Below are 57,671 nucleotides of genomic sequence, written 5' to 3' on the forward strand. Positions count from 1 at the left end.
CCAAAAATTGATTGTTGAAAACGCCTAGCAATAAAGTTTGCGATAATGGCATTAGCAAAAATAACCAATACCGCCATGCCCAAGAAAAAACCAAGGAAATGAGACACTTTGGTATCAATACTCGTAAGCAAATACCCAACAGAAACGACCCCAATAATATTACCGTCTAAATCAAATATTGGCGTTTTTCCTCGAACAGACTTTCCCAGTGAACCTTTTGCGTATGACACATAAGATTGCCCAAATTGCAAAGCTTGCTGGTTATCACCTCCTTGCATTGGTTTGCCTATTCTCTCTTTTATAGGATGAGCAATCCGGATCCCATCAATGTTACCAACCACTATAAATGCAGCGCCAATTGATGATCGCAAACGTTCTATTTTATTTTCAATTAATCTCGGAGCATTTTGCTCAACAGCTTTAATAACTAATGGAGACTGAGAAATAAATCGAGCAATACCAAGTGCTTTTTCACCACTGTCTTGTGATTCCCAATGCTTGATATATAAAAAAGCACAAAAAGATAAAATCAATAACTTCCCTATACCTGAAATCGTCATAACGGATAATAAACGACGCCGGAAACTTAAGTTACGCCAAGACATGAATCGCTATTCCTTGCTTATAAAACTGACAATAAATCGTATCACAAACCATTAACCTAATCTTAAAGCTTGCTCATACTCTTGATCACACCTTATAAATAATTCAGTCAATTCTGAGTTATTTTTATGGAATAGATTCTGTATCACCTCAATTATGTGGTATAAAAAGCACGCTTTCTTTTCTGATGTTTTAACTACTTCCTATAGGTTCCCGTTATTATGAAAAGCGATATTGAAATCTGCCAAACTGCGACACTTACACGAATGAAAACGATTGCGTCAAACTTAGGGCTGCATGATGATGACATTACTCCGCAAGGTCCATTTAAGGCAAAAGTAAATATCGACGCCTTAAAACGATTAAAAACAGAACCAAATGGTAAGTTAATTTTAGTAAGTGCTATCACTCCGACACCACTTGGTGAAGGTAAGACAGTGACCACAATCGGACTTGCGCAAGGGCTGGCGAAATTAGGGGAATCTGTCAGTGCTTGTATTCGACAACCATCAATGGGACCTGTTTTTGGTGTGAAAGGAGGAGCTGCTGGTGGTGGTTACAGTCAAGTTGCTCCAATGGAAGAGTTAAACTTACATTTAACTGGTGACATTCATGCTATCACTGCTGCTCATAATCTAGCTTCTGCTGCCATTGATGCTCGTATCTATCATGAACAGCGTTTAGGTTATGACGTTTTCTCAGAAAAAAATGAGTTACCCGCTTTACGTATTGACCCTGAACGCGTGGTCTGGAAGCGTGTAATGGACCACAATGATCGTGCTCTTCGCATGGTAACCATTGGCAAAAATGAAGATGGCAAAACCATTAATGGCTATGAGCGTGAAGATGGATTTGATATTACTGCAGCTTCAGAATTAATGGCTATCTTAGCACTTGCAACCGATTTACAAGATTTACGCCAACGAATTGGTCGTATTGTTGTTGCTTATAATTTAGATGGTGAACCAGTAACAACTGAAGATTTACAAGTCGCTGGTGCAATGACGGTAACCATGAAGTTTGCAATTAATCCAACATTGATGCAGACATTGGAAGGTGTACCTACCTTTGTTCACTCTGGACCATTTGCAAATATTGCCCACGGTAACTCATCAATCATTGCTGATAACATCGCTTTAAAATTAACGGATTATACCGTTACCGAAGGTGGCTTTGGCTCAGATATGGGATTCGAAAAAGCCTGTAATATCAAAGCACCGTTATCAGAAAAATCACCAGATTGTGCGGTTTTAGTCGCAACATTACGTGGTATTAAAGCCAATTCAGGTCTATTCCCTCTATCACCAGGCCAATCGCTACCTAAAGAATTATTTGCTCCAAATAAAGAAGCATTAGATGCGGGTCTTGATAACTTATTATGGCACATCAATAACTGTGCTAAATACGGTTTGCCTGTCGTTGTCGCTATTAACCGATTCCCGGAAGACACTCAAGAAGAGCTAGATTCATTATTAAATTGGGTTTCTAATTTAGACATGAATGTCGATGTAGCAATTAGCGAAGCGTTTGTTAAAGGCGGTAACGGTACATTAGAGTTAGCTGAAAAAGTAATTAAAGCGTGTCAACAAGAGACACAATTTACTCCTTTATATACTTCTGAGATGAACCTATTCGATAAACTTAATGCTGTGGCAATAAAAGGTTATGGTGCTGAACGAGTCGAATTATCAGAAAAAGCCCAGCAACAATTAGCGACATTTGAAAAATTAGGTTACCAATCATTATCTGTCTGTATGGCAAAAACACCTGCTTCTATTTCTACAGATGGAAATATCAAAGGTGCGCCAACGGATTTTGTTGTGCCTATCAGAGAATTAAAACTCTGTGCAGGTGCTGGCTTTATCTATGCATTATGCGGAAATGTAATGACAATGCCGGGGTTACCAGAAAAGCCAGCATTCATGAATTTGGATATTGATGGCGATGGTAACATCGTTGGATTAAGCTAAGATCACATAACTTAATGTAGATCATGTTCTATGTGTTACATTTACTGTTAATCTAGCTTCAACTTTTTATACAATTTTAATTATAATTTTTGAGGTTATCCTAATGGATATGACAAATGCTCAACGCTTAATCCTTTCAAACCAGTACTACTTAATGTCTCAAATGGACCCTGCAAATGCAGAAAAGTACAAACGCCAACAACTGATTGTTGAACGTGGTTATGAATTACAAATTCGCGAACTTGATAAAGACTTTGGCTGCATTACAGAAACAGAATGTCGTGAAATTATCGACTTCATGGAGATGTACCATGCAATGCAAGAGTCTTACAATATGCTTTCTGAAGAATGCCAAGCAAAAGTAGATGCTCGCCGTCTTCAATTCTTAGGTTTTGATATTGCAACTGAAGCACAACAAGTAAACTATGTTCGTTTCTTAACAAGCTCGGAAGGCTTATACCCTCAGTTTGATAAAGCAGACCACCACTTTAATAGCCAAATGCCAATGCTTGATAAGTACCGTCGTATGCTAACAACATGGCGTAACTGTCCTCGCCAATATCACCTATGTTCAACGGAATTAGCGCAAATTTTTAACGCATAATTCAGCTAACATGAAACCAATTTGAATCCTCGCCTTTGCGGGGATTTTTTATACCCGCTATACACTCACAAAACTAATAAACAAAAAAATCCTCACTGACGGATCAGTGAGGATTGAGCTTCTAACCTGATTGATAGTTAACTAAAAATCCACCCTTATAGATTAACAGTTGTATCAATATTATTGGTCAGATTAGAATTCATAGCGAAGACCTAAGTGGTAGTAATCTTCTTCAGCGTTATTCCACGTCATAACAGCTGGAGCTCCCAGTCCTGTTCCATTTTCACCGTTACGCATTACATAGCTTGTGTAAATAGAAGAACGAGCCGTTAAGTGATATTGAACTTCTAATGTTGTATCTTTGTACTCTGTTTCATCACCACCAGTATTCTCTAGTGCACGGTAGCCAGCACGAGCTGTCCAATCATCATTAATGTTATATACAGCAGTTAACTCGTAACTCTTATCTTTAGAAGTACCCGAGATACCTTGCCCTTCAATTTCATCTTGGTTATACATTGCACCAAGTGTTAATGCATTTAGTTTATATTGAAGACCTGCGCCCCAGAAAGTGTAATCACGGTTTGCATTGCTACCTGTATCACCAGTGCTGTTCGCTTGATATGCTGCAATTGGGATTAATTGACCAGCATCACCCATATCAAATGTGTAACGAGCTGCGGCATTGTAAGAGCCATCTTGATTAGACTCAGAGTTACCTAAAATGTAAGCAACAGACATATCAAAAGCACCAAAGCTGTTTTGATACTGAATTGTACCGTCTTGACGGAAAGTTTGAGCCGCTGAGTTATCAACAAGTTCTAACTGACGACCTAAAATTACATCAGATGCAGCAAATACATCACCTACATCAGAAAGCATGATAATCCCAGATGCAACGCGGCCGAAAGTTACTTTACCCGCTTCAGATGCATCAATACCAGCCCAAACATAACGAGGAGTGAAACTGTTATCTGTACCACGTTGCTCTGCTGCACCAACTGAATATTCTGCCCAACCAATTACAGAAACTTTATCATTAACTACTTGAGAGCCACCAAGACCAATACGTGCATCAAAATTACCAACAGCATCGCCATCTTCACCCATACCAGCACGGTCAGTAATATTGAAACCTAAACGGCTATATACATCGATTGTCGAACCATCTTCTGCTGTATATACAGTTGCAGCTGATGCTGAGCCAGCCATTAATAGTGCTGGTACCGCTAGTGCTAAAAGTGTCTTTTTCATGTTCTATACCCTATATATTTAAATTTTATATTGATTTGATGGTTCTTTTAATGAACACCAAACTCAAGAATTCTTGCATTCCATACATGTTTTCTGAATCCGTTGACAACAATCATGCAATATTAATTCGCATCACAAAATTAATAGGGGAAATAATTTGAAGGGGCTCAAAAACACAGCACATAAAAAAACAAAAAATATTTTAAAACATATAGATATGAAGAATTGATAAATTTAACTTTTAGGAAAATTTGCCTCCAACTTGTTTTACGTCACAAAATAACACTTATAAAAGAAAGCTTATGGTGATCAAAATCACTCTATTTTTACAACAAAAAAGGTCTTATTAGCTTCTATTAGGAGGTGTATTTGAAGTGAATCACATTATTAATTTTGAGAGTAAAAATAAATAGACCAAAATTATTTTCACTGATAGTTCTTTTTATTCAATAAACGAACCAGTACACTGCTGCTTCTCTTTAATTCTAGGTATGGTTATGTCTTATCAATGTCCTTTGTGCCAGCATGAGTTGCACTTTTCTAACAATCAATATCGTTGTGAAAACAATCATCAATTTGATAACGCGAAAGAAGGTTATGTAAACCTAATGCCTGCTCATCACAAACGCTCTAAAAATCCAGGCGATAATAAAGAGATGATGCAAGCAAGACGCGCATTTTTAGAAGCTGGGCATTACCAACCAATGCAGCAAAAAGTTGCTGATTTATGTCAACAGTATGTCACCAGCGATTCAGCCTCTTTACTGGATATTGGTTGTGGTGAAGGTTATTACACCTCCAAAATAGCAGCTCAACTGGATGGTAAAGAAGCACAGGTATTTGGTTTAGATATTTCGAAAGTAGCTATTAAGTATGCAGCGAAAAGATATTTAAACTGTAAATTTAGTGTAGCTTCAAGCCATCGTTTACCTTTTGCAGATCAAAGCTTAGATGGCGTTGTTCGCATCTATGCTCCTTGCAAGGGCGAAGAATTGCATCGTGCAATTAAAGATGGAGGCTACCTATTTACAGTAACCCCTGCAGGCCATCATCTATATGAATTACGTGAAGGGGTTTATGGTGATGTTCGCTTACACGATGAAGAACCAGAAAATATAAATGGATTTGAACTTATTGAAGAGCAGAAATTAACTTACCATATGCAATTAAATGGTACAGAAGCGTTACAGCTGCTTGATATGACGCCATTCGCTTGGAAAGCAACTTCTGAGTTTAAAATGAACCTAAAAGCGTTAGAAAACTTCAATTGTAAAGCCGATTTCATGATTCGAGTTTACAAAAAATAGCCTTATCTCAAAAATAAGACACCACATAATCCTATGATAAATAAGGAATTATGTGGTGTTTTTTATTTCCCTGTCGAAAAACCCTCAAGCTTGTTCTCATTTTTAAAGCATTCCTGTCTACACTATAAAAACGCAGCGTGAAAACTTGATGTAGATCACAATACATCGATAAAACAAACTTTATCGAACTTCAAAGAGCATTATTTGGAGAGCTATTGTCTGGTCTGATACTTACATAATAATCAATATGGATGAATCTTATGAAGTACTTACTTTCTTGCGCATTGCTGCTTATCTCTTGTAACTGTTTTGCTAAATTTGATGGTCTTTATCTATCATCAGGCTTGGCTAAATCATCACTTACTCTTAACGGTGCTGAAATTGATTTAGATGACGGATTATTTATTAAAGCAGGCTACCCATTTATGCTTGCTCCAGAGTATTACCTTATTGTTGAACTTGAATACAATAAACTGGGTGATTATGAACATCATTATTCAAATGGCGCTAATTACGACAACACAGAGGTCGAAGCGAGCTCTATAGGAGCAAACTTAAAATACCAATCTTATTTGTTTGATACAGAGTTTTACCTAGCAAGTATTTTAGGTGTACATCAATATTCTTTAGACTTAATGGTTGATACGTATTCTCAAAATACGCTAAATGGAAAAACAATTACCACAACCATTACGGGTGAGAATTCAATTAGTGAAGTAGGTTTATCGTATGGAGTTGAACTAGGATACTCGCTGCCCTACTCTCTAAATATTGCAGCGAGTTATACAATGGGACGTATTATTGCTAATGGGATCGGAATAGACTTTATTACCAGTCAGGTTACATTAAGTTACGTCTTTTAAAGGATTTTGGTGATCTGCTCTTAACTCTTTATCTTTAACTAACGATTGTTTCAATAAGGCAGAATAAAGGGGTTGACCACCCAAAGCCTGAGCAATAAACGTTGCGCCTAATGTCGTTACCAATAAAGGTAAGATTAATTGGTAATTATTGGTCATTTCCACAACAAGAATCACACCAGTCACAGGGGCTCTAACCGTTGCAGCAAACAGTGCGCCCATACCAGCAATAGCGTAAACACCTGGTTCAGCTATCCAACCAGGGAACCAAGCTGACATCACTACACCATAAGATAAACCAAGCAATGTACCTAAAGCTAACATTGGCGCAAAGATACCACCGGGTGCACCCGATGAAAAACAAGCAACAGTTACAATAACTCGAAGAACAAAGAAACCTACCATAATTATCCAAGTCATTGGGCTGTAGAACATTTCAGTAATGATCTCCATACCACTGCCCGATAGCTTAGGGGCAACTAAATGCAATAATGAAAATGTTGCACCAAAAATCGCCCCCATAAATACAATTCGAGATAGCTTATTTTGATGATATTTTTTAACTTTAGCAGTCCCTTTTAAAATCCATTTATTAAAGTTAACCCCTATAATGCCAAAAATAATCCCTAGAATTGCAAACAAGATAAGCGATCTTAGTGGTGGAACTTCAAAACTTGGTATCGTTAAAAAGGCCTCTTGTCCATGTAATGAACGCATGACAATCGTTGCAACCGCCGTTGCCAATGTCACACATTTAATTGAGGTAATGTTATATCTAAATTGTGGACGCATCTCTTCAACGATGAAAAGAATACCTGCTAATGGCGCATTAAAAGCTGCAGCCAAGCCAGCAGCAGCACCAGCAGCAGTTAATATATGTGAAGAATGGCTGAATCGTTTACCTTTACAAGCAACCATTCGACCAACTGCACCACCAATTTGTATAGATGGACCTTCACGTCCTAACACCATACCTGAGCCAATGGTTAATGTACCGGCTATAAATTTAACAGGTAATACTCGATGCCAACGAATCTCATGAGTGCCATCCAATGCACCCTCAATGTGTGGAATACCACTACCTGCTACTTCTGGGGCAAATTTAAACGTTAACCAAAAACCTACCGCAGCCATTGCAGCGCCAGCAACTACAGCACCAACAGGGGCAATAAATTCAGAGTATGGAAGCGAATCAAGAAAATGTAAGCGTTGTTCGCCAATTAATCGAATAGACGCTTCGAACATTGCAACAACAGAACCAGCAATACCGCCAACTAGAGCAGATAAAAACAGCAGTGCATAGTAATCAGTTTGTGTGGTTAAAAATTTTGGGGTTGTGCGATGTTTAAGCATCCCACCTTGAAAGAAACGAAAATTGGGTGATTTTGGCATTTATCGAATCAACTTAGCACTTAAAGAGCATTGGCAACATTATTAGAATAAAGATCACAAATAATTATACGCTTCAGCAGCCGATAGACCCTAACCATTTACAAAAACTTAGATTGATTAAATGACCAAGATCGACCTTTGATATAAATCAAATAAATAACTCCTAGTTATTCTGTTACAAAACAAATAACAATAATTCCCATGAGATATAAAAAGCCCGCAGAATGGTGTAATTCTGCGGGTTTCAAATAAAAGTAAAAGCTTAATAACAAAAAATTAATACAAACGGCTACCGTCTGGACGAGAGCGTAGTAAGTTTAATACCCACATATATTGCTCAGGGCGCTCAGTAACTAATTGTTCAATTGCAATATTCATTGCTCTAGCATCTGTTTCTTCATCACCAGATGGGAAATCAGCGATAGCAGGCAAAGTAATAATTTCAAACTGACCTGTTTCAGAATTATAAGATGGCAACATTGGTACTACTTTCGCTTTTGATAAGCGAGCCAGTTTACCAAACCCTTTTAGTGTCGCTTTTTGAGTCGCAAAGAAAGGAACAAATACGCTATTTTGGGGACCATGATCTTCATCTGGTAGGTAATAAGCTAAGTAGCCCTCTTTGATCGCCTTAATTAACGGTTTAATACCCGCACTACGAGCATAGATCTTACCGCCATATTGCATTCGCTGAACGTGCATTAGCCAGTCTGTAATTGGGTTTTTCTGTGGTTTCATCATAGTGGTTACATGATAACCACGAGAAGCTAATAAGATAGCTGGAAAATCAATAGCCCACGCATGAGGTGCTAAAATAATGATGTTTTCTTTCTGTTCAAGTAAAGGAAATAAATTATCTCCTCCCACAAAAATACCACGTTTTTCATTATGCTTACGGCTACGAACAAGCAACTCAGAAAAACCAAGCATAACTTGAGCACCCGTAATATAAGTATCTTCAAGTAGTTTCTGTTGCTCTTGTTCTGATTTTTCAGGAAAACAGGTCGCAATATTTAACTTAGCACGCTTAATACCACCACTTGGTTTCTTAAGTACTAATTTAACGATTTTCGCTGCTAATTTGTCACGTAATCGAAATGGAATAAAAGCCAAAATAATAGCAAAACCAATCCCAAGCCACGTTGGCCAGTATCTAGGATGAAGGAATGCCCATTGAAAAGTTGGGTTATAAACGTTTTTATCGATTTTTTCAGTCATGAATTGCTTCACTGTCTCATTATTATAAGTGAGTTATGATATAACAAAGCATTGCTGATAGAAACCTAGGAGATAGGGATGGCTTTCCAATTACACCCACGTTTGCAACAAGACTGTATTGTTTTAGGAAATTTACCTTTATGTAAGGTACTTTTAATTAAAGAAGATATTGGCCCTTGGTTAATTTTGGTACCAAGAATTGAAGAGTTAAAAGAAATTCATCACATGACTGATGAGCAACAGATCCAATTTATTAAAGAATCAAGTGCGGTTGCTCAACTATTAGAAGATAATTTCTCGCCTGATAAAATCAATATCGGTGCATTAGGTAATTTAGTGCCTCAACTGCATATTCATCACATTGCCCGCTTTACTACTGATGTCGCTTGGCCGGGACCTGTATGGGGGAATACAACGGGTATTATCCGTGCGCAATCTTCTCAAACTCAACTAGTTGATCTACTAAGAGATAAGCTAAGTAATATTACAGGCTTTAAGGGCTAAATTTATATAAGAAACAAAAAAGGCAGTGATCTCTACACTGCCTCTATTTACTAACACTTATTCTTCATATTCATTAAGCGTGTTGTAATTCATCCCACAGCTCAGCAACAATAATACGGTCTGCTGGAGATAATTCTGATTTTGCTTTTTCAAGACTATCATTAATATGACTTTTTAAGATCTCGATATCGTTAATACCTTGCTCTTCGCAATTAGCTACTGATAACGAAATATGACCACGTAAGTAGCCACCTGCAAATAACTCATCATCAGATGCCGATTCAATTCGAGCATCAATTAATTCAAGCATTTTTTCTTCAAATTCAATGATCATCTTTTTCCTATTGGACAATAAATTGTTCTTTAGTTAATGGGGCTATTTGATAAAACTCGCGCAATGCATTAGACAGCATATCAACTCGTGGTGGTAATCCACTATCTAAAATTGCCATTACTTCATTATGTACTTTTGCCATGAATGCTAAACGATCTGGTTCAAAATCGCCATTCAAGTTATCGCAGCTAACGTTAAATTTTAATCCTGCGCTTAATGACAAAATCCATTCATACGCTTGTGGTCGAATTTCAACTTTTTCAAACTCAGCTTGCACTTGTTCTGTACGTCCATCAGGCTCATACCAGTAACCGAAATCTTCCAATAATCGACGTTCAGGTCCAGCAACACACCAATGTGCTATTTCATGCATACCTGATTGATAGAAACCACGAGCAAAAATAATACGATGATAAGTAAATTCATCATCAGCAGGTAAATAGATAGGTTCATCACCACCAAGCTCAAGCTTAGTGTTGAAAGAATCATAAAAGGTATTATTAAAAATAGAGATTAAATCTTGGTATTGGTGCAACATGCCACGAGCTTCAAATTATAAATTGAACGACATTCTACCGCATGAATATTAAAAGACATATGTAGATAAATTTTTTTTATCTTCTTTTTCAAAATTATTCATTATGTGTAAAAAGATCGAACTGATACTCTCCGCAAAAATTACCTATGTGAATTATTTTATCCCTTTTTATTTGGAGCTATCAAAGCTGTGAATGACATCACTTTAGATTTAACCCAATTACTCGATTTAGGTCCTTTTTCTTGGACTGCGATTTTTGCTTGTGCATTTAATGGCTTTCTTATTGGCACAGAGCGCCAAACACGTGGAAAACCTGTAGGAATAAGAACCTCAATTTTAATTATTTCGGGCACTTACTTCTTTCTTGCTATGGCGGTATCGCTATCACCAAATACATTAGATCAAGCAAGAGTATTAGGACAAATTATTACCGGTGTCGGTTTCCTAGGCGCAGGTGTAATGATGACTCTTGATGGAAAAATACATGGCGTAACGTCTGCGGCCATTATTTGGGTACTTGCAGCTTTAGGTATGATGATAGCACTAGGTTATATACAGCAATCCATCATTATTACTTTATTAGCTCTGTTCGTATTGTTAGGGATTGATAAGCTTGAAAATTCGTTCAAAAGTTTACGCCGTGGTGTACACCAAAAAATTCTAAATATCAGAACACACAAACCAAAAGCTCAAAAAATAGACATTAGACATAATAAAAACTAATCCGAATTAATTCAGAATAGTTTTTTTCATTCGTCATTAGTCGTTTAATTACATAAAATCTGTGGCTTCTTTTTTCGCCTACTTGGCACGTTACGGTATTAGAAAATGTTATTAACAATTCTTTATATTATTGGGATCACCGCTGAAGCTATGACAGGCGCATTAGCTGCCGGTAAGAAAAAAATGGATTGGTTTGGCGTAATGCTGGTTGCAAGTGTAACTGCGATTGGCGGTGGTACTGTACGAGATATCCTTCTTGGACACTACCCTATCGGATGGGTGAAAAACCCACAGTTTCTAGTAATTACGTGCATTGCGGGTGTATTAACTACTTGGATCGGCCCATGGGTGGCTAAGAACCATCGCTTCTTTGTTTTACTTGATGCGATTGGCCTTATCGTATTTAGTATCATCGGCTCTCAAGTTGCGTTAGATATGGGACTACACCCACTAATTTGTGTTGTTGCTGCTATCGTAACTGGTGTATTCGGCGGTTTACTTCGTGATCTTTTCTGTCGCCAACAACCTATGGTATTACATAAAGAGCTATACGCATCCGTCTCTTTATTATCTGCTGTTTTATACATTGGCTTACTTCATTTTGGCGTTGATGAGCTAATTACCACGATTGTCACTATCGTTATTGGTTTCTCTGCACGTATGGCTGCAGTTAAATTTGGTTGGTGTTTACCAGTATTCCACTTGGATATTGGAGAAGAGCAACCAGAAACGATTGAAAAAAGATAAACCCTAAAGAGACTCGATTTTAGGGACGAGTAAGATCAGAAAGAGCCAGATTGAATATAACGTCCAATCTGGCTCTTTTTATTTATGTCAGTAGTAGAGACTATTCTCTCCGCTTTTAACTCGCTCTTGCTCGTCCCTAAAAACTAGTCCCTATCTCCTACAACTAAATCTTAGGCGTTTCTGTTTGAACACCAAAGTTTTGTCCACGATGACGTACTAAGTGATCCATTACAACAATCGCTAGCATCGCTTCTGCAATTGGTACAGCACGAATACCAACACATGGATCATGACGACCTTTAGTTATCAATTCTGTTTTTTCTCCGCTGCGAGTAATGGTTTCACCCGGAACCGTAATGCTTGACGTTGGTTTTAAGGCAATATGAGCCACAATATCTTGGCCAGATGAAATACCACCTAGAATACCACCTGCATGATTTGAGCTAAAACCTTCAGGCGTTAAAGGATCACGATGTTCAGAACCACGCTGATTAACCACTTCAAAACCATCGCCAATCTCAACGCCTTTAACAGCGTTAATCCCCATAAGGGCATGAGCAACATCTGCATCTAAACGATCAAATACAGGCTCACCTAAACCAACAGGAACGCCTTGCGCTACAACCGTGATCTTTGCTCCAATAGAGTCGCCTTCTTTCTTTAATTTACGAATAAGCTCATCAAAAGCATCAACTTTACTCGCGTCAGGACAGAAAAAAGCATTATTTTCAATTTCATTCCAATCAACAGAATCGATCGATACATCGCCCATTTGTGATAAATAAGCTCGAATCTCAATACCAAACTCTTGCTTCAAATACTTTTTAGCTACTGCACCTGCTGCAACACGCATAGCCGTTTCACGTGCCGAAGAGCGACCACCACCACGGTAATCTCGTTGCCCATACTTCTGATGGTAAGTGTAATCAGCATGACCTGGACGGAATTTATCTTTTATCTCAGAGTAATCTTTAGAGCGTTGATCTGTATTTTCAATTAATAGACCAATAGAAGTACCCGTTGTTTTTCCTTCAAAAACACCAGATAGAATCTTCACTTCATCCGCTTCGCGGCGTTGTGTGGTGTATTTTGATGTCCCCGGTTTACGACGATCAAGATCAACTTGTAAATCAGCTTCGGTTAATTCCAAACCTGGAGGGCAGCCATCAACAATGCAGCCTAACGCTAACCCGTGGCTTTCACCAAACGTCGTTACTCGAAAATGTTGTCCTATAGAATTTCCAGCCATTACTTCCTCTGTAAATATAAGTGATTAGTCATCATTCACCTGACTAACAATCAGTTCTTAATAAAACCATATTGGCTTGAATCGTATTGAGAGTAAACCCCTATCCCAAGGTTTATCTTTCAGTTATTGGATTTTTTAATTTTCATTCTTTTTTGCCACCTTAACCTTACAACGGCAAAATGTGACCGCCATTCCAAAAATATGGTAATATAACTCTCAGATTGAAGAATAAATGAATTTAAAAAACTTAAAACTTGCTATTAAAAATAAAAATTGAACATTTTTGATACAAAAAAGCAAAAGTTTTCAATTTTACTGTCGATATAATTATCAGTAGCAAGTAATTGGCACTAATCCTGCTATATACAATATGTAGTTAATTTAATGGATATCAATTCAATGAAACTGATTCGTTTAGTTAAAAAAGCATTAAGTAAGAAGCATTCAAGTCAAAAACAACAAGAACTTCGCAGACGACTGGATTTTGCAATGTCACAAAGTAAACAAGCATAAAAAAAGCCCGATGTTTCCATCAGGCTTTCATTTAGATTAATTTGATTTAGTCGCGATAAAGAGCAAACTCATCAGCACAATCAAGAAGTTGCTGTTTAGTTAACATGAATACACCATGTCCACCTTCCGCAAACTCAATCCAAGTAAACGGAATGTCTGGGTATTGCTCCATCATATGAACCATAGAGTTACCCACTTCACAGATTAAGAAACCGTTATCCATTAAATAATCTGGTGCATTTGCTAAAATACGGCGAACTAACTTCAATCCATCAGTACCTGCAGCTAAGCCTAATTCAGGTTCATGCTCAAACTCTTCCGGTAAGCTGTTCATGTCTTCTTCATCCACATAAGGTGGGTTAGAGACAATAAAGTTATACTGATCTTTAGGAATATCACGTAATAGATCTGAACGAATTGGGAACACTTGTTGCTCCATACCATGATCTTGAACATTTTGTTCAGCAACCATTAGCGCATCCGTCGAAATATCAATCGCATCAACTTCCGCATTTGGGAACGCATGAGCACACGCAATCGCAATACAACCACTACCCGTACATAAATCCATAATACGTGTAGGCTCTTCGGTTAACCACGGTTCAAATTGTGTTTCAATCAATTCTGCAATTGGTGAACGAGGCACAAGTACACGTTCATCAACAAAGAACTCAAGACCACAGAACCACGCTTTATTCGTTAAATAAGCGGTAGGAATACGTTCATTAATACGACGAACAACACGCTCAACAATACGTAAACGCTCTGTTGACGTTAAACGTGATTCACGAACATGTGCTGGTACATCAATTGGCAAGTACAGTGTTGGAAGCACAAGTTGAACAGCTTCATCCCACGCATTATCTGTACCATGACCATAAAAAAGACCTGCGGCATTAAAACGACTTACCGTCCAACGCAACATATCTTGTAACGTATGAAGCTCAGCAACTGCCTCTTCTACAAAAATCTTATCCAAAATTGCCCCCAAAACAAGTTATAATACTGCTGTTAATTATTGGAATTTAAAAATGAGCAAAAACGACCACCTATCAGATGACGAACTTTCGCTGTTCCGTGAAGCAGTACAAGGCTCTAAAAAGTTGCAACAGGATACCATAATCCATCAACCGAGTAAGAACTTTAGCGACCTTCAACAGCAAAGAAAATCATTAAAAGAAGGGAAAAATGAAGAGTTTTTCTTTTCTGATGAATTTGTACCACTTCTGAGTGAAGATGGTCCGATCCGCTATGCCCGTGATGACGTATCAAAATACGAAGTAAAACGCTTACGACGTGGTGTATACGTACCTGATGTATTTTTAGATATGCATGGTATGAAACAAGATGAAGCCAAGCGTGAATTAGGCTCTATGATTGCTTATTGCCTTAAAGAAAATATCTCTTGTGCGAGTGTTATGCATGGTATTGGCAAACATATTCTTAAACAAAAAGTACCTCTATGGTTAGCCCAACATCCCGATGTAATGGCTTTTCACCAAGCCCCTCTAGAGTTTGGTGGTGCCGGTGCCATTCTAGTATTACTCTCAATACCTGATAGATAAAAAAAGATCCCACAGCCACTCAGCTCTGGGATCTTTTTTATTTCAGGTATTCTTTATCGCGACTTATGGTTGTTGTAACCAAAGCAGCTCACTTTTCCCGGTTGTATATGAATATTCAACACAAGACATTGCTGATGTTGGGAACATCGGAGGCATAATTCCCGGAACAAAATCAGCTGTAAGATAGCCAACTAATGGCAAGTGAGATACCAACAAAATATTCTCAATATCCTCAACGCTACCCAAGGCTTTTACATATTCAACCACATCATCTGAATCACCATAAGGAGTAATGTCTTCACATATTTCTACTTTGGCATCCGTCACATTCAAAATTGGCTTAATCGTATTCCACGTTTGTTGTGCTCGCACATAAGGACTAACTAATACATAATCAAATTGTACTTTATGTTCAGCCATCAACCATTGCGCTATTTTCGCAGATTGGCTTTCACCATGAGCGGTTAAATTGCGCTCTTCATCTGAAGGTGCATAAGCTTCTGCCTCACCGTGACGCATTATGAATACTTTCATTTATTCATTCTCAAATCATTACTAACTTCACAATAGTAGCAAGCAATAGTAAAAATAGGAAAGAGAGAGTTTGCTAGTCTGTGGTATCAGCGCCATAATTGATAAAATAATTATACAAATAATGTCAAAAGAGTTAGCCATTATATTCAATTGGTTATCTTATTATTGATAACCATAGTTAAACTCTGCATTCAATAATTGACTATAAAAATAAAGTCCTTACGCCTTAAAACAGGAGCACCCTGTGCATATCAGTCCGAATGATAAAAAACATTACCGCTTAATTGAGCTTGATAACAAATTGCCTGTCTTGCTCATTCAGGATGAAACAGCACCACGCTCAGCCGCCGCCCTTTCTGTTAATGTCGGTCACTTTGATGATCCTGATGATCGACAAGGCCTTGCTCACTTTTTAGAGCATATGCTGTTTCTTGGTACACAAAAATACCCAAAAGTTGGGGAATTCCACTCTTTCATTAATCAGCAAGGTGGCTCTAATAACGCATGGACAGGAACCGAAAATACCACCTTCTTTTTTGAAGTCTCGCATTCAGCGTTTGAAGAAGGACTGGATCGTTTTGGTCAATTTTTCTACGCCTCTTTATTCAATGAGGAAGCTGTAGATAAAGAACGTAATGCCGTTGATTCAGAGTATAAACTCAAACTAAAAGATGACGTTCGCCGTATTTATCAAGTTCATAAAGAAACCGTTAACCAAGCCCACCCTTTTTCTAAATTCTCCGTTGGTAGCATTGACACATTAGCAGATAAAAAAAACTCATCTATTCGTGATGAAATGCTCGCTTTTTATCAAGCACATTATTCTGCCGATTTAATGACTGCCGTTGTACTTGGCAATCGCCCTCTTTGTGAGTTAGAGCTATTAGCAACTCAATCTTTTGCATCCATCCCTAATCAAAACCTTGGACATAAAGAAATTAATGTTTCTTATGTCACACCAAAAGAACAAGGTTGCTGGATTAACATTGAACCACTAAAAGAAGTTAGAAAGCTAAGTCTTGCTTTTCATTTACCGAATCAAGATCGTTTTTATAAAACAAAACCGCTTAACTATCTTGGGCATCTACTTGGCTACGAAGGTGACGGTAGCTTAATGCTTTACCTGAAAAAATTAGGGTATATTCACTCATTGACTGCTGGTGGTGGGGTAAGCGGAAGTAACTTCAGAGAATTTACTCTTTCTTTTAACCTAACCGAAAAAGGCATGCTTCATCTTGATGAGATCATTCTCAATACTTATCAGTATATTGAATTGATTAAACAGCAAGGTCTTGATGAGTGGCGCTACAATGAAAAGAAAGCGGTATTAGAATCTGCATTTCAATTCCAAGAAAAAACTAAACCTCTTGATTTAGTCAGCCACTTAGTTATGAATTTACAGCGTTATCATAAAGAAGATGCCATGTACGCTGATTACATGATGGAAGGTTATCACGAACAACACGTTCTCGATCTGCTTGAGCAATTTACTCCTGAAAAAATGCGAGTCACGCTCGTCGCTCAAGATTTACAATATGATCGTAAAGATAAGTGGTATCACACCCCTTACTCTATTCAGCCATTAAGTGAAGCTCAAATAAAGAGTTGGAGCCATGCTGAACTGCATCCTGAACTTCATTTGCCAGAGAAAAACCCTTATATCTGCTATGAGTTAGAGCCTCAAGAATTAAATGAAACCACCGCTCTTCCAACATTACTTGAAGATCTACCTGGTTTTCGCCTATGGCATAAACAAGAAGAAGAGTTCCGAGTCCCAAAAGGCATGGTATACATTGCAATAGATAGCCCACATGCCATTTCTGATCCAAGAAAAATAGTAAAAACACGCTTATGTGTCGAAATGCTTATGGACGCACTCAGTGAGCAAACTTACCAAGCTGAAATTGCAGGAATGGGGTATAACCTATATTGCCATCAAGGAGGCGTAACATTAACGCTTTCTGGCTTTAGTCAAAAACAGCCCTTATTACTGGATGTGATATTAAAACGTTTTTCTACACGTGAATTCAGCGCTGAACGATTTGAGTTTATAAAAAATCAATTGATCCGTCATTGGGGAAATGCATCAAAAGAACGTCCAATTTCACAGCTTTTCAATGCATTATCTGGGATTTTACAACCAAATAACCCTCCATACCCTGTACTTCTTGAAGCATTAGAAAGTATTGAAGTGGATGATTTACCGAATTTTGTTCAAGCTATGTTCGCGGAATTGCACGTTGAGATGTTTGTCTATGGCGATTGGACTAAAGAACAAGCATTGGAATTAGGTCGTTCTTTAAAAGATACCCTACGAATGCAAAATCAAACTTATGGCGAATCATTCCGTCCATTGGTGATGCTTGGGGAATCAGGAACATTCCAAAGAGAATTAGTCTGTGATCATTCTGATTCTGCGCTTTTAGTTTATTATCAATCTCCGCAAGAAGATCCTCGCAGTTTTGCCCTTTATACTCTTGCAAACCATTTAATGTCGGCTTCCTTTTTCCATGAGATCCGTACAAAGCAGCAATTAGGTTATATGGTAGGAACAGGAAATTTACCTCTTAATAAGCATCCTGGATTAATTTTATACGTACAATCCCCAATGGCACCACCCGCTATTTTGCTTGATGCTATTGATGAATTTTTAAATGCTTTCTATATGGTTTTATTAGAGTTAAATGAGCACCAATGGCAATCCAGTAAACAAGGGTTAATCGATCAGATATCAGCTCCTGATACAAATCTACGAAGTCGAGCTCAACGTTTATGGACATGCATAGGAAATAAAGACACGAATTTTGATCATAAAGAGCGTGTCACTGAAGAGCTTAAGAGTTTAACGAGAATTGAAATGATCCGTTTTGTCGTTGGCATATTAAAACCAAGAACAGCGAATCGTTTAATCATGCATTCTCAAGGAACGGAACATCAGCAATATGACCGCTTAGATGTTGGCTTTGAAATTGATTCCATTGACCAATTTCAGCTCAGAAAAAAAGACATCAACCTCGGTTAATAATCTAAAATTCACGTCATAAAAATAAGGCCATCACAACGATGGCCTTTTAATTACATTGGTGTTATTACTCAATAAATCGATCACCGTATTTATCGGCATAGTTTCTCATTAAGGTCGCTAATTTCTCTTCCCCTAACGTATTCATATAAGTAAAAGGACCACCTAAAAATGGTGGGAAACCAATACCAAAAATAGCACCGATATCACCATCTCTTTCAGAAGCGATTATTCCTTCATCTAAACAACGTTTTGCCTCTGCCAACATAGGTAATACACAACGCATTGCGATTTCATTTTTGCTTAGTTGTGACTGCGGCTTGATATTTAATAAGGTATAAACCTCTTGATCAGGTTCTTTCTTTTTCCCTTTATAAACATAAAATCCACGTTTCGTTTTTTTGCCTAATCGCTTATCGTCTATTAATGTTTGAAATACATCAGGACTTCGGAATCTATCCCCTAATTCCGCCTCTAATATCGGCATAATTTTCGCACCAATATCTACTCCAACTTCATCTAATAATGAAATAGGTCCAACGGGGAATCCGAAATCCAATAAGGCTTCATCAAGCACCTCAATGGGTTCTCCTGCAAGTAACAGACGTGCCGCTTCATTCATATAAGGCGCAAGGATACGATTAACATAAAAGCCCGCAGAATCCTTTACAACAATAGGTGTTTTACCTTGTTGCTTAGCCAAAGCCACTACAGTTGAAATAGTTTCATCACTGGTTGCTGCATGGGGAATTACCTCAACCAATGGCATTTTTTCAACTGGACTAAAATAGTGTAAGCCAACAATGTTTTCAGGCTTTTGTGCTCCTTCGGCTATTTGGCCTATAGGAAGCGAAGACGTATTGGTTGCAAAAATAACGTCTTCTTTGCCTTGTTCTTGTACTGCTTTTACCATCTCTTGTTTTAGGTTTAAATCTTCAAATACGGCTTCAACAACCACATCTAACTTTTTAAAACCGTCAAACTCCGTCACTCCAGTTAGTTGCAACATTTGCTGTTGTAATTGCGCTTTTGAAATAATTCGGCGCTTTCTCAGCGTATCTAATCGTTGATAGTGATATTGGTAAGCATTAAGTAATCCATCATTATTGATGTCTTTTATTGTTACTTTCTTTTTCGCTTTAGCAATAGAAACATGGGCAATACCTCCTCCCATTAATCCACCACCTAGTACCCCAACATAATCGATGGATTTAGGTTCAGCGTCACTGCCTTTTTCCTTTTTCATCTCTGTCATGGTAAAAAATAAAGAGCGTAATGCCGCCGATTCTGGCGTCATGGCCAATCGAGCAAATTGTTCAGCCTCTCGTTGTAATCCTTTTTTCATCCCTTTATCTAAACCATGCTCGATACTATCTAAAATAGCGACAATGGCAGGATAATTACCACGAGCTTTTTTCTGTACTTGTTTTTCCGCTTGCGAAAAAATGACATTACGTCCTAATGGATTTCGAGATACCCCCCATTCTTTTGCACTCAATTTACGTTTCGCTTTTTTCTTCAAAGCAAAGTCCGCAGCTATACGAGACAAAATAGTATGAGGAACAGAAGCATCTACTACGCCTAATTTCAGTGCTTTTTTAGGTCTTAATTGCTTACCCGTTAAAATAATATCCAAACTTGGCAGTAACCCAATTAATCGTGGTAATCGCTGAGTTCCACCTGAACCTGGGAGTAACCCTAATTGAACCTCAGGTAAACCGAGTTTGGTTTTATTGTCATCACTACAAATACGATAATCACATGCTAAAGCTAGCTCTAATCCACCTCCTAGGCATGGACCATGTATTGCTGCAACCGTAGCAAATGGAAGATCTTCAATCCGCTGAAATAATTGCTGTCCTTTTTCAGCCAACGCTTGTGCTTCTGAGGCATTTTGGCAATTAGCTATCATATTAATATCAGCGCCTGCGATAAAATTATCGGGCTTACCTGATTTAATCACTAGTCCTTTAATGTGTGCTTGTTGCTCTTCAATCTCATCTAAAACTTGAGTCACTTGCTCAGCAAAAGCGGCTTGGAGTGTATTCATTTTTTCATTCGGAACATCGATGGTTAACCATGCAATTTGGTCATCATCTTTAGTCCATGCAAATGCACTGGTATTTTTAACGGCTTCAAGCGTATTATTTTTCGTTTCTAACGTCATTATTCAACCTCCAACACCATTGCTGCACCTAAACCACCAGCGGCACAAGCCGTATTTAATCCTAATCCACCACCACGACGTTTTAATTCTCGTAATGTTTGAATGATCATTCTGGCTCCTGTTGCTGCAAATGGATGCCCATAGGCTATTGACCCACCAAGGACATTAAATTTCTCCATATCAATTTCGCCAATGGCTTTATCTCTACCTAAACATTCTTTAGCAAATTTGTTTGAAGCAAACATTTTCACATTTGAAAGGGTTTGTGCTGCAAAAGCTTCATGCATATCAATTAAGGTAAGGTCTGATAATGAAATTCCCGCTTTATCCAAGGCCATTGGTGTCGCATAAGATGGTCCCATTAACATATCGTGATGTACATCTATCGCACTGAACGCAAACGAACGAATATAACCTAATGGTTCATAACCTAATTCTTTTGCTCGTTTTTCACTCATTAATAATAAAGCGGCGCCACCATCCGTTAATGGCGTACTATTAGCTGCAGTGACTGAACCATATTTACGATCAAACGCAGGGCGCAATTTGGCATAACTTGCTAGTTCTGAATCATGACGAATATTATTATCATGATCTAACCACGCGGTATAAGGTTCAGGGAAAGCGGTCATTACTTCATCTTGAATAAGCCCATCTTTCCATGCTTTGGCTGCAAGTGTATGTGAACGATGTGCTAATGCATCTTGTTCTTCACGTGTTATTCCATGACTTTTAGCCATTTGTTCTGCAGTTTGTCCCATAGAAATTCCCGTTGAATACTCAGCGACAGCAGGAGGAACAGGAGCAATGTCTTTTAATGATAAAGTGCGAAGAAGTGATAACTTTTGGTAAACGGTTTTTGTTTTACTAAGAGCGAGTAAAGTAGAAGCTAACTTTTTAGAGACACCAATAGGCAATACAGAGGAAGAATCTGCACCACCAGCAATACCAATATCAATCGTGCCGGCCATAATACTTTCCACTACATTAGCTGTAGTTTGAAAGCTCGTTGCACAAGCTCTAGTCACACTGTAAGCATCAGTACCTATATTCATCCCCGTACCCAAAACAATTTCGCGAGCAATATTCGGAGCTTCTGGCATTTGTACCACTTGGCCAAACACGACTTGATCAATTAATTTAGGGTCAATATCCGTTTTATCCATTAATGCCTTTACCGCTAACTTACCAAGATCTACAGCAGGTGTAGTGCTGAATGCTGTAGATTGTTTAGCAAACGGAGTTCGAATACCTGATACAACAGCAATACGATCACCTTGTCGTGTCGTTAACGGTTGATACTTACTTGAATTTAAGCTATTTGACATTGCTTCTCCTTGCATACATCAAAGGTGGTCAGACCTCAAATTGTAACCAAGTTGTTAATAAGATATAGTGATGATAATCACAGGCTCATCATAGAATAATGAATTTGGTCATGGGCTTAATTAAACGATAAATAGCAATACTTTTATTGGTATATAAATTTCGAGGTTATAGATAAGATATTAAGGAGGTTTTTGATCTAATTCTGTTTTTTTGGTAAAAAAAAACCACATCAGTCGATGTGGTCAGAATAAAAAACAATTAACGAGTAGCCAATTGTAAAAATCAGTTTCACCTGATAAGGAGAAAGTAAAGTCAGCCTTCAAAAGGAAATGTTATCTTGCTCAACGGGTTGATTACTCAACCAGATAACGAGATTAACTATAACGTTAATCTCAATTCATTTATTGAAATAGATCAATTTTATGTTCTTTTACTACTTTTTGGTCTTATGAATACAAAACCCACCTTCCGTTCATCAAACTGATATTTTTTCCTCATCATAAAATTAAAATACAAAAACGGGTTAAAAATCACGATTTTTCATTTAGTTAACCATTTTTTTGACGCCCAGTTAGAGCATAAGCTCTACTTTGACTTAAATAAACAATCTATAACTTTAAAATCAACAAGTTATAAATAAGAAAATAAAAATTAAAAAGCACAAAAAATAGAGTTAATGCTCTATTAACATCAATTAGAATGCCATTTACGAACAAATCACGCCCAGATCACGAATTTTAACGATTTTTTTCGCAGTGGTCGGATTTGTCGTCTATGCTCAGATCGTTATTATCTCGCCATCGAGATTTAAGTCTCAACTAAATAAATCTTTTCAGTCTTGAGAATTGAAAGGAAATAACAATACACGGAATATAATAATTATGAATAAGAAGCGTCTGTTTTCAAAAACACTTCTAGCAGCAACCATCACTCTTGCAACACAACAAGCTACTGCTGCCGGTTTCCAACTAAACGCACAATCAGCAACAGGCCTAGGCCGTGCATTTGCTGGTGATGCTGTAATCGCTGATAACGCCTCTGTAATGGCTCGTAACGCTGCTGCAATGGCTCTTTTTGATTCATCACAATTTTCTGGCGGTATCAACTACATCAAAACTGATATTGAAGTAAGTGATGTAAAATATGCAGGTCAATTAGCTGGTGGAGCTCCTATTGATGATGTAAACAATAGTAGCGGCACACCAGTTCCAAATATCTATTATGTACATCGTTTAAATGACAAATGGGCATTCGGTGCTGGTATTTACTCTAACTTCGGTACTGAAAATAATTTTGATGATAGTTTTGGTAAAGGATCAGGTAATGGTCTAGCAACAATTCCTGACGCTACTGTTTTTGGTGGCACCACTGAAATTAAAAGTGTGAACTTCGCTCTTGCTACTTCATACCGCATTAATGAGCAATGGAGTGTCGGTGGTGGTTTAGATATTATCTATGGCACAGGAACTCTTAAAAGAGAAGTCGTAATGACTAATCCTGCAACTGGTGATGAATTAGCTAGACAAAGTGCTGTAGATATTGATGCTTCTGGTACTGGTATTGGATTTAATCTTGGTACTGTTTATGAATTAGATGAACGTAACCGTTTCGGTTTCTCATACCATTACAGCCCTGAAATTGAAGCAGAAGATGGGAATCAAAAGGTAACACTACCTCTTCCTGACATGATTGAATTTTCTGGTTACCACGAAATCAAAGACACTAAATTTGCAGTGCATTACTCTGTTCAATACATTGGTTGGAGTGACTTTGATAAAATTGAATTCACCAATAACCCAAGCGGTCTAAGTGAGAGCGTATATGATTGGCAAAATGGCATGCACTACGCAATTGGTGGTACTTATTTCCTAAACGACGCATGGACATTACGAGCAGGCTACATGTATGACACAGCAGCTCAAGATGAACTAACATCGATTTCTGTACCTGATTCAGATCGTCAGTGGTTCTCAGCAGGCTTTAGCTACCACTTTGAGAAAAAACATACAGTTGACTTCGGCTTTACTTACCTAATGGGTGATGATGTTGATGTTAGCGAAGATGATGTTCTAACAGCAACAACACACGCAGATGCAATTCTTGCTGGTGTTCAGTACAGCTACAGCTTCTAAGATTCATTCTTAAAAGTATCAATTCAAAAGGTCAGCGTATGCTGGCCTTTTTTGATCTTGAAAAAACAGTATTTAGGACGCTTCGCTTCAAGGGGCTAGGGGCTAGGGGCTAGGAGCAAGTAAGAGCAGACAACCTCCTCTAACTCCCCCTTCTATTTACTTTATCGATCATCATGACTCATCAATCAAGGGGGAGAACCTTCTTTGATACTATACGTTCAGCGAGCTGAATCCTGCTCTTCCTAAACTCTAGTCCCTAAAAACTCGTTCCTGCCCATAAGAATTTCAGCGTACACATATACCCTCAAATGCATATTCAGACCTACACCTGTACGCCCAAATAACACATCCGACCAGATAAATACAGAAAATTTAGCTGATTTTGAAGTTTTTTGCAGAAAAAAGCCCTTAAAACACGAAAATATCGATTTTTTATTTGAAGTTTTTGCTCTAAAACGTATTATCCACCCCAACTAATCACCACCAAATTCAGCGAACACTTGAATTTGATTTTGGAATTTATAATGAACAACAATAAAAATCGTCTATCTATCGCAGTGGCACTTGGCCTATTAGGTTCAGTTGCAAGCTCAAACACTATGGCTGCAGGTTTCCAACTTGCAGAATATTCAGCTACAGGTCTAGGCCGTGCTTACGCAGGTGAAGCAGCGATCGCTGATGGTGCTGACACACAATGGCGTAACCCTGCAATGCTGACATATTTAGAAGGCACTCAAATTTCTGTTGGTGGTATTTATGTTAATCCAAACGTTGATGTAAATGGTTATGTTGATGGCTCTAAATCACTAACTCAAAAAAGTGGACATACCTCATCTAAAGATTTTGCTCACAGTGCAGTAATCCCTAACTTTTACCTATCGCACCGTGTTAATGAAAAACTAGCTCTTGGTGTCGCTCTTGGTACCAACTACGGTATGGAAACCGATCTTGATGATAACTTTGCAGCAAGCCATTTTGGTAACACAGCAAGCATCATCACTAAAGAGTTGAATCTAAACATCGCTTACCAAGTAATGCCACAAGTAAGCATTGGTGGTGGTGTACGTTATGTTATGGGTGAGGGTCATTTTGGTGCGAAAACACCAAGCAATATAAACCTTGGTCCTCTTGGAAATATCCCTAAAGGTACCACACTAAAATATATGGAAGGTACTGATGAAGCTTTTGGATGGCAATTGGGGACAGCTTGGCAAATCAACGAAGCTAACCGCATTGGTTTTACTTATAAATCAAAAGTCGATTTAAGCTTAGAAGGTCATGCGGAAGGGTTTGCATTTAACCCTAAAAATCCAACACAACATTACTCAGGCTCAATGGCTTTAGCTATGCCAGCAACAGCTGAATTAGCTAGTTTTCATCAGCTAACAGATACCATAGCAATTCACGCTAGTTTTAACTGGACAGATTGGAGCAGCTTTGAAAAATTAGAAGCGAATATCCCTTCTCTTAGTACACCAGTTCAAGATATCAAAGAAGAACATTGGGAAGATAACTACCGCCTAGCTATCGGTGGTACTTACCAATTAGATCAAAAACTAACTCTACGTTCTGGTATTGCTTACGATACTTCAGCGGTTAGTGATAAAAATCGTACAATTACCATTCCAGAAACCGATCGCTTATGGTTAAGCATTGGTGCTGGTTATGACTGGTCTAAAAACTTAAGCTTAGATGCAGGTTTTACTTACATCGTAGCTAAAGACGCACCGATCACTGAATCTCGTGGCTATGAGTCAGATGATGCTGCTCAAGCAATCGGTGGTCAATTCAACGGCGAAACAACTGGTAACGTATGGCTAGTTGGTGTTCAAGCGAACTACCGTTTCTAATCTGAAAACCATTTATATTGAGGCCTCTAATTTTAGAGGCCTTTTTTATTGAACTTTACAACAGAAACGCTCAATTCTAAATAAATCAACTTGATAGAAACGACTTTCCGGTTACACTTTTTATATTCATTCTTTAAGTGTGCAACTCGGAGTATTGATTTATGTCTATACCTCAATCCATAAAACAGCAACCTATACTACTGCCTCTCACATCTCTTTATTCTGTGATATTTCTTTTTTCTGCTTTTGAGCCTGTATCACGAGCGGTATGGTTTGCTGAAATTATTCCTGCATTATTAATTTTAGCTGGCATTTTTTACATGGCGACACGCTTTCAGTTCAGCAAAACAGCCTTGGTATTTATGTTTATTTGGCTATTTCTTCATACTATTGGCGCTAAATATACTTTTGCCGATGTTCCTTTTGATTGGTTTAATAACTTGATTGGATCTGAGCGAAATAACTTCGATCGAGTCGCGCACTTCTCAATTGGTTTTTACGCTTACCCTATCGCTGAATATCTCATCAAAACAAAGAAATGCTCTACTCCTCTTGCGATGGCTTTTGGTTTATTCACATTAATGAGTGTTGCTGCTGGATATGAGATTATTGAATGGTGGTACGCCGCTATTGCAGGCGGTGATGAAGGGATTGCTTTTTTAGGCTCTCAAGGGGATATTTGGGATGCGCAGAAAGATATGTTATGTGATACAACCGGATCTCTATTTGCTTTATTAATCTTATTTTTCCAGCGGAATAATCGCTAGGTTTCAGGTTTCAGGTTTCAGGTTTCAGGTTTCAGGTTTCAGGAGAATACTAACCATGAAACCTGAAAGACTATGACTGTTTTTACTCGTCTATTTCATCTAAATAGTCATCGATATCATCTTCAGCATCTAAATCAACTTCCGGTTCAATCTCAGCTTTAAAGTCTTGACGTTGTAAATAAACATCTCGTGTTAATACATAAGGATCTGGTGACGCTTCTAGCATAGGTTCTTGCGAAATCAGCTGCACACGAGACTCCATACCTTCTAGCCCCCACTTACCTAAACCTTGCCAGAAATTAAGATATGACAGTGGCATATATAAACCATCAACAAAATCCCCTGCTTCTCGCAGTGTCCAAGGCCCGTAGCCAGGTAGCATAAAGTAAGGGCCATTACCTACACCATAATGTCCTAAAGCATCACCAAACGATTTACTGTCTGGTTTTTGTATCTCTGCTGCACTAGCAATATCGATTAATCCAACCAAGCCCAGCGTTGTATTTAACCAAAATCGATTAAAATGAACCATCGCCATATTGCCATTTCCCATGAGTAAATTATTTATCATGCTTGATGGCTCATCTAAGTTTGCTAAAAAATTCGCTACCCCATATCGAATTGGGGTTGGTGTGTATTCAACATAACCAATAGAAACAGGACGAACTAAATATGGGTCTAAGTAATCATAATTTAGCCCCCACATAACACGGTTAAATCCTTCTAGAGGATCACCAATATGAGATTCATCGTATTCTGTATCTACTTGCGGTGTTGTATCTAACTCGTCTTCTGTCTGTTCTGGTGTTTGTGAGCAAGCACTCACAAAAAGTAGAATACAACAAGAAGTCCATATTCTTTTCACTACTAAAAACCTTTGCCAATAAGTAACGATACCAAAATAAATAATTAATCAACTACTTACTACGATTGATATAACTGTATGCATTTTATTATTATAGATTATAAAAAACGGGCAGAAGCGCTATGCCTCTGCCCGTTCTAGTATGACACTTGTGATGTATTATTGATATTGCTTATCAATACTTAGTGATACATTTTTACCTAATGTACTCACTTCACTTTCACCGTACCAGTCACCTGATTTTGTTGCTACATTGCCATCTTGGTCAATACGAGCTCGAACAATAAAGCTCTCCATATCTGACAATTTACGCTGTTCTATCATGTTGTTTTCATCTGACATCATGATCTTAAGCGGGAAGCTATTTAATGGTGCTCTTGCTGCAGCAATCGGCATTGGTGAACCATCCGCAGGGTGAATTGATACAATCACGAATCCCTGCTTTGGTAGTTGTACGTTATTGCCAAGATTAATAGTAACAGGAACCTGCTTCTCTAACGTTGCTTCAGGGTTTAGTTTAGATTGTGCGCGTTCAATACTACGAACTAGCATTTCATAACGAGAGTCATCAGGGCCAATCAACATCTGCATTGCTTTCCATGCAGAAATAGCGCCTTTATAGTCTTGATTCTCAAATGAGTAGAAAGCAAGTAATGATAAAGCACGTAAATTTGTTGAGTCTTCGCGTAGAGCTTCACGAAGTAATTGTTTCGCTTGCTCTGCTTTTGCTTCATTACCACTTAACATTAATGATTGAGCATAACCCAACTTAATCTCAGTATCTTTTGGTTTAAGTGCATAGGCTTTTTTCATTGCACCAACTGATGTATCAATGTCACGATTCATCATACCAATACGACCAAGTAGCAACCAACCCATTGCATCATCAGGTTCGTGATACAATTTAGTTCGCAGCGCTAACGTAATATCTCTGATTTCAGAGTCTGTTAAACCTGCACTTTCTGGATCGAGTAATTGTTGTGATAATTCAGGTAAGCGTGCACTTACTTCTTGCCACTTTTCTACTTTATCGATATTGCCAAATTTAAAATATAAACCGTAAGAAATAGCAACAAGTACAATTATCGACGGAAGAATAAATAATCTTGCGTTTAAACTGTCTTGCTGTGCTTTTTCTTTTACTGGAATATCATCAAGCAGTGATTGCTTAAGCTCTGTGATTAACTCTTCTTGGTTATTCACAAGACCTTCAGCGTCTTCTTCTTCCAATTCAGCTAAGCGATCTTTATAAAACGCTTTATTTAATTCATCTCGACGAGCTTCATCATCTTGCGCTCTTGCTTTCCATAGCGGAAGAATAATAAAAAACACGCCAACAAAAATCAGGGCTAAGGTTGAAATCCAAAACAAAGTCATTTGTTTACCTTCCCATTGTCATTATTGTCTTCATTTAATAAAGCGTTCAAACGTTCTTCATGTTCGTTATCCCACTCTTCAGATTTTGCTTCTTTTTCTGCTGCTGTTTTACGACTGCGAATCACAATAAAACCAAAACCAAACACTAAGACACTTAATGGGCCTAACCATAAAACAAGTGTTCCTGCCGTTAACGGTGGATCATAGGTTACGAAGTTTCCGTATCGATCAATCATGTACGAAATAATTTCATCATCAGATTTACCTTGTTTAGTCATTTCATACACTTTGTGGCGCATGTCTTGAGCTAACTCGGCACTTGAATCTGCAATGTTATTATTTTGACATTTTGGACAACGTAAAGTCTGACCTAACTCTTTAAATTGCTGCTCTTGTTCTGGCGAATCAAACTCATATAAGTCAATCGTTGCGTAACTTACTTGCACTGCAAATAAACTAAACGCAATCACAGCAAAACTGCGAAGACCTAATTTACGTAGGTTTAATTTCATTATTTCGCCTCCGCAACAAGTTTGTCGTACATTGGTTTTAGAGTTTCATTCCAATTACGCTCATTAACATCACCAACATGACGGTAGCGAACAATGCCATTACTATCAATTAAGAAAGTCTCTGGTGCACCATACACACCAAGATCCATACCTAACATACCATCGCCATCAAAAAGAGTAATGAGGTATGGGTTGCCTAGCTCTTTTAGCCATTGCACTGCACCTGCACGGTCATCTTTGTAGTTCATACCGATGATCTTGACGCCTTCTGTTGCTAGCGTATTTAAATACTGGTGTTCCGCATAACACGTTGGACACCATGTAGCCCATACATTTAGCAGTAAAGGTTCGCCTTTGAAGATGCTTTGATCATAAAGCTTTCCTTCTTGAGCAAGATCTTCTAGGCGGAATTCAGGTACTGGTTTACCTACCAGTACCGATTCAAGTTTAGTTGGATCATCACCATTTGAGTTGCGAGTTAATTGGGTAGCAAACACAGCAACTAAAATTAAAAACAGCGCTAATGGTGCAAATAAAAAGTTCTTATTCATAAATTAAGCTTCCTGTTTTTTAGCATTTTTACGGAAACGGTAGCGTTTATCAGACATAGCTAATGCACCACCAAATGCCATAAACAATGAACCAGCCCAGATCCAACGAACGAATGGTTTGTAGTAAATACGTACAGCCCATGAACGGTTGTCATCTAAACGCTCACCCATTGCAATGTATAAGTCACGAGTAAAACCACGATCAATTGCTGCTTCTGTCATCATTGAACCTGCAGTTTCATAAAAACGTTTTTCTGCGTGCAGTGTATTAATCGCTTTACCATCTAGTGTGATGTCAAAATCAGCGGTATACCCATCATAGTTAGGACCATCTGTATCTCTAACACCAGCAAAATAGAACTGGTAGCCATTCATTTCAATGTGCTCGCCCGGCGCTAAACGTACGTCTTTTTCGATACTGTAGTTCTGCACCATGGCAATACCGATAATCGTAACGGCAAGACCAATATGAGCAAAAATCATCGCCCAGTGACTGCGTCCTAGCTTAGTAATACCCACAGAGAATGAGTGACGGTGCGTCGCACGTTCATACAGCTCAAATCCATGTAAAATCACAATCCAAATCGCCATCATCCAGCCTAAATAAGGCATGAATTGGAATTTATCTGCAAACATCACCATCATTAACGCTGCAAGCGGTACAGTTATCGCACCTGAAATCACAAGACGTTTTGATAGGTTGCTTAGTTTGTCTTTCTTCCAACGAATCAGTGGACCAATACCCAATAGGAAAGCAAATGGGATCATCAACCATGCAAATAGCATGTCGAAGAATGGAGCTCCAATTGAAACTGAGCCTAAGCCTAGTTGCTTATGTACTAGTGGTAATAAAGTACCAACAAGTACCACAACTAATGCTGTAACTAATAAAATGTTATTTGCTAATAACGCATTCTCACGAGAGAACAGTGAGAAGTTACCTCGAACACGAACTGATGCACCTTTTAGGGCAAACAGTAGCAATGAACCACCAATAACCATCACCAAGAAGCCAAGGATAAACATGCCTCGAGAAGGATCTGATGCAAAGGCGTGAACTGATACTAAAATACCAGAACGAACTAAGAATGTGCCTAATAAGCTTAATGAGAACGCTGAAATTGCCAGTAATACTGTCCACGCTTTAAACGTACCGCGCTTTTCTGTTACTGCTAATGAGTGCATTAATGCAGTACCAACAAGCCAAGGCATAAATGATGCGTTTTCTACTGGATCCCAGAACCACCAGCCGCCCCAGCCAAGTTCATAGTACGCCCACCAAGAACCTAGAGAGATGCCTACCGTTAGGAATGACCATGCAGCGATAGTCCAAGGACGAGACCAACGAGCCCAAGCGGTATCTAAACGCCCTGTCATTAATGAAGCAATTGCAAAAGAGAATGCAACAGAGAAACCAACATACCCCATGTAAAGCATTGGAGGGTGAATAATTAAACCTGGATCTTGAAGCAATGGGTTTAAGTCACGACCATCAATTGGGAAATAAGGCAGAGTACGCAAGAATGGGTTAGACGTTAAAATAATAAACAGTAAGAAACCAACGGTTATCCACCCCATTACAGCTAATACACGTGCAACAGATTCTTGTGGCATGCCACGACTGAATGTCGCTACAGCAACAGTCCAACCAGCTTGGATTAATACCCAAAGTAATAGTGAGCCTTCATGCGCACCCCAAACCGCGGTTAAACGATAGTACCAAGGTAATAAGCTGTTTGAGTTACTTGCTACATACTGAAGAGTGAAATCATTAACGTAGAATGCCCACATTAAAATTCCAAATGATAAACTTAGGAGTAAAAACATCCCCCAAGCTAATGGTCTCGCACTCTGCATTAATGCCTTATTACCACGGCTTGCGCCATACATAGGTAATATGCTCAAAAGGACCGCAAGCCCTAATGAAGCAATCATTGCAAAGTGACCAAGTTCTGCGATCATTGACCCGTTCCTTGTTTTTGTTGTTCAGTGTACTGAAGCGGTTCATGTGTCTTTTTCATCGCTTCGGCAACTTCTGGTGGCATGTATTCTTCATCGTGTTTTGCTAACACTTCATGAGCTTTAATAGTTGTTGCATCAACTAAGACACCTTGAGCAACAATACCTTGGCCTTCACGGAATAAATCAGGAAGAATCCCATCATAAATTACGGTCACTTGAGGGCCGACATCGGCAACCTTAAATGATACTTCAAGAGAATTACTATCACGTACAACAGAACCGGCTACAACCATCCCACCAATGCGTAGACGTTGTCCAACCTCAGGTTTTGTACCGTCAGGTTTGCCGTTAACTAATTCCGTTGGGGTATAAAACAAGTCCATGTTTTGATTTAATGCATACAACATTAATCCCACTGTTGCACTGATCCCTACAAATAGAGCAAGGATCAATCCTAGGCGCTTTTTACGTCTCGGATTCATAGTGTATTCTCCATAGTTTTTGCTTTTTTAATTCGTTCTTCTCGTGCCATTTTTTGCTCAATCTCTTTTAGCAATTGACGACGTTTGCCTAAGCTAGAAAATAGAATCCAAAATAATGAAAGAAAAGTGGCACCAAATGCGCCCCATACATAAGTGGCATACCCACCCATGGCTAAAAAATCACTGAATGTATCAAAATGCATGACAATAATTCCTATTTCTTACATTACTTAGATTCGGTAGATTTAGTCTCTACCAATGCTCTAACCCAAGGTCTGTGGCTCTCTTTTGCTAAAATTTCATTCCTAAAGCGAATAAGAGTCACAGAAGCGAAGAAAGTTGCAAAGCCAAGTATATTTAATAGCAATGGCCACAACATATCTGCTGAAATTGAAGGTTTATCAAACTTTGTGATTGTTGCGCCTTGATGAAGCGTGTTCCACCACTCAACAGAGAAGTGAATAATTGGTAGATTAATTACACCTACAATCGCAAGAATACCTGCTGCTCGTGCAGCCGTTCTTTGATCATCAAATGCATTATAAAGCGCCATTACACCCAGGTATAAGAATAGAAGGATCAGTTCAGAAGTTAGACGAGCATCCCATACCCACCATGCACCCCACATAGGTTTACCCCATACTGCACCAGTTAATAGAGCGATAAAAGTAAACACTGCGCCAATAGGAGCCATTGCAGCAGCAGCCATATCAGACAATTTTAATTGCCAAACTAGACCAATAAATGCAGCAATAGCCATCGACATATACGCGCCCATAGACAAAATAGCCGAAGGCACATGGATGTAGATGATTCTAAAACTGTCACCTTGCTGATAATCAGATGGAGCAAAAGCAAGACCCCAGATGGTTCCTACTGTTAAGCTGATAATAGAAATCACCGCAAACCACGGTAATAGTGTGGTACTTAGTTGATACGCTTTTTCTGGTTTAGCGTAAGGATGTAGCCATTTCCACATTGGTTTATCTCACTTACTTTCAAATATAAAAATTATAATTATGTTATTGCACACTGACTCGTAATGCCGAACTAATGGCAAACGGAGTCAATGTTGCAGAGCCCATTAATAAGGCTCCTAAAATCGCTAATTGGCCATTATAAGCCATACCTAAACTTGCAGCATCTATCGCTGATGTTGCAAAAATTAAAACGGGAATATATAGAGGAAGGATCAACAAACTTAATAGCACCCCTCCCTTCTGCAAACCTACGGTTAATGCTACCCCAACACCACCAAGAAAACTCAATGTCGGCGTTCCCAACAATAATGTTAGTACAATCGCTAGCCAAGTATTAAAATCCAAAGAGAGTAAAATAGCGAGTAATGGGCTAATAATAATTAAAGGTAGTCCAGTTAATAGCCAGTGAGCAACCACTTTGGCTAACACCAATACTGAAAGAGGTGTTGGCATTAACATCATTTGTTCTAATGAGCCATCAGAGAAATCATCTCGGAATAGACGCTCTAATGAAAGTAATGCTGATAATAATGCAGCAACCCAAACAATACCTGCTGCAATACGTGCTAACAAATTTGGCTCAGGACCAATACTTAAAGGAAATAGCGTAATAACGATAATGAAGAACCATAATGGATTCAAAATATCGGCTTTACGACGAAAGGCAATCAATAGCTCACGTCGAATAACGGTTGTCATGGATGTTAACATTTACTCACCTAACCTAATTTTTTTAAGTTCATTACTATCAATGAATAAATCTTGGTGAGTCGTTAATAACACAATTCCACCTTGTTTTGCATGATCCATAAATAACTTTTCGAGCACCTTTACACCTTGCTTATCAATCGCAGTTAAAGGCTCATCCAATATCCATAATTTTTGGTTACTTAACCAAAGGCGCGCTAAGGCAACTCGTCTCTGTTGTCCCGCAGATAATTGTCCAGCGGCCACGTCTTCTCTACCCGCTAGCCCAACACGCGCCAATGCATCCCATATCGCAGCTTCGTCATAGTTATCATGCATTGATTGATAAAAGGCTAAATTCTCAAACGCAGTTAGCTCTCGTTTAACACCAGTATGGTGCCCAAGAAACAATAAGTCAGAATGAAACTCTTCACGATTCTGTTTTATCGATTCATTTTTCCAAAAAATATCACCTTCATCGGCATAGCCTAGCCCTGCGATAATTCGGAGTAAGGTTGTTTTACCCGCACCATTTTGTCCTTCTATCTGAATTAGCTCACCATCAGAGATAGTAAAGTTTAAACGCTCAAACAAAACACGTTCATCACGGATACAGGTTACGTTGCGGATTTCTAACATAGACTTCTATTTATTGGAAAATATTGAAGGCATTCTAGCACAGCAAAAAATGGGAAACTTAGATATTAAACAAATCTAATTGGATAGATAAGTAAATAAATATGTCTTTTAGTGATAGTTTTGTAATACCTTGTAATTTGTATGGCTATCATAGAGTTAGTTTACGATTTTACAAATACCACTTTATAGGTATGAAATTATTATCCTCAATTTATGGATAAAAAAAAGCCCCTCAAATAAGGAGCTCTTAAATATTAACTTATCAATAGAAGCAGAAGACTACTCTTCATCTTCCATTCTCAATGGTGGCATTGACCCTTTACCAGCTGCAATTTTCGCCTGTAAAGACATCATTAACTCTGCTTCTGCTTTTGGAAGTTCACACTCTTCCATCAACTCATTGATCCCAGCGCCAAGTTGAACCAGCTTATTCGCTCTTGAATACAAACGACTATCGGCGTCTGTATTTTCTAACTCATTTAAACGATCATCAAAATGTTGATTTAATTGAGTTATATCAGCTACTTTTTGCCCCATATTAATGGAGCCAGCACGAAACTCTACAAATTGCTTTTGCAGTTTTTGTTGTTCATCTTGTAGCTGCTTATATTGCTCTTGTGATTCAGTTAATTGTTGCATTAACTGTTTATTCTTACGGTTTAAGACCAAAAAAATCACAAGTACAAGGATCATTGTTGTTATTGCTAGTAGCTCAGGGAGCTGAGTTAAATTATCAACCATTATAGGTTTGCCATGTCATCCCATTCGTCGTCAGACAAAAGTTTGTTAAGGTCTACCAAGATAAGTAGGTTGCCGTCACGGTTGCTAACGCCTTGGATGAACTTAGCGCTTTCTTCCGTGCCAACACTTGGCGTCGTATCAATTTCAGATGAACGTAAGTATACAACTTCCGCTACGCTATCAACAAGGATACCGATAACTTGACGCTCAGATTCGATAACAATAATACGTGTGTTATCTGTAATTTCACCCTGCATTAAACCAAAACGTGAACGAGTATCAATAACTGTTACTACATTACCACGTAGGTTAATGATACCTAACACGTAATCTGGAGCACCTGGAACTGGTGCAATTTCAGTATGGCGAAGTACTTCACGCACTTGCATTACGTTGATACCGTAAGTTTCTTCTTCTAATTGAAATGTTACCCACTGCAGAACTTCATCGTTCACTTGATCTTTGCGGATCTCTACTTCATTAACCTGAGACATTTTATTTCCTCGTCCTATTAGAGTTATTTTACTCTATTCCCTTAATGTCGAGACCGGCATTAAGCATAGCAATCATCGCCTCAACATGAATTAAGGCACACATCTTTTCTTTTACCATTCCAGATAACCAAGGTCGTTTTCCTGCGGTCTCACGCCATCGAATACGATCACTTGTTAATGTTTCCGTCCCGGCTAGCGCGTTACACGCTAATCCCCATTTGCTTTCACCAAGCATAACAAGGTATTGGTAATCTTCTTTGTAACTTTCATCTTTGATACTTTGTGGCATCACCCACTTGGCAGTATCAAGCGCATCAATTTTTAATTCTCGGCTAGTTTGTAAGCCAAGGTACCAATCAGGACGACCAATTAAGTGACTAAACTCTGTAATTTGGTGAATACCACCTAATTCAGCTAATGGTACAGCAAACATCACTCCCATAACTTCAAAGAAAAGTACTTGGAATTCTTCTTGATGCTCTGCATTTTTCCAATCAAGTCCACTTGGCGGTGGTGCTTTGCCTGCTTGGGTTTCTAACTCTTCGCTGTTATCTATATCGACAGTAACTTCAATCTCTTCAGATTCAGTTTCTTCAACAACAGGAGCTACCTCAATTTTATCCGATAAATCCCATGCAGAAAGATCAAGCTCTTCAGGCTCTTCTTCTGTAATAGGTTGAGGCTCATTAACATCCGATTCAGTTTTTTCAATTTCACCAGAAACTAAGGCATCAATTTCATCTTGAACGTTTAATTGAGAATTTTCTAACTGGCTTAATAAACGCTGCACATCTTCTAATTGAGGCATCTCAAAAGGATAATCATCATATTCATCCACTTGCGGAGATGCTTGCAATTGATACTGAGGCTCGGGAGTATCTAATGTTACTGAATCAGACTGCCAATCAGAAACTGACTCGGATTCTGGTTCGTCCTCAATTTCAATATCAGCGACTGGTTCAGGCTCAACTAACTCTTCACGAACTTCTTCAAGATTAACGTCTTGCTCAATGACATCTTCATCTAACAGTGACGAGAAATAATCATCAAGAGCTTCTTCACTGGTAAATGTTTTAAAATCAGCCATTAAGCTAATCTCTCCAAGTAGTTCAGTAATGTTTTATACGCAAAAACGCCACGACTATTTGGAGATACAAATGACGGTGGCATTCTTTTTAAGCTGGCATCTCTAAATTTAGTATCAATAGGTACTGCAGATGCCCACACCTGATCTTGATAGCTATTTTTTAAATCCATCAAGGTTTGTAACGAAGCATTAGTACGCTTATCGTACATAGTAGGAATAATGGTCACATCAAACAAAGAAGGTTTATTTCTTTGCATTATCGTTAATGTTCTCATCATTCGTTCTAAACCTTTCATCGCTAGGAATTCAGTTTGAACAGGAATAAGCACTCGAGTACTTGCCGCTAATGCATTAACCATCATCACACCAAGAATCGGTGGACAATCAATCAATACATAATCGTAATCAGCTTCTAGTGCTTTCAGTGCACGCTTCAATACTAACCCCATCCCATTACGGTTTCCCATAACACGATCAAGTGTCGCAAGTGACATATGAGCAGGAATAATATCAAGCCCAGGGATATCACTTTTTAATACAAAAGGAGCTACCGTGGTTTTATTGATTGTAGGTAATTGAAACAACTCAAATAAGCTGCATGGTAAATCGTCTGAATCATAGCCTAAGTAAGTAGTTAGAGACCCATGAGGATCTGTATCTACCATTAGTACACGTTTACCACGTTGATTTAACAACCCTGCTAATGTGATTGTGGTTGTGGTTTTACCCACACCACCTTTCTGATTAGCTATGCTCCAGACAATCATGTTATTTCCTACTTCAATCCAACTTCAACAAGCATTCTTTCAGCAATACGATCAAGCGGTAAACTTTCTGAAGATAAACCGGCTTTATCGACAGCTTGAGGCATACCATATACCACACAGCTTTGCTCATCTTGAGACCAAATAGTTGCGCCACCAGCTTTAAGCATTCGACAGCCTTCTCGACCATCTGCGCCCATACCAGTTAAGATCATCGACAGAACTTTATCACCGTATACTTTCGCAGCAGATCCGAAGGTAACATCAACACATGGTTTATAATTCATGCGTTCACCACCATCTAAAATCTTCAAGCGTGAAGCGCCCGGACGGCCATCAACCATCATTTGCAAACCACCTGGAGCCAAATATGCACAACCTGGTTTTAACACATCGCCATCTTCTGCTTCTTTAACTTGAATTTTGCACAAGTTATTTAAACGAGCAGCAAACGCCGCCGTAAAAGTGGCAGGCATATGTTGAACCAAAATAATTGGATGTGGGTAATTCGCCGGAATCGCCGTTAATATCTTTTGCAGTGCAACTGGACCACCCGTTGAAGTCCCAATAGCCGTTAATTGATACTTTTTACCCGTCGCTTTAAAGCGTTGTGCAATTGGAGCTGCTGGTGCTGCTTTTACAGGAGATGCTGTTAATGCAGAAGTCGCAGTTCGTGTTGTTGCTGTACGAGATTCAACAGTACTTGTTGATTGCGAACTCAGTACTGGTCTGCGCATAAATGATTTTTTACGCGCAATTTCAGCAATTCGTTTCTGTAGTAAAGAAACCGCTTCATCACGATTACGTGCTATGTCTTCAAATTTCTTAGGTAAGAAATCAAGAGCACCCGCATCCAAAGCATCAAGTGTTGCTTTTGCGCCATCGTGAGTTAGCGAAGAGAACATTAAGGTTGGTGTTGGACACGCCTTCATGATCTCTCGGACTGCTGAGATGCCGTCCATGACTGGCATCTCAATATCCATTGTTATTACATCTGGCTTTAATGATTTCGCTTTTTCTACCGCTTCTTTACCATTTACAGCCACGTCGATAACTTCAAGACGTGGGTCTGAATTGATAATTTCACTTACTCGGCGGCGGAAAAAACTAGAATCATCTACCACTAATACTTTTATAGCCATGTCAATCCTTGTGCATTAACGCATGCGAACGGCGTAACGCTTTAACAAGTTAGGAACGTCAAGGATCAATGCAATATGACCATCAGAAGTAATCGTTGCACCTGCCATACCTGGAGTGCCTTGCAATAGTTCATCTAGCGGTTTAATAACCACTTCTTCTTGACCTATTAAGGTATCAACAACAAAACCAACACGTTGAGCGCCAAGTTGAATAATTACAACATGACCTAACCCTGTACGTTCTGTTTGACGACTACCAGGAACCAACCAATCTTGTAAGAAGAACAGTGGGATCGACTTTTCACGAACAATTGTTGTTAATTGACCATCAACGATGTTTGTCTTAGACAGATCAAGATGGAAAATCTCATTTACACTTGCTAATGGAAGTGCAAATGGTTGATTCGCAACACCAACCATTAACGTTGGTAAGATTGCAAGAGTCAGTGGCACTTTGATTACGATCTTAGTACCTTCACCCATGTTTGAATCAATATCAATTGAACCATTTAATTGGTTGATCGCTGTTTTAACCACGTCCATACCTACACCACGACCTGAAATATCTGAAATTTCAGTCTTAGTTGAGAAACCTGGTGCAAAAATAAGGTTATAACATTCTTTATTTGTTAAGCGTGATGCAGCATCGCTGTCCATCAAACCTCGGTTTACCGCAATACCACGAAGTTTATCTGCATCCATACCACCGCCATCATCAATGATGCTCAGTAAGATGTGATCCCCTTCTTGAGATGCTGATAAAATCACTTTACCTGTGCGATCTTTACCCGCTTTTAAACGGTCATCAGGCATTTCAATACCATGATCCACAGAGTTACGAACTAAGTGAATCAATGGATCGGCAAGCGCTTCAACCAAGTTTTTATCTAAATCAGTTTCTTCACCGCGCATTTCTAGCACGATGTCTTTTTTCAGTGTACGAGCCAAGTCACGTACAACTCGTGGGAAACGACCAAATACTTTCTTAATTGGTTGCATACGAGTTTTCATTACTGCACCTTGAAGATCGGCAGTAACCACATCTAGGTTTGATACTGCTTTTGACATTTCTTCGTCATTGCTGTTCAAACCTAAACTCACTAAACGGTTGCGAACAAGTACAAGTTCTCCCACCATATTCATGATGTTATCTAGCGTTGATGTATCAACACGTACCGTACTTTCTGATTGTGATTTTGCTGGCGCTTTTGCTGGTGCCTTTGCAACCGCTTTCACATCTTCTTTCGGTGCTTGTGTTCTTGTCGGCGTCGGCGCAGTTGTTCTTGTTGGTGCTTCAACTACTGGTGCTGGTGCACTTGTCGTCTGATTCATAGCAGCAACAGGCTGAACAGCTTGATCAAGCTCTTCTTCAGTAGGACCTTTGCCTGAACCATGCAGTTGATCAAGTAATTTCTCAAACTCATCATCTGTCATTAAATCTGAATCACCAGAATTTGACAAAATATCTTCTGCAGGTTTAGCTGCTGGAGCTGTCGTTGCATTACTTGGGCTTTTACCTGAACCATGAAGTTCATCAAGCAAACGCTCAAACTCATCATCAGTAATATCGCCATCATCAGCACTTGTTGACGATGCAATAGGCGCAGCAGGAGCTGGTGTTACTGAAGCAGCACTACTTGGAGATGCGCCTTTACCGTGTAATTCATCTAATAATCGCTCAAATTCATCTTCTGTAATATCATCAACAGAATCATGATTATTAGCCGAAACAGAAACCTCTTCTACAGAAGGAGTTACTTCAATTACTGGCTCTTCAATAACGATATCTTCAACAACAGCTTCGTTTGCTGCTGATGCAATTTCATCTTCTGATGCAGGTTTGCTTAAACGATGCAGTTCATCAAGCAAGCTTTGCTCTGCCGGCTCTAAAGCTTCACCATTTTGCACTGAACTGAACATAACATTCACGGTATCAAGTGCTTGTAAGATGGTATCCATTAGCTCAGAAGTAACTTTACGTTTACCTGTTCTAAGAATATCAAATACGTTTTCCGCACCATGACAAGCATCAACTAATTCAGTTAATGATAAAAAGCCTGCACCGCCTTTAACGGTATGAAAACCACGGAAAATAGCATTTAATAAATCAGCATCATCAGGGCGTTGCTCTAATTCAACTAATTGTTCAGAAAGTAGCTCGAGAATTTCTCCTGCTTCAATTAAGAAATCTTGCAGGATGTCTTCATCCATTTCAAAGCTCATAGTATTCCTCTAAAATCCTAGACTGGCTAATAGGTCATCAACATCATCTTGAGATGCTACAGCGTCTTCGCGTTCATGCGGGTTGATAATTGGTCCTTCAGCAACAGCAGGTTTCTTCGATTGTTCCGCTGCATCTAACCGCTCTTCCACTTTAAACAACGTCAAGATATCAACCAATCGGTCTTCAACTTCTTGAACTAACGTAATTACTCGTTTAATAATTTGACCAGTAAGGTCTTGGAAGTCTTGTGCCATTAAGATAGTGGTTAGTTCATTACGAAGCTCTGAACTATTACCCTCAACTTGGGTTAATAACCCATCAATGTTGTGGCATAAGGTTTTGAACTGAGCAAGCTCAATTCGACCTTTCATTAAACTGTTCCACTGTGGGCGAACTTGAAGCAAGCCTTCGTGCAATTCGTCTGCAATAGGTAATGAACGATCAACTGCATCCATGGTTTTATTGGCTGCCATTTCCGTTTTATCAATCACATATTGCAAACGATCACGCGCATCTGGAATCTCATCATTAGCAATGGCAACAACTCGATGATCAAGTTTAAAATTCTTCAAAGACTCATGAAGATCACGAGTTAAAGAACCTATTTCTTTCAACATTGGTTGTTCACTTGGCATTGCTAACGAAGCAACTAATTGATTTGCTTCTTCTTGCTTGCCATCTTCTAATAGAGCGACAAGTTCCTTGGCATCAGTTAATGAAATCATCTTTTACTAATCCTTCCAACGCAACATCGACTTATAAACGTTCAAAAATCTTGTCTAATTTTTCTTTTAATGTTGCAGCAGTGAAAGGCTTAACAATGTAGCCATTTACACCAGCTTGAGCAGCTTCAATGATTTGTTCACGCTTTGCTTCAGCTGTGATCATTAATACTGGTAAGTGTTTTAGTTCGTCATCGGCACGAATTGTCTTTAGCAAGTCGATCCCTTGCATCCCTGGCATGTTCCAATCTGTTACTACAAAATCGAAACCACCTTTTTTAAGCAGTGGCAGTGCTGTTAAACCATCATCCGCTTCTTGAGTGTTATTAAAACCTAAGTCACGTAATAAGTTTTTTACAATACGGCGCATTGTTGAAAAGTCATCAACAATAAGGATCTTCATGTTTTTATTCAAAATCGCCTCCAGTGAGGGCAAAGTAACGGGATTTAATTATTCTACTGTCCAAGATGATAGCTTGGCCCGTAGTCGTTGCATCGATTGGCTATGTATTTGGCTTACGCGAGATTCGCTTACACCAATTACAGCACCAATCTCTTTTAGGTTAAGTTCTTCATCGTAATAAAGGGACAAAACCAAAGCTTCTCTTTCAGGAAGCGTTTTAATAGCTTCCACAAGAGCTACTCGAAAGTGTTCATCGGCAACACCTTGAAACGGAATATTATCATCAGCTTGTTCTTCAGTTGCGATCACATCATCAGAAACGCCTAAATCTTCCATACCAACTAGTTTACCGCAATTTACATCATTAAGTATCTGATAATATTGATCTAACGGTAATTCTAGATAGTCTGCTATCTCTTTATCGGTCGGATCGCGAGAAAGTTTAGCTTCAAGTTCTCTAATTGCCGAATTAATCATCCGACTGTTTTTATGTACTGAGCGAGGAACCCAATCTCCACGTCGAATTTCATCCAACATAGAGCCTCTAATTCGAATCCCAGCATAGGTTTCAAAACTTGCGCCTTTACTACCATCATAATTTTGCTGGGCTTCTAATAAACCAATCATGCCAGCTTGAATCAGATCATCTACTAATACACTTGCTGGCAATCTCGCCATTAAATGATGAGCAATACGTTTAACCAGATCAGAATAACGTTCTAAAAACGCCTTCTGACTGTTTACATTGCCTTTATGATCATAAGTTAAGCCATCAGACATAATCGTCCTCAATTTCACTTGTTTTTTCATTGCGTAATAGCTTTTCTACGAAAAACTCTAAATGACCGCTTGGCGCTTTAGGTACAGGCCAAGTTACCACTTTGTTTGCTAGAGATTTCATTGCTAACGCTGCTGGAGAGCGTGGATATGCATCCACAACGACTTTTTGTTTTCTAACTGACAGACGCACTTTTTCATCTAATGGAATACAAGCCACTAATTCCATATTTGCAGATAAAAAGCGATCCGTTACTAGCGTTAGTTTCGCAAATAATTCACGACCTTCACGGTAGCTTCTTACCATGTTGGCAACAATTTTGAATCGTTGAACATTATGCTCACGACTTAAAAGTTTTATTAATGCATATGCATCGGTGATTGACGTTGGTTCATCACACACCACAACTAAAACATCTTGAGCCGCACGAGAAAAACTGGTCACCATATCAGAGATGCCAGCAGCAGTGTCGATCAGAAGTATATCGACTTCTTCTTCTAAACTACTGAATGCTCGAATTAATCCTGCATGTTGTGCTGGTGTCAGTTCTGCCATCGATTTGGTTCCTGACGTTGCAGGAATTAGTCTCACACCATATGGGCCTTCAACAATAATGTCTGCTAATTCGCATTCACCATCTAAAACATGCCCTAGGTTTTTATGTGCTCGAACACCCAGCATAATATCAATATTTGCTAAGCCTAAATCGCCATCTAGCACCATCACTTTTTTCCCTTGCTGTGCAAGTGATAATGCTAAATTTAATGTTACGTTTGTTTTACCTACGCCACCTTTACCACCCGTTACAGCAACCACTTTGGTCAATGTTGGTTTGGTTAAGCGTCGTAATCCACTAGCCTGATCGTATATATTATTATCAATCATAAATTGTCCGCCTCTGGCATATCACTATTCCAGAAATGAGGGTCCTTTTCCGTCGCTTTTTCTAGTAATTCATTTGCCTTTGCAACTAAGTATTTTGGTTGAGCTAAAACAATGTCCTCAGGAACACGTTGCCCATTTGCAATATAAGAGATTGGAAGGCCATTCTCTATAGTTACACTAATTAATTCACCTAAACTTAGAGATTCATCGATTTTACTTAAAATACAACCAGATAATGGAATGCGTTTGAAGTGATCAATGGTTTCTTGCAGTACTCGGCGTTGTGCCGTTGCTGGCATCACAAGATAACTATTAATTTGTGATCCACTGTTTTCCATAATCGTATCTAGCTGTTCTGTTAAACGCACATCACGTTGCCCCATACCTGCTGTATCCACAAGTACTAAACGGCGATTACGTAATTGATACAGAACCGATGCTAATTCATCAGCATCTTTAGCAATTCGTACCGGACAGCCCATAATACGGCCATAAATAGCCAATTGTTCTTGAGCACCAATACGGAAGGTATCTGTGGTAACTAATGCTACTTGGTCAGGACCATATTCCATTGCTGCACGAGCAGCTAATTTAGCAATAGTGGTTGTTTTGCCCACACCTGTTGGGCCTAATAATGCAATGATGCCACCACGTGATAACGTATCCACTTTTGAAGTTGGAATTTGCTCAGCAAGTAGTTTCAATAACGCTGGCCATGCATCTTTTGCTGGTACATCTTCAGGAATATAACAAGCAAGTTGATCAGCAAGCTCTTCTGATAATCCCATTTTTTCTAAACGTTTAATCAGCATTGCTCGTAGAGGTTCGCGACGCTCTACTTCTTGCCACATAAGGCCCGATACTTGATGCTCTAATAAACGACGAATAGATGACATTTCAGAACGCATGTTTTCTAATTCTTCGTTCGATTCGTTATGAGAACGACGACCTTTTTCATAACGAGATGGATCCAATTTCGGTTGTGCGCGCTCCGTTGAGTGTCGAACAGGTTCATCAGAAATAAGGTGCGCTAATTTTGGATTATTTTGAATCGCACGAGTCATTTCTGACGTATCTAATCTTGGAGTAGACGCTGAATTTGAATACGAGTTTGCTGGCGACTGAGTCTGAAATTTAGACTGACGTTGTAATAACGCCGCTAAACTGTCCTCTTCACGCTCAGCTTTTTCTGGCTCTTGTGTTGGTGTACTGCCATGCGAACCATATTGCTTGATCATATTTGCAAAACGACGCGTCATTGAACCTTTGCCAACACTCACCTTGTCTTCTTCAACTTGACGCTGTGATACTGCTGGGAATGATTGAGATTGTGCACCAGGATCAATAGCCGCAACAATTTCAATACCACCGGTTACTTTTTTATTTGACATAATGACAGCGTCAACACCTAGCTCTTCTTTTACTTGAACCAGAGCAGAACGCATGTCTTTTGCAAAAAATCGTTTAATTTTCAATATCGTATTCCTGCGTTAAATAAGTTGACGCGGTTAGTTACCAACAGCTTGAACAATTCTAATTTGTTTCTCATCAGGGATCTCTTGGTAAGAGAGAACTCGTAAGTTTGGAATCGTATTCTTCACAAACTTAGCTAATGTCGAACGTAATACCCCTGATGTTAACAGCACTGCAGCTTCGCCTTTTAACTCTTGCTCTTGAGTCGCTTGAGTTAATGATGCTTGCAGACGTTCTGCTAACCCTGGCTCAATACCAGTGGTCTCACCACCAGATGCCTGCATAGTTTGATGCAAGATTTGTTCCAATTCAGGAATCAGAGTGATAACTGGCATTTCAGCCTCTATCCCATTGATTTCCTGAACAATTAATCGTTTTAACGAAATTCGAACAGCCGCCGTCAAAATGTCAGGTTCTTGACTTTTTGGCGCATATTCAGACAAAGTTTGGACAATGGTTCGAATATCACGAATTGGAATTGCTTCATTCAATAAATTCTGAAGCACTTTTACAACCGCACCCAGAGGTAATTGATCAGGAACCAGTCCCTCAACCAACTTAGGCGAACTTTGTGCCAGCAGCTCAAGTAAATTCTGAACTTCTTCGTGACCTAACAGTTGAGCAGCATTATTCGTTAATAGCTGACTTAAATGCGTTGCAAGTACTGTTGCAGCATCTACTACAGTATAGCCTAATGCTTGCGCATGCTCTCTTTGCTCTTCATTAATCCAAACCGCTTCTAAACCAAACGCAGGATCGAAGGTTGGTTCACCCTCAATAGAGCCATAAACCTGACCTGGGTTAATCGCTAACTCTTTATCTGGGCGAATTTCTGCTTCACCGCCAGCAACACCCATTAAAGTAATTCGGTATACGTTTGGTGGTAATTCTAAATTATCTCGAATATGAACAGCTGGGACTAAGAAACCAAAATCTTGAGATAGCTTCTTACGAACCCCTTTCACACGATCAAGTAATTCACCACCTTGCTCTTTATCTACCATAGGGATCAAGCGATAACCTACTTCTAAGCCGATAACATCAACAGGTTGAACGTCATCCCATGATAATTCTTTAGGTTGAGAAGAAGACAACTCCATTGGTGGCGCCGCTTTCTTTTCTTCTGTTTCTTGATCTTTTTTCTTGGTTAAATAATAAGACCAACCACCTGCTAATAATGCCAATAAGATGAATGGAAAGTGAGGCATGCCAGGAACAATACCCATAACAAACATGATGCCTGCCGTTACCATTAATGCTTTTGGATTATCAACCAATTGGAAAACCAGTTGTTCACCCATATCTTCATCGGTGTTTTGGCGAGTAACCATGATAGCTGCACCAATCGATAAAAGAAGTGATGGAATTTGAGCAACTAAGCCGTCACCAATAGTAAGCAATGTATAGATTTGAACCGCTTCACCAAACCCAAGATTAAATTGCGCCATACCGATGGCAAGACCACCAATGATGTTGATGAATAGAATAAGGATACCTGCGATGGCATCCCCTTTTACGAATTTAGAAGCACCGTCCATTGAACCGTAAAAGTCCGCTTCTTTTGTCACTTCAAAACGACGAGTACGTGCTTGTTCTTGGTCAATCAAACCAGCATTTAAGTCGGCATCGATAGCCATTTGTTTACCCGGTAATGCGTCCAAGGTAAAACGTGCGCTTACTTCAGAAATACGGCCCGCACCTTTGGTTACAACCATGAAGTTGATGATCATTAAGATGATAAATACAATTAAACCAACTGCGTAGTTACCGCCAATAACCACGTTACCAAAGGCGTCGATAACGTGACCCGCTGCCCCTGGACCTTCATGACCATGCAAAAGTACCACACGAGTTGATGCAACGTTCAAAGCAAGACGTAGTAATGTTGAAACCAGAAGAATGGTTGGGAACGCTGCAAAATCCAACGGGCGACGAGTATAGATAGTCACAAGTAACACCACCATGGCTAAGGCGATGTTAAAGGTAAACATTAAATCGAGTAAGAAAGCCGGAATGGGTAAAATTACCATTGCCAGAGTGGATAGAACTAAAACAGGTACACCAATAGGAGGTATACCTCGCCCTTGAAGAGCTGATAATTTATTCGGCAGCGGAATTTGAAATTTCATTAACTTCTACTTCTTCTAAACTCGTATTTCTTACGAAACAAATAATAAGTGACTAATAGCGCAATAGCTTAGCTACTTAAAGCAAATTTCGAGCCAGATTAATGTCACTTTTTTGGCTGGCAATTTCCAGTTTTCTGACAGATTGAAGTAGAGTCACAAAAGCAAGATTAACTCATTAATTTTAAAAGAAAAATAAGAATCGCAATTGAAAAAGGTTTTGTAATTTGTATAATTCGTCCTTTATTTATCTCTTGGTGCTGCTATGACTAGTGTATCGCTTAGTACAAATCAAAATGTACTTAATAAAATGGATATTGGTGGTCGTGTTATCATCGAAATTACATGTCCAAATGGTCAATCAGCACAAGCAAATTCACAGTTGATAGGATTCAAAAAGGGACATTACGTTTTCATTGAATACCCATCCTCTCCTCCTCTTGAGTTTAATAAAATCTACCTCGAAGGTGCCGACGTTACTTTTCGTGCAATTACGAACACAACACATTGTGATGTCATCGCCTTTAAAACCACGATTCATTCTGTAATTTATCGTCCTATGGAAATGATTTGTCTGCATGCACCAAGTAGCATTACGATGAAACCAATCCGAACTCACCGACGCATTGAAAGTAAATTTTCGTGTAATTTATCCGTAAACGAACAAAATTTAACGGGTGTCATGAGGGATTTTTCTTTCGGTGGATGTGCCATTGCCTTACCATCAAAACTCAGTCCTGATAGCTTACTAAATAAAAAAATTGCATTAACAATAGAGATCGAAAGTCTTGAACCGATTTCTGTTCGTGGTGAAATTAAAAATATAGATGTAAAAGAGTCGCAATCGAAAATTGGAGTCATGTTTGATGCTGATGGCATTAGTGAATCCGAGTTACAAACTCTTCATCACCAATGCGTTCTTAAAGGCTGGGATAAACAATAAAGTAGGTTATTGTCTATTTTTTCAATTCATCCGGAATAGTTAGCGTACTTTCGTCTAACTCAGGCTTAGTACCACCTTTCTTCTTATACTGCTTCATCTGGAATATGTACGCCAAAATCTGTGCAACCGCAGCAAATAAACCATCAGGGATCTGTTGTTCTAATTCTGTTGAATGATATAACGCACGAGCCAATGGTGGAGCCGGTAAAATATCAATATTATGCTCACGTGCAATCTCACGGATCTTCATCGCTACGTGATCGACCCCTTTAGCAACAACGATCGGCGCAGCATCTTTACTTTGATCATATCGTAGAGCCACTGAGTAGTGCTCCGGGTTCGTCACCACGACATCCGCGGATGGTACATCAGCCATCATACGACGTTGAGTCATTTCACGTTGAAGCATACGGATACGCCCTTTTACTTCTGGCTTACCTTCCGTTTCTTTATATTCATCTTTTACTTCTTGCTTAGTCATTTTTAACTGATTTGCGTGTTGCCAAATTTGAAAAGGAATATCAATGGCAACAACAATCAGTAAAGTACAACTGATCAAAAGTATGAAATTTAATAATATGTCTAATGAGTGAAATATATTGGCAGGATACGTATCCAAGCTTAATTGAAACAGATCTTCTTTACTGCCTTCAATTAAATAAAAAGCCATCCCACCAACAAGAGACACTTTCAAAATAGACTTTAAAAGCTCAACCCAACTCTGCATACCAAACATACGTTTAATGCCCGACATTGGGTTCATTTTTGAAAACTTTGGCATCGCCGCTTCAGATGAAAAGCTGATCCCACCAAGGCCAGCAGCACCAGCTAATGCAGCAACAAACAGAGTAATCAAAATAAGAAAGACAGGAAAAACCAATGCAATCAATGCACCACCAACAATTTCAAGTAACTTATTGGTGTCATAAATCTCTTCTCTCGATATAGAAAAGAAACGTTCCATTACAGAAAATAGCGCTCTTGCTACATCTTCACCAAACCACATTAAGGCAACGGCACCACAAACCAAAACAGAAACAGAAGCGAGTTCTTTTGACCTTGCAACCTGCCCTTTATCTTTGGCCTGTTGCAAGCGTTTGGACGTGGCGTCTTCGGTACGTTCTTGACCGTCACTCTCAGCCATATCTAATGACCTCCACGGTCGTGTTAATTAATAATGATTTCATAATCAACAATCTAATCGGATCATGCTACATATCTGCTCTTCAGCACGAAGCCAATGCAGATCATAGTGATTAAACAAGCCCAAAATAATATAAGACGTCAGTAATAAACCAACGAGCAAGGCAAAAGCAAAACCTAATGAGAAGATGTTTAATTGCGGTGCAGCACGCGTCATTACACCAAAAGAAAGGTTAACCGTCAGTAAAGCAATAATGCCCGATAACGACATACTTAACCCAGCCTTCATCATAATACCAAGCCAACTTGCCATGGATTGATAATCCACACTCGTGAGCTTGCCTACCCCAACAGGTAATGTTGTAAAACTCATCACCACAAAGTTAATCATTTTTAAATGTCCATCAGTTCCTAAGAAAAACAGAATCGATAAGAACATGAATAATTGACCAAGGAGTGGTGTATTCTGACCATTGGCAGGGTCAACCATGGATGCAAAACCTAAACTCGATTGCATACCCAAAATTTGGCCCAAAAGAACAAAGGTTTGGGTAACAAATACAGTAACCATCCCCATTGCCACACCAATAATGATCTGCTCTGCTGTGGTCATAAAACCTTGGAAAGAAACCAATTGAATTTCAGGAGGCATAGCAGGAATAGCGGGCATAACAGCAAAGGTGATGCTTAAACCAAGATAGAGTCGAATTCGAGGCGACACAAAACGAGCCCCAAATACCGACATCACCATTAACATGGCTGAAATACGAGTATAAGGCCAGAAATACGTAGCTATAAAATCTAAAACTATTTGAGTTGGATATTCCATAACATTAGCTCATGTGCATCAATTCAGAGCGCACACGTCAATAGAGTACTGTTGGCATTCGAGCAATAAGTTCATAAAAGTATTCCATCAACATACGCGTCATCCAATGCCCAAACAGCATCAAAGCAAGCAAGGTAACAATAAGACGCGGTAAGAAGCTTAATGTTTGTTCGTTGATCGAGGTTGCGGCTTGGAATACCGCAACAACTAAACCAATTAACAAGCTTGGAATAATGATGGCACATACCATGATTAACACCATGTAAAGTGCACCACGGAATAGATCTATCGCCATTTCAGGGGTCATGATTGCTCCTTAAGTTGCAAAACTGCCTGCGAGGGTGGATAGGATCAAATTCCAGCCATCCACTAATACAAACAACATTAACTTAAACGGTAATGATACGATCATTGGAGAAAGCATCATCATACCCATTGCCATTAATACCGATGCCACCACTAAGTCGATGATCAAAAACGGCAAGAAAAGCATGAAACCTATTTGGAAAGCGGTCTTTAGCTCTGAAGTAATAAACGCCGGAATAACCACAGTAATTGGCACATCTTCTGGGTTTTCAGCTTCAACGCCTGACATATTTACAAAGGTTTCTAAATCTTTTACTCGTGTTTGGGCCAACATGAACTCTTTCATCGGAACCTGTGCAACATCAAACGCTTCACGAGCCGTAATTTCTTCATTGATATAAGGCTGAATTGCCGTGTTATTTACTTTATCAAACACCGGAGCCATGATGAAAAACGTTAAAAACATCGCAATACCAATAATGACTTGGTTTGACGGTGTTTGTTGTAAACCCATGGCTTGACGCAAAATCGACATCACAACAACAATACGGGTAAAAGAGGTCATTAAAATAACCATTGCAGGCAAGAAGCCCAGCATGGTCATTAAACCTAAAATCTGTAAGTTTACAGAGTAATCTTCACCGCCATTGGCATTGGTTGTCATGGTAAATGCAGGGATACCACTACCAGAACTGCTGCCTTTTGCTATGGTTTTTGCTGCTCCAGCTTCTTTTTCCATCGCTGTAACTGTCATGCCTTCAGCACTAGCAGCAGTTTGAGGGATAGAGGAAGCGAGATCATCTACCGCCCAAGCAGGAGATGCCATAAAAAAGAGTGAAAATGCCGCCAAGACGGCGGCAATAAAATTAGTTTTTAGCATTTTTTTTCATCAGTTGGCTAAGTTGAGAAGAGAAAGGCGTCATGGTGTTTTCATTTACCTCTAACGGCTTATCTAGCTTACTTAGCATATTGATATTTTGAGAGGTGATCCCGATTAAGAATTGTTCCTCTCCAACTTGAACGACCGCGATTCGCTCTTTTGTTCCAACAGGCAATTGTTTAACAATGCTCATCGCACTGCCTGATGTTCCTGTTACGCCAGGAAATCGCATTCTCTTTAATAGCCATGCAAAAAAGAGAATTAATGCGATAACAAAAATCAGCGAACCTAATGTTGCCGCTAAATCAACATTAGCCTTTTCAGCTGCAAATAGAGGAAAAGGCACTAACGCCAATAACCATAGCTTTTTCATACCCAATCCCTATTCGTGTTCAATTAACGAAGTTTTTTGATGCGTTCAGTTTGGCTGATAACGTCAGTTAAACGAATACCAAACTTGTCATTCACGACAACCACTTCACCGTGAGCGATAAGTGTGCCATTAACCATTACATCTAAAGACTCACCAGCAATTCGGTCAAGTTCAACAACAGAACCTTGGTTAAGTTGCAGTAAGTTACGAATGCTAATGTGTGAACGACCTACTTCCATAGAAATCGTTACAGGAATATCTAGAATCGTATCAAGCTTACGACGTTCATCTTCGTTGAACTCTGGCGCTTTTTCTTCTAGATCTTCTAAAGGTGCGGTTACTGCTTGAGCTTCTGCACTTTCACTTAATGCTGCTGCCCATTCGTCAGCCATTTGTTGTTCATTTGAATCCATGATCCACTACCTTCTCTGTTTCTTATTCTTCATCATCTAAATCAAACAATACGTCTTTGCCTAGGAAGGCTAAATCCGTTTTCACCATATCTGGACGCTTGATTTTCTCAGTAATCTGTATTGCTAATTTGTCGTTAGATTGACCGACTTTACCGCGGTAAGTTGGTAGGTCTTCTACAAATACGGTTGCCGCTTCTGGCATTTCCACTGGAATGATATCGCCAGCTTCCAGCTCCATTAGATCGCGCAATGAAATTTGGCTCTCTAATAAGTTAACTTTCATCTCTACCGGAACATCCATGATTTCATCGCGTAGTGCTTTGCTCCAGCGAACATCAGTGTCCATCTTGTCACTTTGCACACCGGCATCAAGCAATTCACGAATAGGTTCAACCATTGAATATGGGAAAACAACGTGGAAATCACCACCACCGCCATCCACTTCAATATGGAATGAGCTAACAACGATAACCTCTGTCGGGCTCACGATGTTTGCCATCGTTGGGTTTACTTCTGAATCAAGGTATTCAAACTCAACGCCCATTACTGGCGACCAAGCTTCTTTGTAATCTTCAAAAATCACTTTTAGCAACAATTGAATAATACGACGTTCAGTTGGAGTAAATTCACGACCTTCGATCTTAGCGTGGAAACGACCGTCACCACCAAAGAAGTTCTCTACCAGAATAAAGACTAGTCGAGCTTCCATTGTTACTAAGGCTGTGCCTTTAAGTGGACGGAAACGCACCATGTTTAAACTGGTTGGTACGTATAACGTATTTTGATACTCACCAAATTTCACCATTGAAACACCGTTAATCGATACTTCAGCAGTTTTTCTTAACATATTAAATAAGCTAATACGCATATGGCGTGCAAAACGTTCGTTAATCAATTCCAGTGTTGGCATTCGACCACGAACGATTCGGTCTTGTGATGAGAAATCAAAGCTCTTCATTGAGCCTACATTGTCATCATTACCGACAACATCATCTTCTACATCATCTACACCGTGGAGTAGAGCATCAATTTCGTCTTGGGATAGTAGATCTGTCACATTAAACCTATTGCATTACAAAGTCGGTAAATAATACTTTTTCAACTACAGGCTTGGCTGTAATTTTAGTAAAGGCATCTTGGATATCACGTGTCGCTTGCTCGCGTAGCTCAATTCGGCCACGTGGCTCTCTTAGTTGTTCAACGGTTGCAGCAGCAAATGTCGATAATAAAGCACTCTCAATAAGTGGTGTATGCTGTTTAGCAACGGCTTCATTATCAGCACCTCGCATCATGACCTGTACTTTTAATTGAACTAAACGATCACGTTTATCGCCGGTCACATTAAAGATAAATGGCTGAGGCAAATTTAAATACAGTGCAGGCATATTCGCTTCCAAAGCGGCAATATCTTGCTCTGTTGGTTCTGGTGCTGGCTCGCTTGACATAAAGAACCAAGCAGCAACGCCTCCACCAATCAGTAATAAAGCAACTAATGCAATAATGATCATTAGTTTCTTCTTACCTTTAGGCACATCACCTTGTTCAGCCATTCTCATTCCTCTTTAAATAACTATTAATTTTTATTCTAATGTCGCTAATTTATATTATTGTGCTTACGCGTAAAAACTGATGCCATCATTCGGTTTTGATGATACTTGAACACTGATTTCGTGTTCTTCTGAAGACTCTTCACTAAAACCTGAACCATGGTTGCTATGCTCTTCTTTTTGGTAAGCATATTGTGAAGAATCACCCGAACTTTGTTGTTGTACTGATGTATCGGCCAGTTGGATCCCTTGTTGAGCAAACATTTCACGTAAACGCGGCAATGTTTGTTCAATCGCATCTCTTGCGTGTTGGTTTGAAACCGTAAATTGCACACCGGCGCTATCTGCACCCATATTCAGACGAATGTGCATACGCCCCATTTCTGGTGGATCTAAACGAATATCAACATGCTTAAGGTTTTTCGCCATCATCATATTGATGCGCTCTGCGACTTCATCACTCACCATCTCTTGGCGAATATTTAAAGGCACATTCATTGGGTCTGCTCGTTGCGCTTGAACGGCTGCTGCTTGTTGAGTTGCCGTCGTACCTGACGCATGTGCTAATTGCTGTGCAAAGGTATCTGTGGTTTTAGATTCAGTTAAATTAACCGCTTCACCATTAGCAACTTGAGTCATACCAAGTGCTGAGATATCCATTTTTGCTTTTTTCGCCTCTGCTAACTTTCCAGCTTCAGCTTCTGCCTTGCCAATCAGTGCTGTAGAGGTTAATAATTCTTTGGTTGATTCTTTATTACCAGCAGCTTCACCTTTGCTTTGCGTTTCGCCCTCTACTTGAGTTGACGATTTAGCACTACTACCCCATTGAATTTCTTTTAATGGATCTGTTTTTTCAGCTACGGTTTTGCTGCTGTTTTTCTCACCTTCAGCGGCAATACTTGCTTGAGTAAGCAACACTTCAGCATCGCTTGAATCAGACGATTCTGATTCATCAGATGACTCTTCGTCACCTGAGGCTTTTTTCGCTTCGTCTTTTTTATCAACTAATGTGCTATTAGCTTGATCAAGACGAGATAATAATTCAGAACCTTGGCTTACTTTGTCCTCTGTTGTTTCTTCTTTTGTTTCATCAACAGATTCAGATTCTTTCGATTTGTCGCTCGCTTCAGCTTTTTCAACATCGCCTTTCTCATCAACCGTTGTTTTTTTGGCGTCGTCTTTTTCTTTTAATCCCATTACCTCTTTTAGCTCTTCAATAAAGCCTTCAGATTCTGGTTTATCTACAGCAGCCGTTTTAGTATCTGGCTTTACAGGCGCGGTTTTATTAATACCGTTTAATGATAAGTCATGACTGCTCATAGTATGTTCTCTACATTGAGTGTGGATTTTTTGACGAGCGCGATAGTGGCTCAGCTTTGCTTATTTTAAAGCAAATATTAAGCCACTTTTGTTATTCAATAAGAAGTTGAAAGATTATGAAGGGAAAATGCTGATGAATTAAGAAGACCTTGAAGCAATCACTCAATATGATTATTCAGTTTTACTTCGGCGAGCAAACTGAAGGGTTGAGAACTCATCCATCATTTTTTGCTCTTGCTTATCTAACATTTTTTGTCGCTCTGCTTTTTTCTTGTCCATCATCCACTCATAAGATCGTCGCTGCTTACGAGTCTCTTGCCAATAGGTTTGGCAATTATCCACTTGTGATGTGAAATGGGATTCTGCACTTTTTTGCTTGGTTAATGTTTCATCCAACTGCACCAAAAATTTATTTAAATGTCCATATTGGCTTGCAGTTAACCCTTGCTGGCCACGCTGCAATAGTTGATTACAATAATCAAGACGGTATTTTTCAATCTGCTTTACTTGCTCATAAAAGTCTTCCAACTCAGCTTTGGCTTTATTAAGTGCCATTACCGCTTGGTTTTCTCTTTCTTGGGCTTGCTCTAATAAGAAATCAAAAGTACTTGTCATTTATTATGCCTTAGCCACTAAGCAACATTTTAAGCATGTTTTTACACATATCGTATGGAACACTTTCTTTCATACGCTGTTGTAGATATTCGTCTAATCTTGGTTTTAACGTAAACGCTTGGTCAATAGCAGGATCAGTACCCGGCTTATACGCCCCAATCGATACCAAATCTTGGTTTTTACGACAGGTAGACAACACTTGTCTCACCGCTTTAGACATAAGCATATGTTCTTCGTCGGTAATTTGTGGCATAACACGGCTGACAGATTTCTCTACATCAATCGCAGGGTAATGTCCGGCATCAGCCATTTCACGAGACAATACAATGTGTCCATCCAAAATCGCACGTGAAGCATCGGCGATGGGATCTTGTAAATCATCCCCTTCGGTTAATACGGTAAAGAATGCTGTGATAGAACCCTGATTTTCATTACCATTACCCGCACGTTCAACCAATGCCGGTAATTTTGCAAATACAGAAGGCGGATAACCTTTGGTTGCCGGTGGTTCACCAACAGATAAAGCAATTTCACGCTGTGCTTGAGCAAAACGCGTTAACGAATCCATTAACAGTAAAACATCTAAGCCTTGGTCGCGGAAATACTCAGCAATAGTTAATGCGGTTTGACACCCTTTTAATCGCATCAATGCCGATGCATCGGCAGGAGCGGCAACCACAACAGAACGTTGACGACCTTCAGGGCCTAAAATTTCTTCGATGAACTCTTTAACTTCACGTCCACGTTCACCAATTAAGCCAACCACGACCACTTGCGCGGTTGTACCACGAGTCATCATACCCAGTGTTACCGACTTACCAACACCCGAACCTGCAAATAAGCCTAAACGCTGACCTTTACCCACAGTAAGTAAACCATTAATTGCTTTTAAACCAACATCAAGCGGCTCTGAAATCGGTTTTCTGGATAATGGGTTAATTGGCTCAGAAGTAAATGATGCTGTATGTTCAGTATAAAGTTCACCAAGACCATCAATAGGATTACCTACCCCATCAACCACGCGCCCAAGTAGCTCCATACCAACAGGAATACCACTGCCATCGGCGATTGGAGTTACTTTAGCGCCAGGTAAAACACCTGAAACTTGTTCGCTTGGCATTAAAAATAAGTTTTCACCTGAAAAACCAACAACCTCAGCTTCGATCTCACCATTTACAGTTTCCACTAAACAAGAACTGCCAATAGGTGCTCGGCAACCTGTTGCT

57 protein-coding genes (2 of these 57 only partly in view) are annotated in these 57,671 nt (G+C 39.2%); 13 read left to right on the plus strand and 44 right to left on the minus strand.

Annotation, left to right across the window (positions count from 1 at the left end; all coding sequences use genetic code 11):
* Nucleotides 1-605, minus strand: the 5' end (the start) of a protein-coding gene (locus HC728_RS05120) for a sensor histidine kinase (RefSeq protein ID WP_005420238.1). 994 nt of this gene lie to the left of the window's left edge; 605 of the gene's 1,599 nt are visible here — the first part of the coding sequence; the start codon lies at nucleotides 603-605; its stop codon lies off the left edge, out of view.
* A 219-nt stretch (nucleotides 606-824) separates the two neighbouring features.
* Between HC728_RS05120 and HC728_RS05125 the strand changes: the two genes are divergently transcribed.
* On the plus strand, nucleotides 825-2,573 hold the full coding sequence (locus tag HC728_RS05125; RefSeq protein ID WP_190395186.1) for a formate--tetrahydrofolate ligase: 1,749 nt from the start codon (nucleotides 825-827) through the stop codon (nucleotides 2,571-2,573).
* Between the two features lie 103 nt (nucleotides 2,574-2,676).
* Nucleotides 2,677-3,177, plus strand: coding sequence for a YfbU family protein (locus tag HC728_RS05130; RefSeq protein WP_005420240.1), 501 nt, complete (start codon nucleotides 2,677-2,679; stop codon nucleotides 3,175-3,177).
* Between the two features lie 192 nt (nucleotides 3,178-3,369).
* Here HC728_RS05130 and HC728_RS05135 read toward each other — a convergent pair whose 3' ends face one another.
* Nucleotides 3,370-4,431, minus strand: a complete 1,062-nt coding sequence (locus HC728_RS05135; RefSeq protein ID WP_012532902.1) for a porin — start codon at nucleotides 4,429-4,431, stop codon at nucleotides 3,370-3,372.
* Nucleotides 4,432-4,928: 497 nt separating this feature from the next.
* On the opposite strand from HC728_RS05135, the gene rlmA reads away from it, so the two are divergent.
* Nucleotides 4,929-5,738: a 23S rRNA (guanine(745)-N(1))-methyltransferase gene (rlmA, locus tag HC728_RS05140; protein ID WP_005420242.1), complete on the plus strand. Its 810-nt coding sequence runs from the start codon at nucleotides 4,929-4,931 to the stop codon at nucleotides 5,736-5,738.
* A 260-nt stretch (nucleotides 5,739-5,998) separates the two neighbouring features.
* Entirely contained in the window at nucleotides 5,999-6,601 is a 603-nt protein-coding gene (locus HC728_RS05145; RefSeq protein ID WP_005420244.1) for an outer membrane beta-barrel protein, read from the plus strand.
* Here the strand turns inward: HC728_RS05145 and clcA are convergent.
* On the minus strand, nucleotides 6,584-7,990 hold the full coding sequence (gene clcA, locus HC728_RS05150; protein ID WP_005420245.1) for a H(+)/Cl(-) exchange transporter ClcA: 1,407 nt from the start codon (nucleotides 7,988-7,990) through the stop codon (nucleotides 6,584-6,586). The genes HC728_RS05145 and clcA overlap by 18 nt on opposite strands.
* 276 nt (nucleotides 7,991-8,266) lie before the next feature.
* The gene (gene lpxM / locus HC728_RS05155) at nucleotides 8,267-9,208 is read right to left on the minus strand and encodes a lauroyl-Kdo(2)-lipid IV(A) myristoyltransferase (protein WP_012534109.1); all 942 of its coding nucleotides are present in this window, start codon (nucleotides 9,206-9,208) and stop codon (nucleotides 8,267-8,269) included.
* Nucleotides 9,209-9,286: 78 nt separating this feature from the next.
* Here lpxM and HC728_RS05160 point away from each other — a divergent pair, with 78 nt between their 5' ends.
* Nucleotides 9,287-9,712, plus strand: a complete 426-nt coding sequence (locus HC728_RS05160; RefSeq protein ID WP_054775862.1) for an HIT domain-containing protein — start codon at nucleotides 9,287-9,289, stop codon at nucleotides 9,710-9,712.
* 73 nt (nucleotides 9,713-9,785) lie between these two features.
* On the opposite strand, the gene HC728_RS05165 is transcribed toward HC728_RS05160, so the two are convergent.
* Together HC728_RS05165 and HC728_RS05170 are read right to left on the minus strand one after the other, a co-directional pair.
* Nucleotides 9,786-10,046, minus strand: a complete 261-nt coding sequence (locus HC728_RS05165; protein WP_012533551.1) for a YfcL family protein — start codon at nucleotides 10,044-10,046, stop codon at nucleotides 9,786-9,788.
* A 7-nt stretch (nucleotides 10,047-10,053) separates the two neighbouring features.
* Entirely contained in the window at nucleotides 10,054-10,584 is a 531-nt protein-coding gene (locus tag HC728_RS05170; protein WP_190395187.1) for an elongation factor P hydroxylase, read from the minus strand.
* Nucleotides 10,585-10,773: 189 nt separating this feature from the next.
* Between HC728_RS05170 and HC728_RS05175 the strand changes: the two genes are divergently transcribed.
* Together HC728_RS05175 and HC728_RS05180 are read left to right on the plus strand one after the other, a co-directional pair.
* On the plus strand, nucleotides 10,774-11,307 hold the full coding sequence (locus HC728_RS05175) for an MgtC/SapB family protein (protein ID WP_012533618.1): 534 nt from the start codon (nucleotides 10,774-10,776) through the stop codon (nucleotides 11,305-11,307).
* Nucleotides 11,308-11,412: 105 nt separating this feature from the next.
* Nucleotides 11,413-12,054: a trimeric intracellular cation channel family protein gene (locus HC728_RS05180; RefSeq protein ID WP_011262334.1), complete on the plus strand. Its 642-nt coding sequence runs from the start codon at nucleotides 11,413-11,415 to the stop codon at nucleotides 12,052-12,054.
* A gap of 163 nt (nucleotides 12,055-12,217) precedes the next feature.
* Here HC728_RS05180 and aroC read toward each other — a convergent pair whose 3' ends face one another.
* Complete coding sequence (aroC, locus tag HC728_RS05185) at nucleotides 12,218-13,303, minus strand: chorismate synthase (RefSeq protein WP_011262335.1); 1,086 nt, start codon at nucleotides 13,301-13,303, stop codon at nucleotides 12,218-12,220.
* A gap of 559 nt (nucleotides 13,304-13,862) precedes the next feature.
* Nucleotides 13,863-14,795 carry a 50S ribosomal protein L3 N(5)-glutamine methyltransferase gene (prmB, locus tag HC728_RS05190; RefSeq protein WP_005420259.1) on the minus strand — a complete coding sequence of 311 codons (933 nt, stop codon included), beginning with the start codon at nucleotides 14,793-14,795 and terminating at the stop codon, nucleotides 13,863-13,865.
* Between the two features lie 52 nt (nucleotides 14,796-14,847).
* Between prmB and smrB the strand changes: the two genes are divergently transcribed.
* Nucleotides 14,848-15,381: an endonuclease SmrB gene (gene smrB / locus HC728_RS05195; protein ID WP_005420263.1), complete on the plus strand. Its 534-nt coding sequence runs from the start codon at nucleotides 14,848-14,850 to the stop codon at nucleotides 15,379-15,381.
* Nucleotides 15,382-15,444: 63 nt separating this feature from the next.
* Here the strand turns inward: smrB and sixA are convergent, their stop codons facing one another.
* Nucleotides 15,445-15,915, minus strand: a complete 471-nt coding sequence (gene sixA / locus HC728_RS05200) for a phosphohistidine phosphatase SixA (protein WP_026029401.1) — start codon at nucleotides 15,913-15,915, stop codon at nucleotides 15,445-15,447.
* A 244-nt stretch (nucleotides 15,916-16,159) separates the two neighbouring features.
* Here sixA and HC728_RS05205 point away from each other — a divergent pair, with 244 nt between their 5' ends.
* Nucleotides 16,160-18,937, plus strand: a complete 2,778-nt coding sequence (locus HC728_RS05205) for an insulinase family protein (protein WP_190395188.1) — start codon at nucleotides 16,160-16,162, stop codon at nucleotides 18,935-18,937.
* A 67-nt stretch (nucleotides 18,938-19,004) separates the two neighbouring features.
* Here HC728_RS05205 and fadJ read toward each other — a convergent pair whose 3' ends face one another.
* Nucleotides 19,005-21,104 (minus strand): fatty acid oxidation complex subunit alpha FadJ, encoded by a 2,100-nt coding sequence (gene fadJ / locus HC728_RS05210; RefSeq protein WP_190395189.1) that lies wholly within the window; start codon nucleotides 21,102-21,104, stop codon nucleotides 19,005-19,007.
* Entirely contained in the window at nucleotides 21,104-22,432 is a 1,329-nt protein-coding gene (gene fadI, locus HC728_RS05215; RefSeq protein WP_190395190.1) for an acetyl-CoA C-acyltransferase FadI, read from the minus strand. The genes fadJ and fadI overlap by 1 nt, the downstream gene beginning before the upstream one ends.
* A gap of 882 nt (nucleotides 22,433-23,314) precedes the next feature.
* Here fadI and HC728_RS05220 point away from each other — a divergent pair.
* The 3 genes from HC728_RS05220 to HC728_RS05230 all read left to right on the plus strand — a co-directional run bounded on the left by HC728_RS05220 (nucleotide 23,315) and on the right by HC728_RS05230 (nucleotide 27,182).
* The gene (locus HC728_RS05220; RefSeq protein WP_063644737.1) at nucleotides 23,315-24,565 is read left to right on the plus strand and encodes an outer membrane protein transport protein; all 1,251 of its coding nucleotides are present in this window, start codon (nucleotides 23,315-23,317) and stop codon (nucleotides 24,563-24,565) included.
* Nucleotides 24,566-25,089: 524 nt separating this feature from the next.
* Entirely contained in the window at nucleotides 25,090-26,415 is a 1,326-nt protein-coding gene (locus HC728_RS05225) for an outer membrane protein transport protein (RefSeq protein ID WP_017020051.1), read from the plus strand.
* A gap of 161 nt (nucleotides 26,416-26,576) precedes the next feature.
* Nucleotides 26,577-27,182, plus strand: a complete 606-nt coding sequence (locus HC728_RS05230; RefSeq protein WP_190395191.1) for a DUF2238 domain-containing protein — start codon at nucleotides 26,577-26,579, stop codon at nucleotides 27,180-27,182.
* Between the two features lie 82 nt (nucleotides 27,183-27,264).
* Here HC728_RS05230 and HC728_RS05235 read toward each other — a convergent pair whose 3' ends face one another.
* The 22 genes from HC728_RS05235 to flhA form a co-directional block, all read right to left on the minus strand.
* A complete protein-coding gene (locus tag HC728_RS05235) occupies nucleotides 27,265-28,047 on the minus strand; it encodes a VacJ family lipoprotein (RefSeq protein ID WP_035457932.1) in 783 nt (260 codons plus the stop codon).
* Nucleotides 28,048-28,206: 159 nt separating this feature from the next.
* Complete coding sequence (gene ccmI, locus HC728_RS05240) at nucleotides 28,207-29,424, minus strand: c-type cytochrome biogenesis protein CcmI (RefSeq protein WP_065597882.1); 1,218 nt, start codon at nucleotides 29,422-29,424, stop codon at nucleotides 28,207-28,209.
* Nucleotides 29,421-29,936: a cytochrome c-type biogenesis protein gene (locus HC728_RS05245; RefSeq protein WP_017020048.1), complete on the minus strand. Its 516-nt coding sequence runs from the start codon at nucleotides 29,934-29,936 to the stop codon at nucleotides 29,421-29,423. Before HC728_RS05245 ends, ccmI begins: the two co-directional genes overlap by 4 nt.
* Entirely contained in the window at nucleotides 29,936-30,487 is a 552-nt protein-coding gene (locus HC728_RS05250) for a DsbE family thiol:disulfide interchange protein (protein ID WP_017020047.1), read from the minus strand. The genes HC728_RS05245 and HC728_RS05250 overlap by 1 nt, the downstream gene beginning before the upstream one ends.
* 3 nt (nucleotides 30,488-30,490) lie before the next feature.
* Complete coding sequence (locus HC728_RS05255) at nucleotides 30,491-32,449, minus strand: heme lyase CcmF/NrfE family subunit (protein ID WP_005420290.1); 1,959 nt, start codon at nucleotides 32,447-32,449, stop codon at nucleotides 30,491-30,493.
* On the minus strand, nucleotides 32,446-32,931 hold the full coding sequence (gene ccmE / locus HC728_RS05260; protein ID WP_005420292.1) for a cytochrome c maturation protein CcmE: 486 nt from the start codon (nucleotides 32,929-32,931) through the stop codon (nucleotides 32,446-32,448). The genes HC728_RS05255 and ccmE overlap by 4 nt, the downstream gene beginning before the upstream one ends.
* Complete coding sequence (gene ccmD / locus HC728_RS05265) at nucleotides 32,928-33,134, minus strand: heme exporter protein CcmD (RefSeq protein ID WP_005420294.1); 207 nt, start codon at nucleotides 33,132-33,134, stop codon at nucleotides 32,928-32,930. Before ccmD ends, ccmE begins: the two co-directional genes overlap by 4 nt.
* A 23-nt stretch (nucleotides 33,135-33,157) precedes the next feature.
* Nucleotides 33,158-33,910, minus strand: coding sequence for a heme ABC transporter permease (locus tag HC728_RS05270; RefSeq protein WP_005420296.1), 753 nt, complete (start codon nucleotides 33,908-33,910; stop codon nucleotides 33,158-33,160).
* Between the two features lie 43 nt (nucleotides 33,911-33,953).
* Nucleotides 33,954-34,622 carry a heme exporter protein CcmB gene (ccmB, locus tag HC728_RS05275; RefSeq protein WP_011262348.1) on the minus strand — a complete coding sequence of 223 codons (669 nt, stop codon included), beginning with the start codon at nucleotides 34,620-34,622 and terminating at the stop codon, nucleotides 33,954-33,956.
* Entirely contained in the window at nucleotides 34,623-35,237 is a 615-nt protein-coding gene (gene ccmA, locus HC728_RS05280) for a cytochrome c biogenesis heme-transporting ATPase CcmA (protein WP_017020046.1), read from the minus strand.
* Between the two features lie 279 nt (nucleotides 35,238-35,516).
* Entirely contained in the window at nucleotides 35,517-35,978 is a 462-nt protein-coding gene (locus HC728_RS05285) for a DUF2802 domain-containing protein (RefSeq protein WP_005420303.1), read from the minus strand.
* Nucleotides 35,978-36,472, minus strand: coding sequence for a chemotaxis protein CheW (locus HC728_RS05290; protein ID WP_005420305.1), 495 nt, complete (start codon nucleotides 36,470-36,472; stop codon nucleotides 35,978-35,980). The genes HC728_RS05285 and HC728_RS05290 overlap by 1 nt, the downstream gene beginning before the upstream one ends.
* 28 nt (nucleotides 36,473-36,500) lie before the next feature.
* A complete protein-coding gene (locus HC728_RS05295) occupies nucleotides 36,501-37,559 on the minus strand; it encodes a chemotaxis protein CheW (protein ID WP_017020045.1) in 1,059 nt (352 codons plus the stop codon).
* Nucleotides 37,559-38,326 carry a ParA family protein gene (locus tag HC728_RS05300; protein ID WP_005420307.1) on the minus strand — a complete coding sequence of 256 codons (768 nt, stop codon included), beginning with the start codon at nucleotides 38,324-38,326 and terminating at the stop codon, nucleotides 37,559-37,561. The genes HC728_RS05295 and HC728_RS05300 overlap by 1 nt, the downstream gene beginning before the upstream one ends.
* Nucleotides 38,327-38,334: 8 nt before the next feature.
* Nucleotides 38,335-39,465: a chemotaxis response regulator protein-glutamate methylesterase gene (locus tag HC728_RS05305; RefSeq protein ID WP_005420308.1), complete on the minus strand. Its 1,131-nt coding sequence runs from the start codon at nucleotides 39,463-39,465 to the stop codon at nucleotides 38,335-38,337.
* A 15-nt stretch (nucleotides 39,466-39,480) separates the two neighbouring features.
* A complete protein-coding gene (locus HC728_RS05310; RefSeq protein WP_065597884.1) occupies nucleotides 39,481-41,688 on the minus strand; it encodes a chemotaxis protein CheA in 2,208 nt (735 codons plus the stop codon).
* 9 nt (nucleotides 41,689-41,697) lie between these two features.
* Complete coding sequence (locus HC728_RS05315) at nucleotides 41,698-42,414, minus strand: protein phosphatase CheZ (RefSeq protein WP_012534195.1); 717 nt, start codon at nucleotides 42,412-42,414, stop codon at nucleotides 41,698-41,700.
* A gap of 31 nt (nucleotides 42,415-42,445) precedes the next feature.
* A complete protein-coding gene (gene cheY, locus HC728_RS05320) occupies nucleotides 42,446-42,826 on the minus strand; it encodes a chemotaxis response regulator CheY (RefSeq protein WP_005420316.1) in 381 nt (126 codons plus the stop codon).
* Between the two features lie 36 nt (nucleotides 42,827-42,862).
* Nucleotides 42,863-43,594 (minus strand): RNA polymerase sigma factor FliA, encoded by a 732-nt coding sequence (locus tag HC728_RS05325; RefSeq protein WP_012533524.1) that lies wholly within the window; start codon nucleotides 43,592-43,594, stop codon nucleotides 42,863-42,865.
* On the minus strand, nucleotides 43,587-44,477 hold the full coding sequence (locus HC728_RS05330; protein WP_005420320.1) for a MinD/ParA family protein: 891 nt from the start codon (nucleotides 44,475-44,477) through the stop codon (nucleotides 43,587-43,589). The genes HC728_RS05325 and HC728_RS05330 overlap by 8 nt, the downstream gene beginning before the upstream one ends.
* Entirely contained in the window at nucleotides 44,474-45,952 is a 1,479-nt protein-coding gene (gene flhF, locus HC728_RS05335; RefSeq protein ID WP_017020042.1) for a flagellar biosynthesis protein FlhF, read from the minus strand. The genes HC728_RS05330 and flhF overlap by 4 nt, the downstream gene beginning before the upstream one ends.
* A 33-nt stretch (nucleotides 45,953-45,985) precedes the next feature.
* Nucleotides 45,986-48,079, minus strand: coding sequence for a flagellar biosynthesis protein FlhA (gene flhA / locus HC728_RS05340; RefSeq protein WP_012533024.1), 2,094 nt, complete (start codon nucleotides 48,077-48,079; stop codon nucleotides 45,986-45,988).
* A gap of 262 nt (nucleotides 48,080-48,341) precedes the next feature.
* On the opposite strand from flhA, the gene HC728_RS05345 reads away from it, so the two are divergent.
* On the plus strand, nucleotides 48,342-49,019 hold the full coding sequence (locus HC728_RS05345) for a flagellar brake protein (protein ID WP_005420336.1): 678 nt from the start codon (nucleotides 48,342-48,344) through the stop codon (nucleotides 49,017-49,019).
* A 13-nt stretch (nucleotides 49,020-49,032) separates the two neighbouring features.
* Here the strand turns inward: HC728_RS05345 and flhB are convergent, their stop codons facing one another.
* From flhB to fliI, 11 genes are all read right to left on the minus strand, one after another.
* The gene (gene flhB / locus HC728_RS05350; RefSeq protein ID WP_005420337.1) at nucleotides 49,033-50,163 is read right to left on the minus strand and encodes a flagellar biosynthesis protein FlhB; all 1,131 of its coding nucleotides are present in this window, start codon (nucleotides 50,161-50,163) and stop codon (nucleotides 49,033-49,035) included.
* Nucleotides 50,164-50,208: 45 nt separating this feature from the next.
* The gene (fliR, locus tag HC728_RS05355; protein ID WP_005420338.1) at nucleotides 50,209-50,991 is read right to left on the minus strand and encodes a flagellar biosynthetic protein FliR; all 783 of its coding nucleotides are present in this window, start codon (nucleotides 50,989-50,991) and stop codon (nucleotides 50,209-50,211) included.
* A 37-nt stretch (nucleotides 50,992-51,028) separates the two neighbouring features.
* Nucleotides 51,029-51,298 carry a flagellar biosynthesis protein FliQ gene (gene fliQ, locus HC728_RS05360; RefSeq protein WP_005420339.1) on the minus strand — a complete coding sequence of 90 codons (270 nt, stop codon included), beginning with the start codon at nucleotides 51,296-51,298 and terminating at the stop codon, nucleotides 51,029-51,031.
* Nucleotides 51,299-51,307: 9 nt separating this feature from the next.
* Nucleotides 51,308-52,177, minus strand: coding sequence for a flagellar type III secretion system pore protein FliP (gene fliP, locus HC728_RS05365; protein WP_005420340.1), 870 nt, complete (start codon nucleotides 52,175-52,177; stop codon nucleotides 51,308-51,310).
* A complete protein-coding gene (gene fliO / locus HC728_RS05370) occupies nucleotides 52,164-52,550 on the minus strand; it encodes a flagellar biosynthetic protein FliO (protein ID WP_005420341.1) in 387 nt (128 codons plus the stop codon). The genes fliP and fliO overlap by 14 nt, the downstream gene beginning before the upstream one ends.
* Nucleotides 52,551-52,573: 23 nt before the next feature.
* Complete coding sequence (gene fliN / locus HC728_RS05375; RefSeq protein WP_005420344.1) at nucleotides 52,574-52,963, minus strand: flagellar motor switch protein FliN; 390 nt, start codon at nucleotides 52,961-52,963, stop codon at nucleotides 52,574-52,576.
* Nucleotides 52,964-52,985: 22 nt separating this feature from the next.
* The gene (fliM, locus tag HC728_RS05380) at nucleotides 52,986-54,020 is read right to left on the minus strand and encodes a flagellar motor switch protein FliM (protein ID WP_005420346.1); all 1,035 of its coding nucleotides are present in this window, start codon (nucleotides 54,018-54,020) and stop codon (nucleotides 52,986-52,988) included.
* A gap of 7 nt (nucleotides 54,021-54,027) precedes the next feature.
* Complete coding sequence (fliL, locus tag HC728_RS05385; protein WP_005420348.1) at nucleotides 54,028-54,513, minus strand: flagellar basal body-associated protein FliL; 486 nt, start codon at nucleotides 54,511-54,513, stop codon at nucleotides 54,028-54,030.
* A 63-nt stretch (nucleotides 54,514-54,576) separates the two neighbouring features.
* On the minus strand, nucleotides 54,577-55,830 hold the full coding sequence (locus HC728_RS05390) for a flagellar hook-length control protein FliK (protein WP_065597887.1): 1,254 nt from the start codon (nucleotides 55,828-55,830) through the stop codon (nucleotides 54,577-54,579).
* Between the two features lie 171 nt (nucleotides 55,831-56,001).
* Nucleotides 56,002-56,445, minus strand: a complete 444-nt coding sequence (gene fliJ, locus HC728_RS05395) for a flagellar export protein FliJ (RefSeq protein ID WP_005420354.1) — start codon at nucleotides 56,443-56,445, stop codon at nucleotides 56,002-56,004.
* A 10-nt stretch (nucleotides 56,446-56,455) separates the two neighbouring features.
* Nucleotides 56,456-57,671, minus strand: partial view of a flagellar protein export ATPase FliI gene (gene fliI / locus HC728_RS05400; protein WP_005420355.1) — the 3' portion only. It continues 104 nt past the right edge of the window; the window shows 1,216 of its 1,320 coding nt (coding positions 105-1,320); the start codon falls outside the window, past its right edge — the gene reads right to left on this strand; the stop codon is at nucleotides 56,456-56,458.

This window comes from Aliivibrio sp. S10_S31 (assembly GCF_014694495.1).
Lineage (GTDB): Bacteria > Pseudomonadota > Gammaproteobacteria > Enterobacterales > Vibrionaceae > Aliivibrio > Aliivibrio fischeri.

What these genes read in the sequence shown, in the direction of transcription:
- HC728_RS05310 (WP_065597884.1), bottom strand. Translation starts at nt 41,688, where the DNA reads ATGAGCTTTGAAATGGATGAAGACATCCTGCAAGATTTCTTAATTGAA.
- flhB (WP_005420337.1), bottom strand. Translation starts at nt 50,163, where the DNA reads ATGGCTGAGAGTGACGGTCAAGAACGTACCGAAGACGCCACGTCCAAA.
- HC728_RS05220 (WP_063644737.1), top strand. Translation starts at nt 23,315, where the DNA reads ATGAATAAGAAGCGTCTGTTTTCAAAAACACTTCTAGCAGCAACCATC.
- HC728_RS05390 (WP_065597887.1), bottom strand. Translation starts at nt 55,830, where the DNA reads ATGAGCAGTCATGACTTATCATTAAACGGTATTAATAAAACCGCGCCT.
- ccmB (WP_011262348.1), bottom strand. Translation starts at nt 34,622, where the DNA reads ATGTTAACATCCATGACAACCGTTATTCGACGTGAGCTATTGATTGCC.
- sixA (WP_026029401.1), bottom strand. Translation starts at nt 15,915, where the DNA reads ATGAAAGTATTCATAATGCGTCACGGTGAGGCAGAAGCTTATGCACCT.
- ccmE (WP_005420292.1), bottom strand. Translation starts at nt 32,931, where the DNA reads ATGAATCCGAGACGTAAAAAGCGCCTAGGATTGATCCTTGCTCTATTT.
- HC728_RS05305 (WP_005420308.1), bottom strand. Translation starts at nt 39,465, where the DNA reads ATGGCTATAAAAGTATTAGTGGTAGATGATTCTAGTTTTTTCCGCCGC.
- fliP (WP_005420340.1), bottom strand. Translation starts at nt 52,177, where the DNA reads ATGCTAAAAACTAATTTTATTGCCGCCGTCTTGGCGGCATTTTCACTC.
- HC728_RS05250 (WP_017020047.1), bottom strand. Translation starts at nt 30,487, where the DNA reads ATGAATAAGAACTTTTTATTTGCACCATTAGCGCTGTTTTTAATTTTA.
- HC728_RS05285 (WP_005420303.1), bottom strand. Translation starts at nt 35,978, where the DNA reads ATGGTTGATAATTTAACTCAGCTCCCTGAGCTACTAGCAATAACAACA.
- aroC (WP_011262335.1), bottom strand. Translation starts at nt 13,303, where the DNA reads ATGGCTGGAAATTCTATAGGACAACATTTTCGAGTAACGACGTTTGGT.
- HC728_RS05315 (WP_012534195.1), bottom strand. Translation starts at nt 42,414, where the DNA reads ATGATTTCATTAACTGATGCCAAGGAACTTGTCGCTCTATTAGAAGAT.
- HC728_RS05330 (WP_005420320.1), bottom strand. Translation starts at nt 44,477, where the DNA reads ATGATTGATAATAATATATACGATCAGGCTAGTGGATTACGACGCTTA.
- HC728_RS05345 (WP_005420336.1), top strand. Translation starts at nt 48,342, where the DNA reads ATGACTAGTGTATCGCTTAGTACAAATCAAAATGTACTTAATAAAATG.
- HC728_RS05135 (WP_012532902.1), bottom strand. Translation starts at nt 4,431, where the DNA reads ATGAAAAAGACACTTTTAGCACTAGCGGTACCAGCACTATTAATGGCT.
- HC728_RS05300 (WP_005420307.1), bottom strand. Translation starts at nt 38,326, where the DNA reads ATGATTGTCTGGAGCATAGCTAATCAGAAAGGTGGTGTGGGTAAAACC.
- smrB (WP_005420263.1), top strand. Translation starts at nt 14,848, where the DNA reads ATGAGCAAAAACGACCACCTATCAGATGACGAACTTTCGCTGTTCCGT.
- clcA (WP_005420245.1), bottom strand. Translation starts at nt 7,990, where the DNA reads ATGCCAAAATCACCCAATTTTCGTTTCTTTCAAGGTGGGATGCTTAAA.
- fliN (WP_005420344.1), bottom strand. Translation starts at nt 52,963, where the DNA reads ATGGATTCAAATGAACAACAAATGGCTGACGAATGGGCAGCAGCATTA.
- HC728_RS05145 (WP_005420244.1), top strand. Translation starts at nt 5,999, where the DNA reads ATGAAGTACTTACTTTCTTGCGCATTGCTGCTTATCTCTTGTAACTGT.
- fliQ (WP_005420339.1), bottom strand. Translation starts at nt 51,298, where the DNA reads ATGACCCCTGAAATGGCGATAGATCTATTCCGTGGTGCACTTTACATG.
- fliR (WP_005420338.1), bottom strand. Translation starts at nt 50,991, where the DNA reads ATGGAATATCCAACTCAAATAGTTTTAGATTTTATAGCTACGTATTTC.
- HC728_RS05270 (WP_005420296.1), bottom strand. Translation starts at nt 33,910, where the DNA reads ATGTGGAAATGGCTACATCCTTACGCTAAACCAGAAAAAGCGTATCAA.
- fadJ (WP_190395189.1), bottom strand. Translation starts at nt 21,104, where the DNA reads ATGACGTTAGAAACGAAAAATAATACGCTTGAAGCCGTTAAAAATACC.
- HC728_RS05130 (WP_005420240.1), top strand. Translation starts at nt 2,677, where the DNA reads ATGGATATGACAAATGCTCAACGCTTAATCCTTTCAAACCAGTACTAC.
- HC728_RS05160 (WP_054775862.1), top strand. Translation starts at nt 9,287, where the DNA reads ATGGCTTTCCAATTACACCCACGTTTGCAACAAGACTGTATTGTTTTA.
- flhA (WP_012533024.1), bottom strand. Translation starts at nt 48,079, where the DNA reads ATGAAATTTCAAATTCCGCTGCCGAATAAATTATCAGCTCTTCAAGGG.
- HC728_RS05295 (WP_017020045.1), bottom strand. Translation starts at nt 37,559, where the DNA reads ATGGCTGATTTTAAAACATTTACCAGTGAAGAAGCTCTTGATGATTAT.
- HC728_RS05180 (WP_011262334.1), top strand. Translation starts at nt 11,413, where the DNA reads ATGTTATTAACAATTCTTTATATTATTGGGATCACCGCTGAAGCTATG.
- HC728_RS05290 (WP_005420305.1), bottom strand. Translation starts at nt 36,472, where the DNA reads ATGTCTCAGGTTAATGAAGTAGAGATCCGCAAAGATCAAGTGAACGAT.
- HC728_RS05165 (WP_012533551.1), bottom strand. Translation starts at nt 10,046, where the DNA reads ATGATCATTGAATTTGAAGAAAAAATGCTTGAATTAATTGATGCTCGA.
- lpxM (WP_012534109.1), bottom strand. Translation starts at nt 9,208, where the DNA reads ATGACTGAAAAAATCGATAAAAACGTTTATAACCCAACTTTTCAATGG.
- HC728_RS05225 (WP_017020051.1), top strand. Translation starts at nt 25,090, where the DNA reads ATGAACAACAATAAAAATCGTCTATCTATCGCAGTGGCACTTGGCCTA.
- fliL (WP_005420348.1), bottom strand. Translation starts at nt 54,513, where the DNA reads ATGGCTGAACAAGGTGATGTGCCTAAAGGTAAGAAGAAACTAATGATC.
- HC728_RS05245 (WP_017020048.1), bottom strand. Translation starts at nt 29,936, where the DNA reads ATGAAATTAAACCTACGTAAATTAGGTCTTCGCAGTTTTGCTGTGATT.
- fliO (WP_005420341.1), bottom strand. Translation starts at nt 52,550, where the DNA reads ATGAAAAAGCTATGGTTATTGGCGTTAGTGCCTTTTCCTCTATTTGCA.
- HC728_RS05170 (WP_190395187.1), bottom strand. Translation starts at nt 10,584, where the DNA reads ATGTTGCACCAATACCAAGATTTAATCTCTATTTTTAATAATACCTTT.
- HC728_RS05255 (WP_005420290.1), bottom strand. Translation starts at nt 32,449, where the DNA reads ATGATCGCAGAACTTGGTCACTTTGCAATGATTGCTTCATTAGGGCTT.
- HC728_RS05230 (WP_190395191.1), top strand. Translation starts at nt 26,577, where the DNA reads ATGTCTATACCTCAATCCATAAAACAGCAACCTATACTACTGCCTCTC.
- ccmI (WP_065597882.1), bottom strand. Translation starts at nt 29,424, where the DNA reads ATGACTTTGTTTTGGATTTCAACCTTAGCCCTGATTTTTGTTGGCGTG.
- fadI (WP_190395190.1), bottom strand. Translation starts at nt 22,432, where the DNA reads ATGTCAAATAGCTTAAATTCAAGTAAGTATCAACCGTTAACGACACGA.
- rlmA (WP_005420242.1), top strand. Translation starts at nt 4,929, where the DNA reads ATGTCTTATCAATGTCCTTTGTGCCAGCATGAGTTGCACTTTTCTAAC.
- ccmD (WP_005420294.1), bottom strand. Translation starts at nt 33,134, where the DNA reads ATGCATTTTGATACATTCAGTGATTTTTTAGCCATGGGTGGGTATGCC.
- HC728_RS05125 (WP_190395186.1), top strand. Translation starts at nt 825, where the DNA reads ATGAAAAGCGATATTGAAATCTGCCAAACTGCGACACTTACACGAATG.
- HC728_RS05325 (WP_012533524.1), bottom strand. Translation starts at nt 43,594, where the DNA reads ATGTCTGATGGCTTAACTTATGATCATAAAGGCAATGTAAACAGTCAG.
- ccmA (WP_017020046.1), bottom strand. Translation starts at nt 35,237, where the DNA reads ATGTTAGAAATCCGCAACGTAACCTGTATCCGTGATGAACGTGTTTTG.
- fliJ (WP_005420354.1), bottom strand. Translation starts at nt 56,445, where the DNA reads ATGACAAGTACTTTTGATTTCTTATTAGAGCAAGCCCAAGAAAGAGAA.